The organism is Sinorhizobium sp. P24N7 (assembly GCF_042436655.1).
Lineage (GTDB): Bacteria > Pseudomonadota > Alphaproteobacteria > Rhizobiales > Rhizobiaceae > Sinorhizobium > Sinorhizobium meliloti_A.
Genome location: NZ_JBHMIW010000003.1, coordinates 280,417 through 336,503 on the forward strand (window position 1 = coordinate 280,417; position 56,087 = coordinate 336,503).

The following is a 56,087-nucleotide window of genomic DNA, read 5'->3' on the forward strand; positions in this document are numbered from 1 at the left end:
CACGGCATAAAGAACGTCGTCGGTCATTTACCTACCTTTCGCCACCGGCTTTGCGATGGCTTGCATAGAGGGCCTGCAAGCTTTCGAGCACGCCGTCGGCCGGCGCCTTGTCCTCGAAGGCCTGCCGCAGAAGCGCCGAGGCCTTGCCCTGGAAGGCGATGTAGCCGTCGTGACGCGGGCGCACATAGGCCTGCTCGAGCGTATCGGCCGTGTTTTCATAGAATCCGCCCCAGCGGGCGTTGACGCGTGGATCATGCCAGGCCTCGCACCGAGACGGCTGGCCGTCATGGACGGGGATGAAATCGACCTGGGCCTCGCGGCTCATCAGCCACAGCAGGTGTCGCTTGAAAGCCGGCGTGATTTCGCAGCGCCGCGAGATGCCGATTCCCGTACCGCCGAGCGTCGAACCCGGCCGCCCGCCGGGGATGCGGCGCGGCGCGTCGTGGAAGGCGACCTGATGCCCCGTCTGCGGCGCGGCGTAGTTCACGTAACCGTAGACCAGCGGGCAGAGCACGACGTCGTCGTTCGACGCCATGTGATCGAGTATCCCGATCGGGTTCCGGTCGCGCACAGACCGCGGACTGCGGTTTGCGAGATCGCGCATCAGTTCGTAAACCGGGCGCCCGACGTGCCGGGAGACGAGGACCTCCGGATCCGTCTCTGCCGGAGGGTCGCCGAAGGCCGCGGCTATCGACAGGAACGAGAGCGCCGCGTGCGGACCCGCGAGCGACAGCGCCACCTTGCCGGTGGTCCGGGAGAGCGCCACGACCTCGTCCCAAAGCTCGGGCACCGGTGCCTCGAGAAGATCGGCCCGCGCCGCCATCACCTGCGTGGCCGCATCGAGCGGCAGCGCCCAATGAGCGCCGCCGAAGCGATAGCTCCGCAAGGAGGGACCGATGCTCTCCGCCTCGAGCGCCTGGACGGTCGAATCGCCGAATACGTCCTCGAGAGACCGCAGGCAATTTCCGGCCAGAGCTTCCCCGACATGCGGATGATCGAGAACCACAAGATCGTAGCGCGCGCAAAGATCGGCGATCGGATGGGATTCGAAGCCTTCGAGCGGCTGCTTCTCCCAATCTATGGCGAGCCCCCATTCTGCAAGTTCAGGGCGCGCGGCGGCAGCCGCAAGCGCGTTATAGCCGCGTGGATGATCCCATGTCAGAGCCTTCAGCCGTTGCATCGTCAGACGTCCTCGGCGGCAATGGCACCGGCGGCTTCGAGTGCGGCGATGCGAGCCTCGTCATAGCCCGCGTCCCGTAATATCTCGCGTGTATGCTGACCGACGACCGGCGCCCCGCGGTCGACCGTCGAGGGGGTCTTGGAGAACCTGATCGGAAACCCGGGCGTCTTAACGCGGCCTTCGGTCGGATGGTCATATTCGACGAAGGTACCGTTGTGCCTGATCTGCGCGTCCTCGACGAGATCCGCATAGCCATAGACCGGGCCGCACCAGATGTCTGCCGCACGAAGCCGTGCCAGCCACTCCTCGGAGCTTTTCGTCTTCAGCTTCTCGCGTGTCTTGGCGAAGATCTCGTCCCGCCTGGTCCAGGTGTCGACTTCGTCGTCCATGGTCAGGAAGCTTTCCTCGCCGATCACCTCTCCCAAGGTCTTGAGCTTGGGAAACGCGACGATGATGAAACCATCGCTGGTGGCGAATGCGCCGTAGGGTGCGCGGATGTAGACATGGGCGTGCGGCTCGGCCGAGCGCTTCTGCGGTTTCTGGCCGATCGTGAAGACAGAGAGCTCCTGCATCTGGATCGTGGTGATCGCATCCAGCATATTGACCTGCACGAGTTGTCCCTCGCCGGTCCGCTCCCGGTGAAAGAGAGCTGCAAGGGCGCCTTCGAATGCGTTGTAGGCGGTGATGGCGTCGACCAGATATTGCCCCGCCGCCGTCGGCGCCTCGCCTTCGCGTCCCGCCGAAAGCATTGCGCCGGACATGCCCTGGAGAACGAGATCCTGTCCGGGCCGATCGATATAGGGTCCATCTTCGCCATATCCCGACATCGACACATAGACGAGGCGCGGATTGATGCGGGAGAGCGTGTCGTAATCGACGCCGAGACGTTTCGCGACGCCCGGACGGTAGTTCTGCAGGAAGATGTCGGCCGTCTTCACAAGGTCGAGAAGAACCTTCTTGCCCTCCGGCGACTTCAGGTCGACGGCGAGCGAGCGCTTGTTGCGATTGAGCGACAGGAAGGAGACGTTGACCCTGTTGCCTCCGGCTCCCCCCGCGGCGACGTGGCGCTGCCACTCGCCCGTCACGGGCTCGACCTTGATCACGTCGGCGCCGAGGTCGCCGAGACGCTGTGCCGCAAACGGACCCGCCATGGCGATCGAGCAATCGAGGACGCGAAATCCGCTGAGAATTCCCATTCGTTCAGTTCCTTATGTATTCAAGCGGTCAATGCATCACCCAGCCGCCGTCGACGTTCAGGGTCTGGCCGGTGATGAAGCCCGCAGAGTCGGAGATCAGGAAGGTGAGAGCGGCAGCGATGTCGGCTGGGCGACCACGGCGTTTGACCGCCTGGTGGTCGAGCACGAAACGCGTATAGCCTTCCGGATCCGGATGGATCTTTTCGGCATCCGTCGGGAACGCGCCCGGCGAGATGGCATTGACGGTGATGCCGTAGCCACCGAATTCGCGCGCCCAGGCGCGCGTCAGCCCCACGAGGGCGCCCTTGGACTGCACATAAGGGGCAAGATTGGCCCACCCGCCGGACAGGGTGACGCTGGCGATATTGACGATCCGGCCCCAGCCCCGCTCGCGCATGTGCGGCAAGGCCGCCTGGACGCAGACGATGCCGGCATCGACATTGATCCGCTGCACGCGCTGGAAATCCTCGATCGAATACTCTTCGAACGGCCTCGACGGATAGATCGCGGCATTGTTGATCACCACATCGAAGCCGCCCGCCTTGGCAGCAGCCTGGTCGAGCGCGGCGCGCAGGCCGCTCAGGTCGGCGAGGTCGATCGCCCGCACCGTGAGACCGCCGAGCCCTTCCCTTTCCGAAGCATCCACGAGCGCGCGCGTCTTTGCCTCGTCGTTGTCGATGGCCACGACGCGTGCGCCGGCACGGAGAAAACTCAGTGTCGTCTCCGCTCCCAGGCCGCCGGCGGCACCCGTATAGAGGATGACCTTGCCGGCGATCGACATTCCGGGGACGACCTCCCCTGCGGGCAAAGGTCGGGCAATCATCGCCGTCCTCCGATGGGCAAGTGATTGCCGGTCGGCCGGGGAAACGCGTCGACCGGTTGTTCGGCGAGGCTGCGGATCCGCCTTTCGCTGGCTGCTATCGCATCCGCATCGGGAAGGATCCGGAAGGTGGTGTCATATCTCCGTTCGTCACCATGCTCGAGCCAGATCAGTTCGCCGCGCTCGCGCGCAGCACCATGGCCGAGGACGTGATTGGTTGACGGCTCTATGCCGAGCGCATACTGCCCGGCTTGCAGGTTCTGCCATTCGTACATGCAGGGAAACTGGTCCTTGCGGGTGACGACTTCGAAGCCGATGCCGAGCGCATCGTTGACGAGGGCAACCGGAACCCGGCCTTCGCCGTCCGCGGCCATTTCGTGTTGCCAGACCTGCTCGTGGAAATTGAGCTGCGGAGCCGGCAGCGTATGGTAGCCGACACCCTGCTTCTCGTAGTCGGCGCCGGCATGAGCGGCCCAGACGACCTCCTTGATGGGCGCGAGGTAGCGGGAACTTTCCGCCAGGACCGGATGACCGACATTGATGTGGTAACAATACATGTGGGGGGTGCGGTAGAAGCCGCGATTGACCACCCGGTCGGTGAGCCTGATCTCGTTGGTGCCCGCCTTGATTTCGATGCGGCGCACGAGGTCGAGATGCTCTCCGAACACCGTACCCTGGGTGACGACGCCCTCGCACCAGAGGATGCAGTCGTCGCCCCTCCATTCCTCGCCATAGCCCGTGAGCCTTGCAGGAATCGTTCCGATCCGGCCATGCAGCGAATGGCTGATGGTCCTGCGCGGGCCGTAGACATAGGTGTCGCCCGGCTCGTCCGCCATGAACAGGATATGATCGAGACCGCAGGTCACCATGAGTCCCGAGAAGGAGCGCAGCCAGGAAAGACCGCCCTCGCCTTCATATTCATGCAGGCCGGGATGCTTGAAGCCGGCCGGGGAGTTCCATCCGATCGCCATGCCGCGAAATTCGCAGTCGGCGATATCGAGGGCGCGGTCGACGAGCACGGTGAAGCGCAATCCCGTTCCGCTGCGGAATTCCAGCATGCGGATGCCGCGCTCGACGCCGTCTTCGAGCGTCATCAGGCGCACGCCGGCAAATTGCGAAAAAGACCCGGCCCTGGCGGCGATGTCGCGGCGCGACATCGCCTTCCCGTAGAGTTCGACCATGTGGATGTTCCTGTCGTATGCCCGGCTCGGGCAGTCCTTTCATGCCTTTGGTAGACGCGGCCGAGCCGGTGCCCGGCCGGTCCGGTGATTAGAGGCCGAGCGCCCGAAGCTTCCCGTCGAGGAACCTCTTGGCGCGCGGCACATCGCTTTCGTCGAGATGCTCGATAATGACGGGTATGTTCGGATGCTTCTTCGAAAGCCGCTGGAGATAGAGATCGTAGTTCAGCGAGCCGAGGCCCGGTGCCGGAAGCTCGATCTCGCCCACGCCGCGGAAGGTATGGCTTTCGAGCGCATCCTCATCACCGATATCTGCATGCTTCTCCGTCTTGTCGTCGCCCGAGCGCTTGACGTCCTTGGCATGGGCGATCTTGATCCGGTCCTGCAGGGTGTCGAAGACCTGGTTCAGGATCTCGTCCATGCGGCCGATGTTGTGCGCTTCGAAGTAGTTCGTCGGATCCATCAGCAGACCGAGACCGGGGTGATCCACCTGGGCGAACATCTTCACGGTCTCCTCGACCGAGCCGACGACGTTGTTCACGTAGGTTTCGAGGAGGAAGACGGCACCATGATCATAGGCGTGCTGGGCAAGATCGGCGATGACCTTGCGGCACTCCTCGAAGCCTTCTTCGGTCTTGTTCCTCGGGTGATGCACCCAGTCCGACTCCGTGTTGTAGGTGCCGGTTTCCGAGATGACATAGGGCGTGCCGAGATACTGGGCGTGGCGGATGATCTCCTTGAGGTAACCGACGCGACGCTCGCGCTCTGCCCTGTCCGGATGGATGATGTTGGTGTAGCCGGAGATGCAGGAGATCGGCAGATGGTGATCGCGGAAGGTCTCGCGGATCCGGACGCACTTCTCCCGCGTGATCTGGCCTGCCGACAGGTCGACATCCTTGAAATGCATGTCGAGCTGAACGGTGTTGAAGTCGAGCGCTCTTATTTTTCTCGCCGTCTCTTCCAGGCTGTAGGGGAAATAGCCCGTAAAAATGCCGGTTTGCATCATGATTGAATTCCTCCCTTGCAATCAGTCGACCGAGATCTCGGAAAGCTTGACCGTGCGTGCCTCGGCGATGGAGCGGTAGCCCGCCTCCACCAAAGCGACGGTTTTGACGTTGTCGGCCACGGAGAGTGCCGGGGCTTCGCCGGATTTCAGCGCATATTGCAGCTGTTCCATCACCCCGATGAAGGCATGGGGGAACCACATGGTCTCCCATTCCGGGCTGACCCACTTTCCGTCCGTCGTCTTCTTCGACGCGTATGAAAGCGTCGAGGGCGAGCCGTCCGGCCACCCGATCGTGCCCTGCGCGACGCCTTCCGTGCCCTCGACCCGCCACTTGATGTAGATGTCGCTGTCGAACCCCTCCTCGCGCGGGCCGGACCAGACGTCTTCCATGGAGACGGCGAGAACGCCGTTGGGGAAGGTGAGCGTAGAGACCGTGATCCCGTCGGTATGGGCAAATTCGGTGCGTGGATCCGGCCGGGTGACCGTCGTGATCGCGTCCGGTTCGCCGAACAGGAAACGCAGCACGTCGAGGTGATGCACGCTCATATTGGCGAGGGTCAGCCGGTCGTATTCCTCGAGGAAACCTTGCCAGTGCGGAATCGCCCGCATTTCGATGGTCGCTATGACGACCGTGCCCAGCTCGCCTCTGTCGAGGATCTGCTTCAGAACCCGCATAGACTGGTCATAGCGCATATTCTGGTTGACCGAGAGTATCTTGCCGGCGCTTGCCGCCTCGTCCCGCAAGGCCTTCGCTTCGTCCAGCGTGAGCGCCAATGGCTTCTGCGCGAGGATTGCCTTGATATGCGGCTGCGCAAGTGCTTCGCGGATCAGCGCCGGCTGCTGGTCCGGCGGAAAGGCAATGTCGAGAATCTCGACGTTCGCGTCGGCTATCAAAGCGGAAGGCGTCGCATGAACGGCCGGAATTTCCCAACGGGCGGCGACGGCCTCTGCCCGTTGCTGCGTGCGTGAGGCGATCGCAGCGACGGGAAAGCCCGCCTGCCGATAAGCGGCCAGATGACATTCGGCCATGATCATGCCGGCTCCGATGCAGCCGATCTTGTATTCTTTCACCCGCACCGGCGGGTCAGGCACGAAGCCATTGGCAGCGCTCACGAAACTCCTCCCATTCACCTCGCCGGCGGCGCCGCACTTCCGTAGCGGCAAAATGGCGGCCGGCGACTTGTCCGGTTCCACTCTTCCCCGGCACCAATTCGAGCGGATACTCATTCCGACACGCATCAAAGTCAACATCATTATCAATCTTTTTACATCATTTTTTTAGGCTTTATGATGTACCTCCTCGATGCTCCATTGTGCGGGCCCGCGGCATGATCGATATTTCAGTGGAAAACCGGGCATTTCTCCTGCCTCATTGTCGCGACGACCCCACTCCCTCTTGTTTCTTCGCCAGGAAGGATTACATCAAAACACATCATTTTTAGCGAAGAGGCGGCTTTGCGATCCACACTGACTGATATCGCCCGGGAGGCTGGCGTTTCGAGCGCGACCGTCGATCGCGTCCTTAACAATCGCAGCGGCGTCAAGCACAGGACGCGCGAAATCGTCATGGATGCCGCCCGGCGTCTGGGCTACCTCGGCCTCGCCGCGCACAACGCCTCCGCGGAAGGGCGCGTGCGCCTCGACTTCGTGCTGCCGGCAGGCACCAATACCTTCATCGCCAACCTTCTCCGGCAATTGCAAAGCCAGGGCACGGCGAGACCTGATCTCGACGTGCGCGTCCACTCCATCGAAGGGTTCAATCCGGACACGCTCGCCGGCACCCTTCAGGAATTGAGGGGCGAGACCATGGGGGTGGGCGTAATCGCCTTGGACCATCCGACGGTCAGAGAGGCAATGCGTTCACTCGCCTCTTCGGGAGTGCCGATCGTAACGCTCGTATCCGACATCCTGCACGTACCGCGCACCGGCTATATCGGCATCGACAATCGCGCGGCCGGGAGACTCGCAGGATACCTGCTCGGACGTTTTCTCGGCCGAGAGACGAAGGGTAAGATCGCACTGTTCGCCGGCTCTCTCTCCTACCGAGGCCACGAGGAACGGGAAATGGGCTTTCGTCACATCATCGCTGACGAGTTCCCCGCCCTCGAAATCGTCGAGTTGCGCGAGATCCGCGATGACCGCGAGCGCGCCTTCGAGGAAGCCGCTGCACTGTTGAAGCGTCACCCGGACCTGGCGGGCATCTACAATATAGGTGCCGGTAACTCAGGGATCGGCCAGGCCTTGGCCGAGGCCGGAAAGGCCGAAAGCATCATATTCGTCGGTCACGAGCTGACCGAGCACAGCAAGAGGCTGTTGCTTAGTGGCGTCATGGACGCAGTGATAGACCAGAATCCGCGGGTGGAAGCCCGCGAGGCGCTTTCGATGCTGGACTGCGCCGTGCGGGGCAAGCCGATCGACTATCATCCGCCGCGTCTGCAAGTGATCTTCCGGGAAAATATACCCGAGACCTGACGGCGGCGCGGCCGGCTCGACCCGGTTGCAAATCGCGCTCACGTGACTACCTTCAACTGGGCAGCCTCCCTTGGTGACAGGGAGAGAGATGACCGGGAGCAAATCATGTGCCGAAACATAAAACCCCTGTTCAATTTCGACCCGCCGGCGACGGATGAGGAAATCCGTGACGCGGCGCTGCAGTTCGTGCGCAAGCTGAGTGGAACGACCAAACCGTCGAAACGCAATGAAGCCGCCTTCGAGCGCGCGGTCGATTCGATCGCGGCATGCGCCCGCGAACTTCTGGACGCGCTGGAGACCTCGCAGCCTCCGCGCAATCGTGAGGAAGTAGCGGCAAAGGCGCGCGAGAGATCGGCGATGCGGTTCGCTTGAGCCTATGATCGACCGCTCGCTTGCCCGGCACGGATGTCGCGTCCCTCGTCAGACGGTCACGACGATTTTGCCGAACTGTTCGTTGGACTCCAGAAAACGATGTGCCTCGACGATCTGATCGAACGGGAACGTCCTGGCAATGACGGGTCTCAGGGCACCCGCCTCCAGACCTTCCAGAACGAATTCCTTGGCGAACTCCAGGCGTTCCGGATCGGCGAGCAGTTCATGGACCAGGTAACCACGCAGCGTCAGTGATTTGCTCAGCACGTCAAACAGCGGGAACGGGGTCTTCTCCGGGTTTAGCCCGCCATACTCGACAAGTATGCCGCCCGGTGCCATCGCGGCCGTCAACGGTTCGAAGATCGGGCCGCCGACGGGATCGAACACGACACGTATTCCCCGCTGTCCGGAAACACTTTTCAGCTGCGCTTGCAAGTCCTCCTCCTGGGAGGCGACGACATGCGCCGCGCCGGCCTCCAACAGGCGTTGCCGCTTCGCGGAGGTCCGGGTGACGGCTACCGGTATGGCGCCGACCCTGTTGGCGATCTGGATTGCGGCAAGCCCGACACTGCTCGATGCCGCGGTAATGGCGACGAAATCTCCCCTGCGAAGCCCTCCGATATCGACGAGGCCGCCGTAAGCGGTGAGATACTGCATCCACACAGCGGCCGCCTCTTCAAAGCTCAGCGATGGCGGATGCCTGACGAGGAGTGCGGCAGGAAATACCGCAAGTTCCCCATAGGCGGGCCACCGGGTCATCGATTTCGGCGGCAACAGGCTGACCGGATCGCCGGGAGCGAACCCTTGAACGCCCGGGCCGACCGTTTCCACAAAGCCTGCTGCCTCAAGGCCGAGGCCGGACGGAAATACTGCCGTTTCGATATAGGCGCCCGCGCGGAGCAAGGCCTCGGCCCGGTTGAGGCCCAACGCCCTGACGCGAATGCGAACCTCATGGGGCCCGGGCTCCGGCACATGCACCTCTTCGATCCTCAGCACCTCCGGACCACCCAACTCGTGAAAACGAACGACGCGCGCCATAGCAAGACTCCAAAACAAATGTATTGAATGAGCTATGACAGCAGTGGTTCACCCGATAAATGGAGAGAAAGGCAGAACAGTAGAAACGGGGAGTTTTCAATATGGATCGCCTGACCAGCATGGCTGTATTCGTCAAAGCGGTCGATCTCGGCTCGTTCGCCGCCGCAGCGGATGCTCTTGGACTATCCGGGCCGATGGTCGGAAAGCATGTTCGATCGTTGGAGGATCGGCTTGGCGCGCAGCTTATCAGCCGCACCACGCGGCGACAGAGCCTGACGGAGTTCGGTCTTGTCTATTACGAACGCTGCCGGGTGGTGCTCGCCGAAGCGCAAGCAGCGGATGCGCTTGCGGCCGATCAGCTTTCCGAACCCCGCGGCAAACTGCGTGTGACGATGCCGGTCCATTTCGGCCGGCACTGCGTCACTCCCGTATTGCTGGAACTCGCCCGAAAATACCCGGCGCTGGAACTTGACCTTTCGTTCAACGACCGCATCATCGACCTTGCCGAAGACGGCTATGATCTCTCTATCCGCACGGGCGTCTTGCAGGACAGGGCGGGATTGATTGCCCGTCGTGTGGCACGCCAGCCGATGATCGTGTGCGCCTCGCCCTCTTATCTGGAGTTGCATGGCTATCCGGAGAAGCCGGAGGATCTGGCGCAGCACTCGGCAGTCGTATATCGCAGGTCCGGGCCGGTCCCGCCCTGGCTTTTCCCGGGGCCGGGACAATCCTCATCGGAGGTGACCCCGCTCCACCGGTTCCGTCTCGACGACCTCGATGCGATCGCTGACGCCGCCGCACGAGGGCTGGGGCTTGCATGGCTTCCCTTCTGGCTGGTGCGGAGGCGGATCGAGTCGGGCACGCTCGTCCGGCTTCTGCCGGAGCAGCCGCCGTTTCAATATGATTGCCATGCAGTATGGCTGCAGACGCCGCACCTGCCGCTCAAAGTTCGCGTTGCCGTCGATGCCTTGGCGGCGCAACTGCCGAGTTTCATGAACTTGAAATGAGAGTTACTCGCCACACCCCTTTGGCGAGGGACGATCAGGCAGCAGCAACCTTCTTCATGCGGGCGCTTTCGATAAAGGAAAGTGTGCTCTCAATGTCTGCAATCCCGCCCAGGCAGACGGGCCGCTTTCGCGTGGCGGAGTAGCGCCAGGCGTCAACCGGAGACGCAGGCCGCGGAGGCGCGGCGCGTCACCCGCGCAGGCCCGGCGCCTCTTGCCCGGTGCGCTCCACATATTCGCTGTAACCACCGCCGTATTGATTGATCCCGTCCGGCGTGAGTTCCAACACGCGATTGGAAAGTGCCGACAGGAAACGGCGATCGTGCGAAACGAACAGCATCGTGCCCTGATAGGCCGAGAGCGCCTTGATCAGCATTTCCTTCGTATCGAGGTCGAGATGGTTGGTCGGCTCGTCGAGAACGAGGAAGTTCGGCGGGTCGAACAGCATTGCGGCCATTACAAGCCGCGCCTTCTCACCGCCGGAGAGCACCCGGCATCGCTTCTCGACGTCATCGCCGGAAAAGCCGAAACAGCCGGCCAGCGCTCTGAGCGGCGCCTGCCCGGCTTTGGGGAAGCGGTCCTCCAGCCATTGCAGAATGGTGCTCTCGCCCTCGAGCAGATCCATGGAATGCTGGGCGAAATAGCCGACCTTCACGCTGGCGCCGAGTGAGACGCTGCCCTTGTCCGGGTTGGTCGTGCCGGTGACCAGCTTGAGCAATGTCGATTTGCCGGCGCCGTTGATGCCCATGATGCACCAGCGTTCACGCCGGCGCACCATGAAATCAAGGCCGTCATATATCGTCCGGCTGCCATAGGTCTTGTGGACGCTCTTGAGGTTGACGACGTCTTCGCCGGAGCGCGGAGCCGGCAAGAACTCGAAGGCGACGGTCTGGCGACGACGCGGCGGCTCGACGCGGTCGATCTTTTCAAGCTTCTTCACCCGGCTCTGAACCTGCGAGGCGTGCGAGGCACGGGCCTTGAAACGTTCGATGAACTTGATCTCCTTGGCGAGCATTGCCTGCTGGCGCTCGAACTGAGCTTGCTGCTGTCTCGCGTTCAACGCACGCTGCTCTTCATAGAAGCCATAATCGCCGGAATAAGTCGTCAGCGTGCCGCCGTCGATCTCGATGATCTTGGTGACGATCCGGTTCATGAACTCGCGGTCGTGCGACGTCATCAAGAGAGCGCCGTCATAGCCTTTCAGGAAGTCCTCCAGCCAGATCAGACTTTCGAGATCGAGATGGTTGCTCGGTTCGTCGAGCAGCATGACGTCCGGCCGCATCAGAAGGATGCGGGCGAGCGCCACGCGCATCTTCCAGCCGCCCGAGAGTTTGGCGACGTCGCCGTCCATCATCTCCTGGCTGAAACTGAGGCCGGCGAGAACCTCGCGGGCACGTCCTTCGAGCGCATAGCCGTCGAGCTCTTCGTATCGCGCCTGCACCTCGCCGTAGCGCTCGACGATCGCATCCATTTCATCCATGCGATCCGGATCAGACATGGCCGTCTCGAGCTCACGCAGTTCCGCCGCAACGGCGCTGACCGGGCCTGCCCCTTCCATCACCTCGGCGACGGCCGACCGGCCGGCCATCTCGCCGACATCCTGATCGAAATAGCCGATGGTCATGCCCTTCTCGACCGAGACCTGCCCCTCGTCGGGCAGTTCCTGACCGGTGATCATCCGGAAAAGGGTCGTCTTTCCCGCTCCGTTCGGCCCGACGAGCCCGATCTTTTCGCCGCGGTTCAACGCTGCCGAAGCTTCGATGTAGAGTATGCGGTGGCTGTTGGACTTGCTGATATTTTCGATGCGGATCATGCGGAGGACGGCCTATCTGGTTGCGGGCACCCCTATGCCACGGGTTGGCGTAGCTGTCACGCCGGCCGGACGGATCTTCTTCTCGGCGAGGCTATGCCCCGCACGGCGGCTACCGACCAGCGGACGCATGGTACACGCTCCTCCCCTCGCCTCGCTGGCGTAAGCAACCCACAGGTCTAGACCACCTGGTCTGACCCAACCCGACCATCAGGCCGAATTAAGGTGTTAACCGAGACGAGCTATAAGCGCATCTGCGGATCATACCTCGGCGCATCGCACGCGGGTACTGACCTGACTTCAACCCCGATGGCCTGGGAAAACGATGCCTGCAACCACGACTTATGCAACGACTGGTAACGCCTATATCAACGGCCTCCTCGGCGACTGGAAATGGTCGATCAAGGATTTCACGTTCAGTTTCCCGACCAGCGCCTCATTCTACGGCTCCGGTTACGGCAATGGCGAGCCGCTCAAGGGCTTTGCCGTCTTGAACGCCGCACAGCAGGCCGCCACGCGAGCAGCGTTTGATCAGTTTTCCTCCGTCGTCAACGTGACATTCACCGAGGTCACGGAGAGTGCGACCAAGCATGCCAATCTCCGCCTCGCCTCGTCCGACGCTCCGAGCACCGCCTGGGCCTATTTCCCCTCGACCGCGGCGGAAGGCGGCGACGCGTGGTTCAACAAATCGTCCGGCCACTACAGCCGACCGATCAAGGGAAACTACGCCTATGTGTCATTCCTTCACGAGATCGGCCACGCGCTTGGACTGGAACACGCCCATGACGGCAACGTCATGCCCGTGAACCGCGACTCGATGGAATACACGGTCATGAGTTACCGTTCCTATGTCGGTGCCTCGACCACGACCGGCTACACCAACGAGACCTGGGGATACGCGCAATCCCTGATGATGTACGATATCGCCGCCTTGCAGCATATGTACGGCGCGGATTTCACCACCGAAAGCGGAAACACCACATATCGCTGGAGCCCGACCTCGGGCGAGATGTTCATCAATGGTATCGGTGAGGGTGCCCCTGGCGGCAACAAGATCCTGCTTACGGTATGGGACGGCGGCGGAACGGACACCTACGATTTCTCCAATTATACGACTGCTCTGAAGGTAGATCTGCGCCCGGGCGAATGGACGACCACCTCGGCCGCGCAGTTGGCGAAGCTGCACTATAACGGTTCGAAGGTGGCGATCGGCAATATCGCCAATGCGCTACAGTATCAGGGCGACGCGCGCTCCCTCATCGAGAACGCGAAGGGTGGCACAGGCAGCGACACGATCACCGGTAATGCCGCTGCAAATGCTCTTTGGGGTAACGGCGGCAATGACAGGCTGATCGGCGGCGATGGCAACGACAATCTTGTCGGCGGCGCGGGTGCCGACCGGCTCGACGGCGGCAATGGCACCGATCTGGCGAATTACTCGAATGCCACAGCCGGCATCCTCGCAGATCTTTCCTCGCCCGCTTCCAACACGGGGGAAGCGGCGGGCGATACATATGTGTCGATCGAGCGGCTCTACGGTTCAGCCTTCAACGATACCTTGCGCGGAGACAATTACGCAAACCTCCTGAACGGCCTTGCAGGTAACGACGTGCTGAATGGGCGTGACGGCAACGACACCCTGATCGGCGGTAATGGCGCCGATCGGTTGATTGGCGGCCGCGGTGCGGACACCTTCGTCTTTCAGACGACCGCACAATCGGCGCCGGCTGCCAGGGACATGATCGATGATTTCGCGTCCGGCATTGATCGGATGGATTTGCGTTCCATCGACGCGAACAGCAATGCGGTCGGAGACCAGGCATTTCTATTTATCGGCAGCAGTGCGTTCCACGGCAAAGCAGGTGAACTCAACTTCAGGAGCGGGATAGTCTCGGGTGACGTCAATGGCGACGGCCTTGCAGATTTCCAAATCAAGGTGATGAATCTTTCGGCTCTTTCCGGAAGCGATTTCCTGCTGTGAGGGGGTTGGAAAAGCCATGAGCGAATGGATCGATTTTGAGCGCTGGCCAGACTGCAAGAGCATGGAGCGGCCCGGGATCGTCTTCGAGGTCACCAACGGAGATCAGACACTGCTGACCGATTGCGTCGTCCCGCTGCCGTTGCCGTCTGACTGGGTGGTTCATCCTCAGCGCTTTCGCGCCGTGCCGCAGCCTCGGCCTCGGCACTCTTCGCCGTTACCGAAGCCGGCAGGTCCGCAGCAGTAAACACAACACCGACCAGGCGGCCGGTCGGCGGCCTGATCGATCAGGCCCATCATCGATGCCTCACCCCTTGCGGCGTCGAAGCGCCATGGACGTGCTGCGCCACAGCTAACTCGTGGGATTATACGCGGTCGCGATGGTCGCCGCTGGCGGCCCACTCTCGCGTCGATCAGGTGAGTCCAACCACGCTGCTGGAGGATTGATAAACACTCTCCCCCGTCTCACGGACCTCGTTCACGGTGGCGGTTGCGGCTGCAAACTCGCGCCCTCCGTTCTACAGCAGCTTCTTGCCACGCATCCGGCTGCCCGGCCTTTTGCCCAGCCCAGATGATGCCGCCGTATGGCAGGTAGAGCACCTGCGTGATTGCCACCGATTACCGTTTTCAACGTTTCGCAGCCCTCGGATACGGACTTGAGATGGCCCGTACGTGTCAGCTTTCCCGGTCGGCGGCGATTGTTCCCCGCGGGGAACATTTGAAAAGCCCTGCGGCCTAATCTGGTCCGGCTAAGCGAGGCCTCCCGGCGTCATCAGTGGCGGAAGTCATGGGCCATATAGCTTCCGTAAGGCCTTTTATCCGTTATATTTCAATGACTTACCAAGACCATTAAAAAAACCCGGACGGACCGGTCAGCGAGCACTATAGAGCGTACCCTAAGTCCGCCGGCTCACGCAAACTGTAATTTTCCGGCCGCCAATGCCTTTCATACCGTTTAGCGACCTTTGTCATGAAGCAGAGCGGGAATCCTCCGGAGGAGATCCGTCACGAGAGCTCTCTACAGCACAAGTCTGCTTTGTCGAACTCAACATTGCCCCGATCCCGCTCTCCACCCGCCCGACGACACCCGGAATGCTACTGGCATATTTGCCTCTCGCTCGCTCGACGAGCCGCCGGGAGATAAGATTCTATGCCTTCCGTTTCTGCGCTAAGGATGCGCATCCAGCATGCACCCTGGCCATCCGTGACGCCCTCCCCTCCCCCAGGCAGGGCACGAGCCGGTCAGCGTCCCTTCGCAAAGGCATGAAGCTTCGCTGAGGTCGGTCAGCGTAGATCCGTCACGGAGGGTCAAAAGCATAAGCCCGGTTGTGGGCCAACCGGCGCCGAGTGCCGCCGTCACCCACAGGCGTAGCCAAAATGGCTCCGAAAGGTTCCCCGCGGGGAACCGAATGAAGAGCGGCATCCGAAGCGCGGCACGCAGACCCGCAGCACCAGTCGAACGTCCATTGGATCTCCGCCTCGCCATAAGCCGCGTTCCCCGCGGGGAACGCCGGGCGCACAAAATTTGTGCGGCGGCGAACGAACCCTTACCCAGGCCGCGGGAACATGCCGGTAAGTCGAGTTCCTTCGTCGCCGTCGAGCAGATCGTGGCTAGCGGCATCTCACACCCGCCGCAGACGGCCGCGTCAAGGGAGCACCGGTTGGCAGGCCATCAAGTTCCCCGCGGGGAACGCCTGGCGTCGCGACCGCAATGTCCAAGGCAAGCGTCCAGACGGAAATCGTTGCCGAACAGTTGCTGACGATAGCCGCAACGCTCCTGCCCTAGCGGCGCACCATATATACGCAACCGGCAGCATGCGGCGCGCAACCGTCTCCACGATCCTTGTCTCGACACGGATCCTTGTCTCGTGTCGTGGCCTATGCATTGCGTGTCACCAATAGCCCGTTTGCGCTGCCGTCGCGGGGTTCCCCGCGGGGAACCGTTCGGTGCGGTCGTCGCCCGGTGGGGTCCCACGAAGCTGGGGCAGGGGGTACGGGCGAGCATCGAAAGGCTGAGCTTTTCCCCTGCATGCACATCACCTTTGCGATCGGCCGGCACCGCGCCGCAGCTCTCGCCGTCCAGCGCGTTCCCCGCGGGGAACTCTGCCAGGACTTCGGCAGCTCACCACTCGAAGCAACGGTGGAGGCTCCGAGCCGACCCCGCTCGCTATGAACCACTGTCGCGGCGTTCAAAATGCCCGCGTGGACGCTCGAGAACCGCATGCACCGGCGCTTCCCACCGGCACCAAGCGTCATCCACAGCGCGCATTGATGGCCATAGCCGAATCGGAGTACGTCTTAGTTGCGGAGATTTTTCGAATTTGCGTGTTTTCGAGTAGTTACGTGGCGGTTAGCAAACGGTTAACCACTTCACTGCTTAAGTGACGGAAACGATCACCAGGGATTCTTTCGATGACGCGACACCTAAGCAGCCTCGCTTTCATGGAAAACTTTTCCAGCAAGCTCGAAATGGCGCTGAACAACTTGAGCATGGCGCAATTTCCCCCGAATGCGCGCCGCACAATGCGCAAGTTCACCTCCACCGAAGTTGCCGCCCTGCTGGGTGTAACGGAGGCCTATATCCGCCAGGTTGCGGCCAAGGAACAGGGCCCCGAACCCGAAATCGCCAACGGACGGCGTTTCTACACGCTCGACCAGGTCCTTGAACTACGCCTGGCTCTTGCGGCAAACGGCCGGAAGAAGTGGATGAATCCCCGCCGGACAGGCGACGAGCAATGCCAGATCGTTGCCGTCACCAACTTCAAAGGCGGCTCAAGCAAGACCTCCACGACAATCCATCTCGGCCACTATCTGGCACTCAGGGGCTATCGCGTGCTGGCAGTCGATCTCGACCCGCAGGCATCGCTCACCGCCCTTCATGGCAGCCTGCCGGAATTCGACTACCGTGGAGGCGACACACTTTTCTCAGCCATTCGCTTCGACGATCCCGTCCCGACGAAGTCCATCATTCATAAGACCCACATCGTCGGTTTCGACGTCATCTGCGCCGGCCTCGAACTGACCGAGTTCGAGACGGCCGTCGCGCTCGAGATGCGGCGGTCCGCAGGAACGGGCTTCCTGCTTCGCGTTTCCCAAGCTCTTGAGCAGGTCGCCGAAGATTACGACTTCATCCTCATGGACTCGGCTCCGTCCCTGAACTTCCTGACGCTTTCGTCACTGACCGCTGCCACCGGCGTCATCATCCCGGTTCCTGCGCATATGCTGGATGTGGACTCGACGGCGAAGTTTCTGGAGCTTGCCGGGTCCTACATGCAAATCCTGAATGAGGTGGGCACGGCGGCTCAATGGGATTTCGCCAAGTTCCTGATCACCAAATTCGAGCCGAACGATCATCCGCAAGCCAACATGTCCGCGCTGATGAGACAGGTGTTCGGCGAGGATCTGCTCCTCAACTCGGTCATCAAGTCGACGGCCGTGGCCGACGCACTGACTTGGAAGCAGAGCCTGTACGAGGTTCAGAGGTCCCGCTTCTCGGCGCCGAAAACCTACGACCGCGCCATCGAGTCGATAAACGCCGCCAATGCTGAACTCGAAGGCCTGTTCTGGAAGGCATGGGGGAGAGAATGAGCCGCAAGGATTCCAAAGGCCTTTTTGCCAATGTCCTCGGGCAGCTGGAGAATTCTGCGGAGACGGGCGGAATGCAGCGGTCCACGTCACCCCACCTTCTCAAGGTCGCCGCCGGCGTCCGCCAGATGCAGGAACGCAGCGAGCTTGCCGAACGACTCCTCAAGGATGGCGGCCAGATCGTCGAGATCGATCCGGACGAGATCATGGAATCCGCCATCCGGGATCGTTTCGATTCCGGCTACAGCGAAGCGAGCATCGCGGATCTGCTCGAGTCGATGCGCGAGCACGGACAGAGTACTCCTGGCTTGGTCCGCCCAGTTCGGGGAGCCGCAAGGCCGTTCCAGATCGTGTTCGGCCGACGGCGGCTTGCCGCTGCCAAACTGCTCGGCATCAAGTTCAAGACGATCGCCCGGGAGCTTAGCGACGAAGAGGCGATCGTTCTCCAAGGGGAGGAGAACAGCAACCGCAAGGACCTGTCCTTCATCGAGCGATGCCTTTTTGCGCAATCGCAGGAGGCTGCGGGTTATCGCCGCGACGTGATCTGTAAGTCACTGAGCACCGGCAGGTCGCATATCTCCGAAATGATCCGGATAGCGGCAGCACTGCCGCGCGACATCCTGATGCAGATTGGCCCGGCCCCTGAAATCGGACGGCGCAGATGGGTGGAATTCGAGCTGCGCTGGGCGGCCCACGGGGAGCCCTCGAAGGTAGCGCAGTCGGTTCTGGAGAGAGAGCAGATGCAGGCCTCATCCAGTGACGTTCGTTTCGCTGCAGTTTTTGAGGCGCTTGCCAAGGTGGATGCCAAGGCTGCAGCCTCGTCCGCCACGACCGATTTGATCTCTCATGGCCTCGTGCTGGGCCAGATCCAACGCGGCAAGTCGGCTTCGAAGCTGACGTTCAACAAGTCTGTGCCGTCAGGCTTTGTCGATTTCATTGCAGGTCAGATCGAAAACCTGCACGACCAGTTCATGCAAAAGCAGCATTCGAAACAAGGAGACTAACCCGCAAAAGAAAAAGGCCCCCAACGAACAAGCCGTGGAAGCCTTCCTCAGATTTGTAGCAAGATCGAGAATCGCATTTCCACGAATCACAGTCAAGAGTCCTTGGCACCGTTTTTGGTGAGCTGCTTTCTTTTGCCTTATCGAAGGTGAAGGAAAATGGAGAGTGGAAGTGTGACGACGCCCTTTGGGCGGCGGTCGATGACTCTTGCCATGTTGGCAGGCCAGTTCATCTCCCGCGACATCGAGCCTGGGAAGTCGGTCGACAAGTGGAAGCTGTTTCGCTCGCTTTGTGCGGCCAAGCGCCGCCTCGGCATCAGCGACCGGGCGCTCGCCGTTCTGAACGCGCTGTTGAGCTTCTATCCGGAGAACACGCTGAACGGAGAGACCGGTCTGGTCGTCTTTCCGTCGAACGTTCAGCTGTCGCTGAGAGCCCACGGCATGGCGGAGGCGACGCTCAGAAGGCACCTGGCAGCGCTCGTCGAGGCAGGGCTTGTCGCTCGCAGGGACAGTCCGAACGGCAAGCGATATGCACGCAAGTCTCGTGATGGAGCGATCGGCACGGCGTTCGGATTTTCGCTCGCACCGCTCCTGGCTCGCTCCGGCGAAATTGAGCGGCTCGCTGCCGAGGCCGAAGCCGACCGGCTCGAACTGCAGCGGCTGCGCGAGCGGCTGACGCTCTGCCGCAGAGACATCGCCAAGCTCATAGACGTGGTGCTCGAAGAACTGCCCGACGACGGGACGACCATGCAGGAAGATTTTCGAAGCCTCGTCCAGGCGATACCGAGGGCGCCCGACATCGCTGATCTCACCCCTCTGGTAGAGGCGTTCGAAACGCTGCGCGAACATGTGGCTAACCAGTTGCGAAATCGCATAAAACCACAAGAGATGAGCGGCAATCCCGATCAAACTGAGCGGCACAAACAGGAATCAAAACCCGAATCTATTATTGAACTTGAACGCTGCTCTGCGAATGAGCGGTCAGACGGCCAAGCCATTGAACGGGCTCACGAGGCAAAAAGGGCCTTGCCGCTGGGAATGGTACTGAAGGCCTGCCCGGAAATCATAAACTACGGTCCTGACGGCACGGTGAAAAGTTGGCGGGACCTAATGATTGCTGCGGTTACGGTACGATCCATGCTTGGCGTTTACCCCTCGGCCTATCAGGACGCCTGCGAGGTCATGGGACCGGAAAACGCCGGGGTCGCCCTTGCCTGCATCCTGGAGAGGGCAGGGCATATCAACTCTGCTGGCGGGTATCTGCGCGATCTGACCGCCAAGGCGCGGCAAGGGAAGTTCTCGCTCGGCCCGATGCTGATGGCGTTGCTGAGGGCGAATGGCTTCGACAGGCGGGGAGTGTTGTGATTCCGGCCGTCTAGGGGAGCAACGCCGCGGGGAACGCAAGCGGCACGAGCATGTTGCCGACCCGCGGGGGTCCCGAGCGACTTCACTCATGCGAAGTCGTCAGCGGCAACCCGCGAGCGCCGGAGCGTACTCCATTTCGTCGGTGGCCTTACTTGGAAATCAGCGCCGGCCTCCTTGGGTGCCTTCCAATGAGGTGCCTACATCCGGGTACAATTTCGGCGGTTTCGCAAACATGCCGGATACGTCGCCCAGGCACAACGCACATCGTCAAATGTCGCAATCGTGCGACGCAGCGAACGGAGTGTCTGATGACAACGCAGGAAAAGGTTCTCTACACCGGCAAGACTCATACGACGGGCGGCCGTGAAGGGTTCGCCCGCAGCGACGATGCCCAGCTGGACGTCAGGCTTTCGCCTCCCGGCAGCGGCAAAGCCGGAACCAATCCTGAGCAGCTCTTTGCCGCCGGCTGGTCGGCCTGCTTTATCGGTGCACTGGGTCTTGCCGCGGCGAAGCACAAGTTGTCGCTCCCGACCGAAACGGCAGTCGATGCCGAAGTCGATCTCGCCAAATCGGATGGCGGCTTTTTCCTTCGAGCCCGGCTTGCCGTCAGTCTGCCCGGCATCGACGCGGACCTTGCGCGATCGCTCATCGCCGAAGCGCATCAGACCTGCCCCTATTCAAAGGCAACGCGGGGGAACATCGAGGTCGATCTGACGCTCGCCTGACCGAACTCGTGATTCAAGGAGGTTTAGATGAAGCACCTCATAGTCGGCATACTGACATTCGCCGTTGTGGCAACGCCTTGCGTCTACGATATATTTTCGGCGGAGCCATCGGCGCTGGCCGGACTCCTCGCCGCGTCTGTGATGCCGCTCTAACGGGGGAATGCCACCATTCGCGGAGGGATCGGCTGCGAGGCCAGCCGATCCTTCATACGTTCAGCGTTCCTCCGGTCGATCGGGTTCGTGTCTCATGGCAGTCTGGAAAATCGCCCAGCGGCTTTCGAACAGGCGAAGATTTTCGGCGTCCGGACACTCGGACCCGCAGAGTCGGACGCGATTATTCGCGCCTTCAAGCAAATCGACAAGGACGTGGCAAATCTCAATGGCAGACCCCGGCACGATCAGGCCCGCGGCCTGAGCCGATGTGATCGCCGCCACGACGGGCTCCAGTGCAGCACTCGACCACGCCGCCAACCTCTCCCGCAATGGCAAGGAAAACACGGCCTCGGCGGTAACCGACACATAGAAAGCGGAATAATCCCGGCCCGTGCCGAAGCGGAAATAGCTGAAAGCCATATCGCGCAATACTGCGAGAGGTGCATCACCCTGTCCCGCTGCGTCGGCAAGCGTCTTGCGAAAGCGGACGAGGTCACGTTCGACCACGGCTTCCAGAAGCGCCTGCCTGTTCGGATATCTCCGATAAAGCGTGTGTTTCGAGATTCCGAGCTTGGCGGCAATCTCTTCCATGGACGTGTTCGCAACCCCCTTGCGGGCAAAAGTCGAGCGGGCGCTATCCAGAAGACGGCGGGTCAGAGCCTCGGCCTCTTCCCGGGTGGGACGTCCGCCGCCACGTCTGCGAACTATATTCATCTATGTCCGACCCCGTCGATGGGCGGGATGGACAACGCCATTGTTCGCACCGCCCGTTGCTGATAAAGGCACGGTACTGTGCTGTTAATACCAACGCAACAGGTTCGCCATGCCCTCCATCACTCTCTCCGCACTTTCCTGGTCGAAACCCGACGGGGAGCATGTCTTGACCGATCTCGATCTGGCGCTTGGTCCGGAGCGGACGGGGCTCGTCGGAAAAAATGGCGTCGGAAAAACGATCCTGCTCAATCTCCTTGCCGGTGCATTGAGGCCTTCCTCCGGCACAATCGCCATCCAGGGACGTGTCGCGCTGGCGCGGCAGATGCTTCGGCCCGGTGCCGGTGAAACCATCGCCGATGTGTTCGGTGCGACCCAGGCGCTTGCGGTGTTACGGCGCGCCGAAAAAGGCAAGGCGACGCTCGAAGAACTGGAGAATGCGGACTGGACGGTGGAAGAGCGTATAATGTCCGCCCTTGTCCGGCTTGGACTGGAGGCGCGTGCGGATACGCTCCTGACTGAGCTCTCCGGCGGCCAGCGCACGCGGGCAGTGCTCGCGGCGGCAATTTTCTCCGAGCCGGACTTTCTCCTTCTCGACGAGCCGACAAATAATCTGGATCGTGACGGCAGACGGGCGGTTATCGACCTTCTTTCCGGCTGGCGCAGCGGAGCGATTGTCGTCAGCCACGATCGTGAACTGCTCGAAGAAATGGACGCGATTATCGAACTGACCTCGCTCGGGACAAAGCGCTACGGCGGGGGGTGGAGCGCCTATCAGACGGCGAGGGCGGTCGAACTGGAAGCGGCGCAACAAAGCCTTGCACATGCACAGAAGACCGCCGACGAAATCGATCGCAAGGCACGTGCCCTGGCGGAGCGGCAGGACAAGCGTGACGCGTCTGGTACCCGAAAAGCGGCAAAGGGCGACATGCCGCGGATTCTCCTGGGCCGGCGCAAGAACAATGCGGAAGAAAGCCGGGGCAGGGGTGTGGAACTCGCCGAGCGACAGCGCGCAGGCGCGCTCGAGGCCATCACAGCCGCCAAAGCGCGGATCGAGGTGCTGCAGCCCTTTTCCATCCGTCTTCCGCGAACCGGGCTTCCCGCCGGCCGGCAAGTCCTCGCATTTGACGGCGTCACGGTGGGCTACGATCCCGCCCGTCCGGTCATTCGGGATCTATCCTTCTCTCTGGTCGGCCCGCTGCGCCTTTCGATCACCGGCCCCAACGGGTCGGGCAAGACGAGCCTTCTGAAGGTGGTCACCGGAGAATTGCCGCCCTTTGAAGGAACCGTTTCCGTAAACGTTCCCTTCTCTCTGCTGGACCAGAGCGTCAGCATCCTGGCGCGCGGCGAGACGATCTTCGATAACTTCAAGCGGCTCAATCCCGGTGCCGGCGACAACGCCTGCCGGGCGGCGCTGGCCAGCTTTCGCTTCCGCGCGGATGCGGCATTGCAAAGGGTGGAGACGTTGAGCGGCGGGCAGGTGCTGCGCGCCGGCCTTGCCTGCGCACTGGGCGGTTCCGATCCACCATCGCTGCTCATTCTCGACGAGCCGACCAACCATCTGGATATCGACTCCATCGAGGCGGTTGAAGCTGGGCTGTTCGCCTATGACGGCGCACTCGTCGTCGTCAGCCATGACGAGACATTCCTTGCCAACGTCGGGATAGACACGCGTCTGGAGCTTTCGACCTGCAGCGCCTGACGCCGATCCCCGGCGCGTACCGACGCTCTTCAGAGGTATTGCGGCCATGCCGGCGTCGGTCGTCGCGCCGGCATGTCGTTCGTGACTTGCTCCTTACGGGATCAAAAGCAGTTTGCCGGTGGTTGCACGGCTTGCCATCGCGGCATGGGCGCGGGCGGCGTCGGCAAGGCGATAGGTTTCGCCGATCGAGACCTTGATCGTTCCGTCCCCGATCCAGTCGAAAAGCTGTTTGGTGCGATCGAGAAGGAGTTTGCGCGTGTGGATGTGATCCATGAATGTCGCGTAGCCGATCTTGATGCTCTTCGGCAGGCTCATGATATCGAGCGGTCCGGGCCCGCCGAGCACCGGTCCATACCAGCAGAAGGTGCCGGACCGGCGTAGCGCTTCGATCGACCCCTTGAAGGTTTTGGGGCCGGAGCCATCGTAAACGACGTTCACACCCTCACCGCCAGTCAGGCGCAGGACGTCGTCGGCAAACTGTCCCTCTGTATCGACGATGACGTGCTCGGCGCCGGCCTTTCTGGCGATCGCGACCTTGTCTTCGGACGAGACGCGCCCGATTACCCGGCCACCCCTTAGCCTGATAATCTGTGTCAGCAGCAGGCCGACCCCGCCGGCCGCCGCATGAACAAGGGCGATGTCGCCCGGCTGCACGGGATAGAAATCCGTCGCGAAGTGACTGGCCGTGAGCCCCTGCATCATCGCGGAAGCAGCCGTTCGATCGTCCACGGTATCGGGAATTTTCACGAGGGAGGCTGTCGGTACCGACTGGCGCTGAGCATAACTTCCGGGAGCATAGACCCAGGCGACGCGATCGCCGCCTTCAAACTCGCCCGCTCCATCGCCGACGGCGAGCACGCGACCAGCGCCCTCGACACCCAGTACTTTCGGGTTAGGGATGTCGGTCCAGGCCATACCTTGGCGCACGCCGATGTCCATGAAGTTCACGCCGGCCGCGGCGACCTCCACCACGACATGTTCCGGCGTTGCGACGGGCTCAGGCCAATCGACGAATTCCATCACGTCGGTATCACCGACCTCTTTCATCACAACGGCTTTCATGCATATATCCTCTTATTGACTGATCATTCCAAAAAAGAGCAAGGTTTTCCGCCTGCTAGGTGACTGCACGAAGCGCCAACCGGCTGAGGGACTGCAGATGTTCCCGGCCGGCTCCCCCACGTGCGGCTATCCTGATACCGGCGATATTGGCAACGAGGAAATCGGCCACTGCCTCAGCGGGCAATGAACCGGCTAAGTCACCTGCAGCCTGGGCTTCTCTGATGCGTTCAATCGCGGCTTTCTTGAGCCGAAGATCGGCGGCGTGATGCAGTGCCGCCAGGTCGGGCCGCCGTTGACCGAACTCGCAGATCGAGTTCACGCCGAGACAAGCTTGGTTTGCATTTTCCACAACGCGTTCCATCACCAACCGGATACCGTCCAGTGCACGCGGTTTGCCGCGCAACAAGGCGATATGAGCACTCGTCTCACTCGCCGAATAGCGTTCTACCGCGAGGCAGTAGAGCTTCCACTTGTCACCGAAGGTGTCGTAGAGGCTCTGGCGGCCGATTTTCATCGCCCGTACCAGCATCTCCGTCGAGGTGCCCTCGAAACCATGCTCGCGAAACACGGCGATCGCCGCGTCCAATGCCTCGTCCCTGTCAAATTCCTTGATCCGTGCCATAAGGCCTGTTTAAGAATAATGGAACGATCTGTCAAGAATATCCTTGTCGGTTCCTCCTCAGGAGATTACCGCACGGGGCTGGCGGAAGGATTCCAGGCCGAAGACGCCGAATTTGCGGCCGAAGCCGGACTGCTTGAAGCCGCCAGAAGGTGCAAACGCTCGTGAGGTGCGCCATTGATGATCACGCGACCTGCCTCGATGCGATTAGCATCGCGCTTTGCCCGCTCGAGGTCGGAAGAGAGACATTGGCCTGCAGCCCATAGCCGGTGTCGTTGGCGATCGCGATCGCCTCTTCCTCGTCGCGATAGGAAAGGACGCAGAGCACCGGGCCGAAGATCTCCTCGCGGACAATGCGCATGTCGTTGCGGACGCGGGAGAAGATAGTTGTACGAACGAACCAGCCTCGTTCGAGGCCTTCGGGGCGCCCTTCGCCTCCGATCAGGAGGGATACACCCTCTTCCTGGATCAAGCATATCGGCGAGCATTCGAGTAGGCCCTCGGGAAGACTTCGGCTCAATATGGCGCCGGCAGCGGCACGCATGCCGCTGGAGCCGCTCCTACTCGAATACGGCCGCCGCTATCCGGAGGTCGAGCTTGAAGTCGTGACGGAGAATGCGCTCATGGATGTTATTGGTAAAGGCTTCGATGCCAGGGTACGACTTGCCGAAGCGATGTCGCCCGATATGGTGGCCATTCCGATCACCCGAACCGTCCGTTCCCTGGTCGTGGGATCGCCTGAATATTTCACGAGGCGTTCCAAACCAATCGTCCCGCTCGATCTGGTGCAGCATCGCTGATCCAGATGCGCATGGCGAACGGCAGACTGTATCGCTGGGAGTTCGAGCGGCGCGGTGAAGCGCACGTGATTGACGTTCCGGTAATCTGACGCCAAAGGAGCGTGTCCGCGCACTCGAAGCCGAGCGGCGCGCCGTGCGCGGCTCCGAGATTGCCGAACTGCGCGGCCTTGTCCGCACGCTCGTCCAGCACATCCAAGTGCTGACGTTGCAGATCGCCGAGCGGGATGCCGTCATCGAAGGTCTTCGGCAGGAACTGGCCCGATCTGGTAACGCCAGGGTTGTCCCCCTGAAGCGGTCGCCGCGAGACGACGGCGGCTGAGAGCGACGCATCGTCCGGGCCGTTCCGGGCGCGCCGATCATGGTCGGCACCTCCTTCAGCTCGCCCGTCGAGGTAGGGCTCGGGTGTGGCAGACGCTGCCAGCCCATCAACCCTGTTCCGCACCAGCACCGAGAACAGGGTGTGACGGGCCGGCCTCCCGCGTCTGCCCCTGCCGCCTCGCCCTCGACGGAGAGGGTGAGCTGAAGGAGGCACCCATGACCACAGATCGCAACAGCCAGACCCCGACTGATATCTACGAGCGCGTCACCAGCCATATCATCGCCGCCATCGAGGCCGGTGCCGGTGACTACCGCATGCCCTGGCACCACGACGGATCGGCCATCACCACGCCCGTCAACGTCGCCTCGTGCAAGGCTTATCGCGGCGTCAACATCCTCTCGCTCTGGGCTGCGGCGCACGCGGCCGGCTATCCCGCCGGCATCTGGGGCACTTACCGCCAATGGCAGGCGCTCGGCGCGCAGGTTCGTAAGGGCGAGCGCGGCCATCTGGTCGTGTTCTGGAAGACCACCGATCATGATGCGGCGGACGCCCAACACGGCAACGAGGATCGTGACGAGCCCGCCCGGCGTCTGTTCGTCCGCGGCTACACGGTCTTCAATTGCGCCCAGGTTGACGGCTACACGCCGCCATCTATGCCAATGTTGCCCGAGTCCGAGCGGATCGAGCGCGCCGAAAGCTTCTGCGCGGCGCTGGGCATCGACATCCGGCACGGCGGATCACAGGCATACTACCGCCCGGCTACCGATCACGTGCAGATGCCGGAGTTCGCGTGCTTCCGCGACGCGGTCGCCTACTATGCCGTGCTGCTCCATGAATGCGGCCACGCCTCCGGCGCCAGGCATCGCCTCGACCGCGATCTTTCCGGACGCTTCGGCTCTGCCGCCTACGCGATGGAGGAATGCACGGTCGAGCTCTTGAGCGCGATGATCTGCGCCGATCTCAGCCTTAGCGTTGAACCGCGACCTGATAATGCCCGCTACATCGCCTCCTGGCTCGAGGTGCTGCGCTCCGACAAGCGCGCCATCTTCACCGCCGCGAGCAAGGCGCAGCAGATCGCCGACTGGATGCACGCGCAACAGGCCGGCGGGCCTCAGCACGACGTCAGGGGCGCCGCATAAGCGCCCCCCAAAGGATCAATAGACCGCCGATTTCGCGAACAGCATGTCAATCTGCGGGCATTCGGGCGCGTGCCGACGCCGCATTGGGCGACCACATCCTTCAGCACCCGTTCCATGCGCTTCAGGTCAGCGATCTTCGCGCGGACGTCGGCAAGGTGGACGGCGGCGACGTCCCGTGCTTCGGCACAAGGCCGGTCGCGCTCGTCGACGAGACGCAGGAGCTCCCGGATCTCATCGATGGAAATCCGAGTTCACGCGCCCGCAGCACAAAGCGAAGACGCCGCTCGTGCGTCGTGTCGCAGCTGCGGTGGCCGGCCGGCGCGCGAGCTCGGCTCGCTGCAGGCCCCTCACCTTACCGGGCGATCGGCATGACCGAGACCGGCATTTCCCTCACGGTCGCACGCGATGGTCAAGAGACGACGATCGACGCCGACGAAGTACTGATCGCCACCGGCTGCACGCCCAACATCGAAGGCCTCGGGTCGCCGAGCATGGGATCGCCATCTCGCCAACGGGCGGCATCGTCGTCGATGACCGCATGCGCGTGTCCAGGTCCGGCATCTATGCCGCCGGCGACGTCACCGGCCGCGACCAGTTCGTCTACATGGCCGCCTATGGCGCCAAACTCGCGACCAAGAACGCCCTCAATGGCGACAGCCTGCGCTACGACAACAGCGCCATGCCGGCGACCGTGTTCACCGATCCGCAAGTGGCGAGCGTCGGCCCGACCGAAGCAGCGGCGCGCCCCGCCGGCCACGCGGTTCGCGTCTCAACGATCGGTCTCAATCAGATGGCGCGTACGCTTGCGGCCCGCGACAACCCACGGGCTCATCAAGCTTGTCGCCGATGCCCGCAGCGGCAAGCTGCTCGGCGCCCACGCGTGGCGCCGGAGGGCGCCGACAGCATCCAGACGGGCGGCGCTCGCGATCCGGCAGGGTCTCACGGCCGACGATCTCGCGGAGACGATCTTTCCGTATCTCACCGCCGTCGAGGGGCTAAAGCTCGCGGCGCTGGCGTTCGGCACGGACGCCGCCAAGCTGTCGTGTTGCGGCGGGTGAACCCCGGCAAGACCCCTCAGCCTCTACGAGCCTGGCTCACGAGACGGCAGCGAGCGGACCGTGTGAACTCTCAGGCAAACGCCGACCACGGCAGCCTTGACTGTCAGGATAAGTCGCCGAGCTTGGTCGTTGCTTATTTGCGCCGACTCGGCATCGCACCGGAGCTGGAGCCACGGCCCGACCACGCTTTCTACCTCGCCTCATGGCTTAAGTGCTCACCGACGACAAGCGGGCGATTTTTCAGGCCGCGGCCCATGCCCAACGCGCCGTCAGACTCCCTGCACGATCTTCAGCTTGGTGAAGTCGGGGAGAATGCGGCAGCCTAGCGGAAATCAGTGTCGGTCGTTGTCGCCGGAAACGGCCGACGGCTCTCTCTGGTCTTCCTCCGTAAAGTGCGTCCTGATCAGGTGTGAGGTCCAGCTTGCCCCAGAACGAGGTTTTCCGGTCGTTGGTTTTAAGTTTTCGGGATCGCTTGATTTCGACGGTAAACGGCTTTGTCTGCTGACGCATGAATCCTCCAAGCGACGAATCGCGAGCTCACGATATCGCGTCGATGATCGGAGGCAACTCCCCAGCGGGCGGGATTGTCGCGTCCGAAGTCGATGGTATGACGTAGAGGAACGTAACGGTTTGCGGCTGCAATGGTCCGGCACGGCAAGGCGGTGACGATGCTCGCCATTGCGCGTTCCTCGTGATCCGCCGGCATGGGACACGTCTCCGCGGGCTCGATGAGGCATGTCTGATCGGAGAGCGGCTTCGCCTCGATCGCCCTCCCGCAACGACCAGCCGCAATTTTCTTACCCCTGCCGACTGCGCCGTCATTCCTCGCCGACTAACAAATTTGCGACTTGCCGCCCTCCACGCTGTTCCGGCCCTATGGGTGCGGTTCGATCGTCTCCGATCCTTGAGACAGCCATCGAGGCCGCGAAGGGCGCGGCCCGAAACCAACGAAAGGAACATGAAAATGGCAACCATCGGTACATTCACCTCCACCGAAAACGGCTTCAACGGCTCGATCCGCACCCTCGCCCTCAACGTCAAGGCTCGCATCGCCCGCATCGAGAACCCCTCCGACAAGGGCCCGCACTTCCGAATCTACGCCGGTAACGTCGAGCTCGGTGCGGCCTGGCAGAAGCGCTCCGAGCAGGATCGCGACTATCTCTCGGTCAAACTGGACGATCCGAGCTTCCCCGCCCCGATCTACGCAACGCTCTCCGAGGTCGAAGGCGAGGACGGCTACCAGCTGATCTGGTCGCGCCCCAACCGGGATTGAGGCTCGGTCACGGCCCCGCCCCTTTGGGCGGGGCCGTGGTTCAAACACAGCATTTACAGCAGTCCTGTAAATGCTGAACCGATCCCGGGAATCGCGTCCAACGAGACTTATGAATCGTTCGACTGGGATCGATTCAAATCTGTGATGATAAGCGAAAAGTTGTCACGAACGTTGGCGGGACGCCTTCAGCGCACGACTCTATCCGCTGCGCTCACGGAGCCCGCAAACGGTCTAAGCACATTTGGGTGACGATTCTCTCGCAAATCCTCTGCCGCACCATCCGTGGCTCGCACCAATGCCTGGCGAGCCCCTCATCGATCAGCGTATCGCCCAACGAATGCCCCGCTCGCGTGACGGTGCGCAGCTTGCGGCCATACTTGTCTTCGTCACGCAAGCCGGAAGGAAAGGGAGAAATTGCCGGCATTCAGCAGCGCCAACGAACGGACTTTCGCAGCGTCGCCTTTGATCCTTTCCGCCTCGCAGCGCGGCGGGCTGAGCTCCGGGGTGTCGATATCCGCGATGCGGATTTTCTCGCCCTGGAACCAGAACCTATCGCCGTCGACGACGCAGTCCACATTTCGGTCGGCGCCGCACAATGAAAACGCGGCCGACAGTGAATCCGCCGTAGGTGTTTTGGCGATAACAAAAAGACCGGAGAGATTGCCTGAGCCGCCATAGGCAAGCCCACCACCGACACCAATGATCCCGGCCCAGAGGAGAATACCCGTGCGGCCTTTTCCAGATCGCGGTGACTTTCCGTAGGCACTTCATTGATTAAGACTGCTGCCAGGCTTCCGCCTCCGCCTGAACGTCGTCACGTTCGATTTTGTCACTTTCCGATTCCCTCGCTTTCGCCCCAATCTATGTCGATCTCGGTTTCACCCACGTTTACGGAGACGCTCGGTCTCGGACGACAGCTGGGCCGGTAAAGCAGTGTGGAGAAGCGGGCGCAGTCGGTCCCGCCTCCCCTTCGGGTAACTCAGTTGAGGCTCCTGCGGCAGCGCTCTTCCCGCTCCTCGCACGACGAGAATTCCCGAAATCCCTCCCCTTGGGTGGCCGCTATGCTGATTTCTCCGATACTCTTCATTTTCCTGGATCAGCCTTGCTGGCTGCGCTGCGCGCCGGCTCGATCAGCTAGGTTTCAGGCATGTCTCTGACCTTGTGAAACCTGTTCGTCCCGACACAAGCCTTCATGTCGTCCCGCCGGAACCAGATCGCGCGACCGCATCTCAGCGGCGCGTTGCCCGCCGTGAAAACGATCTGCTCGTCAGCCCGCATGCGCAGCACTTCATGCGGCTGGATCAACGGTCGCGCCGCCAATTGCTTCGAGCGTGTGCGCGAGGATCCCTTCGCCTGGAAACTGCGGCTGACCTGATCGATCTCGACCGTCGTCATGCCACAGCGTCGTGAAATGTAGTCCGCCGTTTCCAGATCGTTGATCGCGCTGAACGAGATCCAACTCGCACTCTCGAACCACTTGCTCGCCGCGTCCCGGCCGCCATACGTTTCCCGCATCTGGCCGATCGACTGGTAGATCATCGTTAGCGTGATCCCGTACTTCCGGCCGGCGTCGCGCGCCGTCTCCAGGATCCGCATGTAGCCAAGGCGTACCACCTCATCGAGAAGAAACAGTGCCCTGCCCTTCATCGAGCCGTCACGATTGTAGATTGCGTTGAGGAACGCCCCGATGATGACGCGGGCAAGTCCGGAATGAGACTCCAATGTCTTCAGATTGATGTTGATGAAGACGTCCGCATTTCCGGCAGCAATATCGTCCGTCGAAAACGTCGTCCCCGAAACGAGCGCGGCATAGTTCGGGTAGGAGAGCCAGTGCGTCTCCTTCACCGCGTTGGCATAGACGCCGGAAAACGTTTCCGGCGTCATGTTAACGAAGGCCGCGACATTCTCTTTCACGAAATCCGAGCCCGAACTGTCATAGATCGACTGCAGGCGCTCACGCAGTTTCGGCTCGGGCTCGGAGAGATTCTTGCGCACCTGCCGGAGCGTTTGCTCGCTCTCCGCGGTATGACCCGACAAGCAAACATCGGCGATTAGCGCGGTGAGCAGTTGCAAGGCCGAGGCGCGGAAAAAGTCGTCGCGCACGCCGCGGGCGCCACCGCTGTCGCTCATGATCCATGAGGCGACGGAAGCGATATCCTCCTCTTTCGTTCCTCCGAAACGGCCGATCCAATCCAGGGCATTGAAGCCCGTTTCCGGCCTCTTGGGATCGAGGACGATTATGTCGCGGTTCGCGCTGGTGCGATGATCCGATACCATCGCCGCCACTTCGTTCGACGGATCGAGAACGATGAGCGAGCCGCCCCATTTCAAGGCTGTCGAGATCGTCACCGATGTCGTTTTGAAGCCGCCGGAGCCGGCGAAGACGATGCCGTGCGACGAACCGAACGATCCGTCGAAGCAGAGCAGCGACGACTTGCCGCCGGCACCCCATGTCTCGGGATTGTCGGCGCGGAACGCAAGTGATCCCACGCTGTCCTTGTCGACGCGATATCGTTCACCGATGACAATGCCACCAGACTCAGGAAACAGCTTTTCGGCCTCGGCAAGCTTCATCCAGTCAGCTTCGCCATGCAGCGCCCGCTTGCCGCGGATGCGTTTTGGCGCGCGCGTCGAAAACGCGTGTTGCCGACCAGCGCAACGCGGCATGCGAAGCAGCCCGAGAGCACGACGCCGGCAACCCCGACCATCGTCGGGGGGTCGACATAGGAAAGGATCGGCTTGCCTGCCGGCTGTTCCACAAATGCCGACAGCCTGATCGTTTCGCGAATTGCGGCGATCAGAATCGTCGCTAAAGCGCCGGCGATCACGCCCCATCCGGCGATCTTGATCCTGATCGAGCCCGCGCTCGCAAAAAGAAAGACGACACCGATCAGCGCCGCGGCGACATAAGGCAGAGCGATGCCGGCTTGGCCGAGCGTCTGCCGCGCCGCCGCCGTCTGTCCGAAGCCGGACAGCCACTGTTCGCTTCCGGTCGAACCAACGGCGACCACGATCATCAATGCGGCTGGGGCGATGAAGAGCATGATCCTATTCATCGGTCTTGCCAAAGGCCTCCGCACCGATTGCCAGCAGCCGCGACCGTTCCGTTTCGTCCACTTTGAGCCGCTCGCTCAAATCGATGAGGGCTCCCAGCAGAAGCGCCCGCTTCTCGTATCGAAGACCCGCTTTGACGATTAGGCCGCCAAGCTCGATCTTTTCCCGTGTGTCTTTCTTGCGAGCGTCGGATGTTATTTTGCGCGCCATCCGCTCAAGCCTCAGTAGTCCCGCCCGTAGCCGCGCCAGCCGCGATCTGCGTGGAGGGTGCGCTGCTTTCAGCAGGGCCCCCACCCCTTCTCCCTCCGGTCGAACGGACCTCATCTGCGCGAAACCGCTTCGCCAGATCCTCAAAGGCCGCCTGAAGATCGGACTCCTCGATCTCGATCTCGCCAAGTCCAGCCTTGAGGGCGATCCGGCCGATGCGCTCAGCCTCTCTGGTCTCGGCGATCTTGAGTTGCTCCTGGAGCTTGGCGATTTCGTCGCGGATCTTGGAGGATGGCTTCTTCATTTTTCGGTTAATCCTTTCATGCCGTTTGACATGCGAACGGCATGAAACTCGCCTGGATCGGTATGCCGATCCACTAACAGAAGTGCGAGTTGGCGTAGCCAACGCCTTTGATCACGATCCCAGCCGTTCCGAAGGAGCGGCTTCCAAGGGCGCAATTATACGTCGCTGCTGCGACGCCCTTGCTGAGGCCCTGGCAGGGCCTCCGCTGCCGACGAAGCCGTTGATCTTGTTCGCAATCGGGAAGGAAATCCGCTGTGGCCGTCCCCCATTTCTCCGTCAGCGTCGTCACCCGCGGCTCCGGCCGAAGCGCCGTCCTGTCGGCGGCCTACCGGCACTGCGCCAAGATGGAGTTCGAGCGCGAGGCGCGGACTATCGACTATCGCGCCAAGCAGGGATTGCTCCACGAAGAGTTCGTAATTCCCGCCGACGCGCCGTATTGGTTGCGCGAGATGATTGCCGGCCGCTCTGTTTCCGGCGCCTCCGAGGCTTTCTGGAATAGGGTCGAAGATTTCGAGAAGCGCTCCGACGCTCAGCTCGCCAAAGATGTGACGATCGCCTTGCCGATCGAGCTGACCGCCGAGCGGAACATCGCGCTGGTGCGAGATTTCGTCGAGCAGCATATCACGGCGAAGGGCATGGTCGCTGACTGGGTCTACCATGACGCGCCGGGCAATCCTCATGTCCACCTCATGACCACCTTGCGACCGCTGACGGAGGACGGTTTCGGCACCAAGAAGGTCCCGGTTCTCGGCCCGGACGGCAATCCGATCCGCAATGACGCCGGCAAGATCGTCTATGAGCTTTGGGCCGGCGGCATCGACGATTTCAACGCGTTTCGAGATGGCTGGTTTGCCTGTCAGAACCGGCATCTGGCGCTTGCCGGTCTCGACATTCGCGTCGATGGCCGCTCCTTTGAGAAGCAAGGGATCGATCTCGAGCCGACCATCCATCTCGGCGTCGGCACGAAGGCGATTGAGCGGAAATTCGATAGCGCGTCAAAGCCTGTGGAGCTCGAACGACTCGATCTGCAGGAAGCCAGGCGGAGCGAAAACGTCAGGCGGATCGACAGGAATCCGCAACTCGTCCTCGACCTGATCATGCGCGAGAAGAGTGTCTTTGATGAACGGGACGTGGCAAAGATCCTGCACCGCTACGTCGACGACGCGGTGCTGTTCCAAAGCCTCATGGTTCGAATCTTGCTCTGCCCCGAAACGTTCCGCATCGAGCGCGAGCGGGTCGACCTTGCCAGCGGTACCCGCTTGCCCGCCAAGTACACGACCCGTGAAATGATCCGGTTGGAAGCCGATATGGCCAATCGCGCCATCTGGCTGTCGCAGCGATCGTCGCATGGCGTTCGTGACACAGTGCTTGCCGCGACATTCAAGCGCCACGAGCGTCTGTCGGACGAGCAGAAAACCGCGATCGAGCATGTGGCGGGCGTCGAGCGGATCGCCGCCGTGATCGGCCGCGCCGGCGCCGGCAAGACCACGATGATGAAGGCGGCGCGCGAGGCCTGGGAAGCGGCAGGCTATCGTGTTGTCGGCGCAGCACTTGCCGGGAAGGCCGCCGAGGGCCTGGAGAAAGAAGCGGGCATCATCTCTCGGACGCTTGCGTCATGGGAGCTCCGCTGGAACCAAGGACGCGATCATCTCGATGGCAAGACGGTGTTCGTCCTTGACGAGGCCGGGATGGTGTCGTCGCGCCAGATGGCGCTGTTCGTCGAAGCCGTGACGAAGGCCGGTGCCAAGCTCGTCCTCGTCGGCGATCCCGAACAGCTTCAACCGATCGAGGCAGGGGCCGCCTTCCGCGCCATTGCCGACCGGATCGGCTATGCCGAACTCGAATCGATCTACCGCCAGCGCCAGCAATGGATGCGCGATGCCTCACTTGATCTCGCGCGCGGCAAGGTCGGCAAGGCGATCGATGCTTACCGCGCCAATGGCAGGGTAATCGGGTCGGACCTGAAGGTCGACGCAGTCGACAACCTCATCGCCGCCTGGAACCGCGATTACGATCCGACGAAGACGTCGCTGATCCTTGCGCATCTCCGCCGTGACGTTCGCATGCTGAACCAGATGGCGCGCATCAAACTCACCGAACGAGGGGCTCTCGGGAAGGGGGCCATGTTCAAGACCGCCGACGGCGATCGCAATTTCGCGGTTGGCGACCAGATCGTATTCCTGAAAAACGAGGGATCACTGGGCGTCAAGAACGGCATGTTAGCGAAGGTCGTCGAGGTGGGACCGGGACGCATCACCGCGCTGATCGGCGATGGGCAGAACGCCCGCCAAGCGCTGGTCGAACAGCGCTTCTACAACAACCTCGATCATGGCTATGCCACGACCATCCACAAGAGCCAGGGCGCCACCGTCGACCAAGTCAAGGTGCTCGCCTCCCTTTCGCTGGACCGCCATCTCACCTATGTCGCCATGACGCGTCATCGGGAGGATCTGGCTGTTTATTACGGCCGCAGATCCTTTGCGAAGAACGGTGGGTTGATCCCGATCCTGTCGCGAAGGAATGCGAAGGAAACGACGCTCGATTACGAGAAAAGTGCCTTCTACCGTCAGGCGCTTCGTTTTGCCGAAACCCGCGGTCTGCATCTTGTCAATGTCGCCCGAACCCTGGTTCGCGACCGGCTGGAATGGGTCGTCAGTCAGAAGCAAAAGCTTGCCAATCTCAGTGCCCGTCTTGCTGGCGTTGCCGGAAAGCTCGGGCTCGTCCGTGGCGCCGTGCAATCCCCAACCCGAAGCAGCACCAAGGAGGCAAAGCCGATGGTCTCGGGCATCACAACCTTCGCCAAATCGGTCGACCAGGTGATCGAGGACAAGGTCGCCGCCGATCCGGGTTTGAAGAAGCAATGGGAGGAAGTCTCGACCCGATTCCACCTCGTCTACGCCAAGCCGGAAAGCGCGTTCATGGCTGTCAATGTCGACGCCATGCTGAAAGACGAGACCGTTGCGAAATCCACGATCGCCAAGCTCGGATCGGAGCCCGAACACTTCGGCCCACTGAAGGGCAAGACCGGGATTTTCGCCAGCCGCGCCGACAAACGGGAGCGAGAAAAGGCCCTCACCAGCGCGCCGGCGCTGGCCCGTAGCCTTGAGCGCTATCTGCGCCAGCGGGCGGACGCCGAACGCAAGTATGAGGTCGAGGAGCGTGCCGTCCGTCTGAAGGTCTCGATCGATATTCCCGCACTGTCGCCAACCGCAAAACAAACGTTGGAACGCGTTCGCGATGCGATCGACAGGAACGACCTGCCCGCCGGCCTCGAATATGCACTCGCCGACAGACAAGTGAAGGCGGAACTGGAGGGTTTTGCCAAGGCGGTATCGGAGCGGTTCGGCGAGCGGACCTTCCTGTCTCTTGCTGCGGAGGAGCCCAATGGACAGACGTTCAATGCCGTCACTGCAGGAATGACGGCCGGACAGAAGGCCGATGTACAAGCGGCGTGGAATTCGATGCGGACGGTGCAGCAGCTCTCCGTGCATGAGGGCACGACCGAGGCCCTGAAACGGGCGGAGACCGTGCGCCAGACAAAGAGTCAGGGGCTCTCACTCAAATGACGGCACCGGTGTTTTCGTGTTGCATGCGAAGCGCTCAGAGGACGAATGCAGTCGTGCTCTTGTTCTTGGCGGCATCCATCATTGGCGGCGGTGTTGCTGCCGCTATCGTCGGCGGATACCGCATCAACCTGACGCCGAGTGAACCTGTCGGTTTCTGGCGGATCGTGCCCCTCGATCGCCCGGCGGCTCCTGGAGACATCGTATTCATTTGCCCTCCGCAAACCGCGGCGATGAGGGAGGCGAGAGAGCGTGGTTATTTCCGCTCCGGAATGTGCCCAGGCGGCATCGCACCGCTCATCAAGATGGTCATCGCCGTTGCTGGCCAGCATGTCAAAATCGGCGCTGACGTGGCGATCGACGGGCGACCGGTCCCATTTTCCGATCTGGCCGAGCGGGACGGCAAGGGTCGACCGATGACACCGTTTCTCGGCGGCATCGTGCCGGGAGAAAGTATCTTTCTCCATTCACCGTTCAAGGGCTCCTATGACTCCCGCTATTTCGGTCCCCTGCCCACTTCAGGCATCCTTGGCGTCGCGCAACAGGTGCTCACCTATGCGCCCTGATCAGGTTCGGGCGACGCTGTTGGTTGTCGCGTCAATCGTCGCCGGAACGGTGGGATGGAGTGGCCACGTCCTGCTTCTTCCGGTCGCATTCACATTTCCGGTCCTCTGGGCGCTTGCACGAACGAGACTGACGGCCGCGTTTGTCTCTGCTGGCTACTTCCTGGCGACGTCTCGGGGATTACCGCAGGGCGTAGCGACCTTCTATTCCTCCGATCTATGGCCGGGATTATTGCTTTGGCTATGTGCATCTCTCAGCTTTGTCGCGGTGCATACGGCTCTCTGGACGAAAGTCGGCCCTCGTTCGCCTCGCTACCTTTTGGCAGCCGTCCTTATGGCCATTCCGCCATTCGGCATTACCGGCTGGGCTCATCCGATCACGGCCGCGGGCGTGCTGTTTCCAGGATGGGGATGGTGGGGACTTGCCGCCACGACAGCCGGCCTCATGGGTCTCGTAACCCGCATGTGGCCGGCTGTCGCAATCGCCCTACTGGGCTTTTGGTCGTGGTCCGCCGCATTCTGGACCGAGCCGACGGTGCCGGAAGCTTGGCAGGGCGTCGATCTCGAATTGGGCGCTTCGCTCGGCCGGGACACCAGCATGCAGCATCACCGTGATCTGATTGCCACGGTGACGGAGCGGGCATCTGGTGACATCCGCCATATCGTGCTGCCCGAAAGCTCCCTGGGCTTCTGGACGCCGACCGTCGAGCGGTTTTGGGTGCGGGCTCTACAGGGAACGGACATATCCGTTATCGCCGGCGCCGCAGTTGTCGATGCAGGCGGATACGATAATGTTCTGATCGCCATCTCCGGTGACGGCGCGCAACTCCTCTATCGGGAGCGCATGCCGGTTCCAGGCTCGATGTGGCAACCTTGGCGCCCCTTGCTCGGTCAGAGCGGCGGCGCAAGGGCGCATCTCTTCGCCAACCCGACCGTGGCCGTCGGCAACGGGCGGGCAGCGGCACTGATCTGCTATGAGCAACTGATCGCCTGGCCCGTCCTCCAATCCATGTTCCATGATCCGGACGTTATTGTCGCGGTCGGCAACGGCTGGTGGACCAAAGGGACATCCATCGTCGCCATTCAACGCGCGAGCACGCAAGCCTGGGGGCGCCTATTCGCCAAACCCGTCATTTTTTCCTTCAACACTTAAGTGCCGAGGAGCCCTTATGCTCGATGCTGCCCTGATTCAACAATGCGCCGACCCCTCACTGAAGCCCGCGATCGTCGAGCAGTTCGTCTCCGCCGCAGGATCGAATGATCCCTTCGCCGTCACCGTCAAATCAGGTAGCCGATTGGTTCTCGTTCCGAAGGCGACTTCGGCCGACGAGGCGATGGCGATCGTCCGGCAATATGTCGGCCAGGCAGTGGTTCGTGTCGGCCTGACGCAGTTTCCGGCCGGCGCCAGCGTGGAGGCGGCAGATCTGAAGCTCGATCTGGTCGATGCCTGCGGGAACCTCCGCATGGGCACGGCGATGTTCGCCAAAGTCTTGCGAATCGTCGCCAAGTGGTACGGCAACCCGACGAGCCAAGAGGTTTTCCCTCAGATTTTCGAGGATGCGGTCTACGCATGGAAGACTGGCGAATTCGAGGGCGTGAGTGTGTTTCAGGCGCCAGACCCTGGTGCGGAGGCAAGGCTTGTTGTCACCCCTGACATGAAAGATGAGGACGCTGAGGTGATCGAGTTGCAGACAAACGCTGCCGAAGTCGGCAAAGCAGAAATGCGGATCGATCTCTCCCGAATTGGCGGCCAATAGAGCCTAGCGACAGGAAATGCCTATACTGGGTGTTCCGGCATTCCGCCGACGTCTCCTCCGCTCCAAATCGAGTAACCGACCCCTTACGCCTCCCCTTACCTTCCCGGCCGCGCCAGCGAGCGGGCAATGTCGATGATGTCGTCTCGGCCGGCGGTCGGGTCCTCCTTGTTCCAGGCAACCCCGAGCCCGATGCGGAAGTCGACGCCCCTCACCTTTCTCAGCTCGAAATTGCGGTTTGGCATGCCCTCCGTCCATTCCGGCGCAAAGCCGATGCCGAGCCCGGCGGAGACCAGGGAGACAAGCGAGAAGGTGTCGTCGCAGGTATAAGCAATGTTCTTCGTCAGATCGTGCTCCTCGAACTTCTCCGAAAAATAGCGCTCGGTGTACGAGAGGTTCGACCGGGAGAAGGAGATGATCTTCTGGTCTCGCAGATCCTCGATGCCGATCTCGCTTCGGACGGCAAGCGGACTGCCTTTTTCCACCGCCAGTAGATAGCGCTCATAGGCGATCGAGAAGAAGCGAAGCGAGCCGATGTTCTCGACCGGCCGGATGAAACCGAGATTGATCTGGCCGTTCTCGATATTGCGGATGATGTCGTTGGTGGTGCCGCTCGCAATATGCAGCTGGATCTCCGGGTACTTTCTGGCAATGCGGGCCATGAACGCCGGCAGCACGCCGATGGTGGCCGGATAGACGGTGCCGATCTTGATCGTCTTCACCCTTTTGCCGGCCACCGAGCGCGCCACCTCGGCCGACAAATCGACCTCGCTCAAAATCCGGATGCAGCGATCGTAGAACACCTCCCCTGCCCTGGTCAGCGCCACCCGCCTGGTCGTGCGCGTGAACAGTTGGACGCCGAGCTCTTTTTCCAGCGCCTGCACCTGGTTGCTCAGTGCCGGCTGCGCGATGCGCACCCGTGCTGCCGCCCGGCCGAAGTGCAGCTCCTCAGCCACCGCAACGAAATAACCCAGCTGGCGCAGTTCCATGGCAACCCACAGTTTGTTGGTTTATTACGCAACATAACGTACATGGACCCGTGTGGTTTGTCATGAACAAAATGTGTGTATGGAGCCATTCGCCACGAATCTGCGTCGCCGAGCCGAACGATTAGGGATTTCAAATGCAGAGGTCGCGCGCCGCGCTGGCCTTAGCGATCGCCGATATGGAAATTACGTCAGCGGGCGCCGAGAACCCGATCTTTCGACGCTTGTGCGGATTGCCAACGTCCTCGGTACGAGTGTGGACGAACTGATAGGCATGAACCTAGACGAGCAGGTTCGCACTTCAGAAGAGTTGTTCCAGGAGCGGATCGTTGCAGCCGTACAAGCCCTGCGGAGCGATGATCTTCAAAGAGTGGCAATCATGATCGAAGCTCTTGCCTGTGCGCGAAATGACGCAGCCGCTTAGTCTCGCATTCCGGCGTCAGTCTTTCGAGTTCCAATCGATACCTTACGCGGTCTTGAAGCACGAAACGGGGACAACCCTCTGTGTTCCTGCGAAGTGCGCACGAGGCTGCCTATGCAGGGCTGCTCTCGACCCATTGCGGGCATCGGCAAGCGCCGCGACGAATGTCTTGACCAAACCCATTGCGGACCTTGGTACAGCGCGCCACCATCTAGAAGGAACTTTCATGAAGCCTCTTCGAGCGGCGGCCACGCCCGTCAATATCCGGTTGGCTCCGGACCAGAGCTACCGGAAAAACCTGCGAAGCTGCAAGTGTTGACATAGGATCGGAACGCCACCTGCGCACTGGACTGGTTTTTTCGGTTGGGGAAGATAAGGGACATTTCGTAGGACGGTGCCATCCATGTCGGCAGGAGCGCGATCAGCCTGCCGACCGCAATGGACGGTTGGCAGACATAGGCGGGCAGCAGGGCGATCCCGCCATCTGACAAAGCGGATTGCAGTAGGAACCCCATCGAGTCGGTGGCCGCAACAGCGGTTGGCCGCAACGCGACTTGGGTGTCGCCGTTCGAGAACACCCATTCAGGCTGAGCGTCGTGTAGAAGGCAGCGGTGCCGAACAAGATCCTTCGGCGCGGCAATCGGTTCGGCGGCTTCAAGATAGGTAGGCGAGGCGACCAGAACGCGCTTAATCGCCGAAATCCTGCGGATGATCAGATCTCCGCCGGAAGCCGATCCGACACGGAACGCGAAGTCGATGCCTTCACGGATGATGTCCAGATGCCGATTGGTGGCAATTAACTCGATGGCGATCCGGGGAAAGCGCTCGGTGAAGCCGCGCAGAAAGCCGGGCATGAAATAGGTTGCCGTGACCTCGGGGCAGGTAATCTTCAACGTGCCGATGGGCTGCTCCCGGAGGTTGCTCATCGCCATGTTCGCTGCGGCGACTTCCGCCCGGACGCGGCGGCAGTGTTCGAGATAGACCTGTCCGCTGCCAGTCAGGCTGACATGCCGGGTTGAACGGTTAAGCAGGCGCAGCCCGAGCCGTTCTTCCAGTTGAGCGATGCGCTGGCTGATTGTGGATTTCGGCATCCCGAGGCGGACCCCGGCCGCCGTGAAACTGCCCACCTCGGCTATTTCCGCCAGAAGGATCATATCGTCTGCGCTGCCCATGTCAGTCCTCCACGGTCATCGCTGGAGGCTATCATTTGTCCGCACCGACGGACAATGTATCCGGTTGCGGGAAATTGCACGAACGAAGCCAGTCCGATAAACCCTGTCGCTGGTTGAAGCTGCGGAGAAAGCAATGTCGATCAGTCAAGCTGTCCCCAAGGCCGACCGGGTGGGGATCGCCATCCTCGTAATGGTGTTCACCGATCTTACCCTTGCTATCGCGGACGCGATCATCAAGATCACGATCTCGGACATGCCGCTGTCGCAGTTCATCTTCCTGCGGTCCTGCGTCACGCTTCCGCTCATCGTCCTGATCCTGCGGCTGCGCTTTCCGGGGGTGTCCTTGCGGCCAATCTCGCCGGGCTGGGCCTTCCTCCGCAGCAGTCTGCTTCTGGTCAGCCTTTTACTCTATTACGCCTCCTTGCCGAGGCTGGACTTCTCGATGGCGGCGGCGATCTACTACACGATCCCACTGTTCATCACGCTGTTCGCAGCGATCTGGATCAAGGAGCCGATCGGACTTCAAGGCTGGGTCGGAGTCGGGATCGGATTCGTTGGCGTGCTGCTGATGCTGAAGCCGCAAGCCGGGGATCTGAACGCTTATGCCCTGTTGCCGCTGGCATCCGCGATGCTCTATGCGCTGGCGATGGTCGTTACCCGCACGAAAAGCCGGGCCGAAAATCCCTTCGTCCTTGCCCTGATGTTCAACCTGATCGCCATCGGTCTTGGCGCTGCGGCCTGGCTTGGCGGCGGGGGCGAAGTTGCGACCACAGCCCCGAGCCAGTTCCTCGGCAGTTGGATCGGGATGGGGTGGTTCCAATGGGGCCTGATCGTCGTCCTCAGCCTGACAATGCTGACGGGCAGCGTCGGAACGGCCCTCGCCTACCAGTTGGGGCCGTCCTCGGTCATCTCGACTTGGGACTTCTCCTATCTCGCCTTTGCCGTGTTGCTTGGGGTGATCCTGTTTTCGGAAAAGCTCGACGCGGCCTCAATGCTCGGCATCGGCCTTATCGCCTTGGCTGGCCTCGTGGTGATCCGGCGGCCGAAGACGAATTGCCGAGAATGACCGCTCCGTCCGCAAATGCGCCATTCGCGGCATGACCAACGAATCTCCGCTTCCCACCCATCTGAGACGATTGATCTCCGGCTGTTGCGACCTCTACCTTCCGGAGTCGTCCGCCTTAAACGGTATCGATGCCTAGACGTTGTGCCGCTATGACAGAGCCGTGGATCTAGCGTGGGACATCGAGGCGCACCCCCTCGCAAGCCGGTAAATCGGATCCAAAGGATCGAGGTCGATTCTGACTACGAGCTCATCGCCGACCGCAACGAAACCGAGTTTGACGGACAAGGACAGTTGAGTTGATCGGACGCCATCACGTGAGGCCTTCACCCTTCCCGAATCCCGTTACTCGTCGAGTTATAACATTTCCGCAGATACAGTATAACGCTTGCCCCTAAGAAGTCGCCGAAATGGGAGTGGTGGTAATGTCACCTGCCTCGCCAACGCGGGATTGATATCTCCCAGACAATAATCACCGGCAATCCCTATTAGACCTGCGGACTCCGAGCCAGCACCATTCGGCCTGAACATCACCGAATGGGAGAAAATACTGTGGGAACAAAGAGGTACTTCGCCTTCGTTGCGCTCGCGCTAGGGGCTTCCCTAGGGCTTGCGCAGGCCGAAACCCTTGTCGTGAACAGCTACGGAGGGCCCTATGAGGCGATCATCCACGAGAAGATCATCGAGCCTTTCGAGGAGCGCTTCGGTATCGATGTCGTCTACGACGCCGTCGGATCGGCTTCGCAGGACTACGCCAAGATCAAAGCCACGAGAGGGCGGCCCGGCTTCGATGTCGCCGTCATGACCGCGTCGCAGTCACTGCAGGGCTGCAAGGATGGGCTTCTCGAAAAGCTGACCGTCGAGGCCATTCCGAACCTTGCCAAGCTCGCTCCGAGCCTCGCCCAGGCGGCGGGCCCGTGCGGGGCGGTCCATGAGATCCAGTATCTGTCGCTTCTCTACAGGACCGACAAGTTGAAGTCTGCGCCGGCGTCGTGGAGCGACCTTATGGCTCCGGAACTGAACCAGAGGATTGTACTTCCCACGTTCCAGAACATTATGGCCGTCTATCTCCTGGAAATGATGTCGGTGACCAACGGCGGCGATCTCATCGACAACCTCGATCCCGGCTTTGCCGCCATGGCGCGTGTCTCCAGCCAGTCCATCGGATTCGAGCAGTCTTCAGCCATCCTGGAAAGCTACATCAAGGAGGGGAGGGTGTGGGCGATGCCCTTCTGGAACGGCCGCGCCCAACTCCTCGTGGACGAGGGCGCTCCCGTGGACTACGTCCGGCCGAAAGAGGGCACCATCCCGCTGATTGCGACGCTGAACGTGCCGGCAGGCGCGGAGAACAAGCAGGCGGCGCTGAAGTTCATCGACTTCTTCCTGGAAAAGGCAAGCCAGGAGGCCTGGGTCGGCGGATACAAGGTCGGCAGTGCGCGGGTGGACATCGAGGTCCCTGAAGCCATTCGCCAACGGCAGATCACAAGCCAGGCGGACCTTGCGAGCCTCCATCTCCCGGATCTCTCCAAGATTGCCGAAAAGTTGCCTTTCTGGGCCGAGCGTTGGGAACGCGAGATCGTTCCTCAGGCGAATTGAGAGGTACCATGAGCACCATTGTCCTGAATTTGCCCGCAAGGAAGCGCCTGTCCGGGCCTGGCAGATCGCAGAGCTATCTGGCTCTTTCTCCATCTTTCCTCGTCCTCCTGGTGTTCTTCGCCATGCCGATGGGGATGATGATCGGCATGAGCTTTGTCGACGCAGAGACGCTGGCTCCTACCCTCGCGAATTACGAGCGCTTCTTTACCGACGGCCTGTCACTTGCCGGCTTCTGCCGAACGGCGATCATGTCGCTGCTTGTCGCCATTTGCGTGACTGTACTCGGATATCCGGTGGCCCATTTCCTCGCGCGCTCCAAGACGCGTTGGCGGGCGGTGGTCTTTGCATTGGCGCTCGCCCCTGAGCTCGCCGGCGTCGTCTTGCGCACCTACGGGTGGCTGATCATTCTGGAGGACCGAGGCTTCATCAACGACGCCCTTCTTTACCTTGGCATCATCGCCTCTCCCCTCCCCCTGTCGAAGAACCTCTTCGCCGTGGTTGTGGGATTGACGCACGTGGTGCTGCCCTTCGGCATCTTGTCGCTCACGACGAGCATTCAGGGGATAGACGCCAATCTCGAGAAGGCTGCTCAGATGCTGGGGGCCTCACGAACCTCGGTGATCCGACACATTCTTCTCCCCCTCTCCGTTCCGGGTATCGTCAGTTCGCTCCTGATCTCCTTCACGATGGCGGCAAGTGCGTACGCCACACCGGCGCTGCTTGGTGGTGCAGGTTTCAAGGTGCTCGCGACAATGATCTATGAGCAGGTGCTCTTCTACATCAACTGGCCCTTTGCCTCAGTCATGGCCATTGCGCTTCTGCTAATGATGCTCGGGATTTCGTTCCTTGGCGTGAAATACGAGTCCCGCCGCAGAGGGCAGCGAGATGCCGTCAAAGGAGCGACCTCATGAACAGGGTGCTCTCGGTCCTCTACTGGGCAGTGCTCCTTGGCGTGCTTGCCTTCATCACCCTTCCGCTCGTCGTGGTCGTTGCGGCGTCGCTCAGCCCCTCGAGCGCGGTGACCTTCAGGCCTTGGGAATGGACGGGCCAATGGTACGTCGAACTCTTCGATGAGCGCTGGCTCGACCCATTCTTCCTAAGTGTCCGGATCGCTGCGGTCGTTGCTGCCATCAGCGGCATCCTCGGTCTGTTGGCCGCCTACGTGATCGCCTACGAGCGCATCCCGGGGAGCGATGCCATCATGTCCTACCTGCTGTCGCCGCTCTCGGTGCCGCAGATCGTGAAAGGCGTGGCGATCGTTCTCTTCCTCTCGATTGTCGGATTGCAGGGACTGCTCGGGACGCCGGCTTTGATCGCCGCTCATGTCGTGCTCGCACTGCCTTTCGTCATTCGGATGGTGGCGACGTCGTTGGCAAACTTCGACGCGAGCCTCGATCGAGCAGCGCAGATCCTTGGCGCGAGCAAGCGCCAGAGGATTCAGCATGTGCTGCTGCCCATGATCAAGCCGGGGGTCCTTTCCGGCGTGACCTTCGCATTCATCATCTCGTTCAACAACATTCCGCTCTCGGTCTTTCTCGTCAGACCGGGCGACACGACATTGCCGATCACGGTCATCAACTATCTCGAATACAGCCTCGAGCCCGTCATGGCGGCAGTCAACGTTGCCTCGATGATCTTCATCCTCGCGATCATCTTCCTCTTTGAAAAGATCGGCGGGTTCTCGGCACAACTCCACGGTGGAAGCAAATGAGCAACTTCGACATCGAACTCGTCTCTGTCAGCAAGTCCTATGCGAGCGTCGCGGCCGTAAAGGACATCAATCTCGAAATCCCAAAGGGAGAGTTCGTCAGCATCCTCGGCCCCTCCGGCTGCGGCAAGACGACGACACTCAACATGATTGCCGGCTTCAGCGCGCCATCGGCCGGCGACATCCGCATCCGCGGCAAGAGCCAGATCCGGGTACCTCCCGAGAGGCGCAATATCGGTCTGGTGTTCCAGAATTATGCCTTGTTTCCGCACATGACCGTCGCCGAGAACGTCGGTTTTGGCCTCAGGATGAAAAGGCTCCCGCGCGAGGAGATCGAGAGGTCCGTTCGTGCTGCGCTGCGCAGCGTTCATCTCGAGGGATTCGAGGGACGTTATCCAAAGGAACTATCCGGCGGGCAGCAGCAGCGCGTGGCGCTTGCACGCGCGATTGCGCCGCGACCATCCGTCCTGCTTCTCGATGAGCCCTTGTCGAACCTGGACCTCAAGCTTCGCGAGGCGATGCGCATCGAGCTCAAGGAAATCCAGGAACAGCTCGGCATGACCTTCGTATACGTCACGCACGACCAGGAGGAAGCCATGGCGATGTCCGATCGCATCGTCGTCATGTGGCAGGGCGAAATCGCCCAACAAGGAGAGCCGAGCGCCATCTATCGCGATCCAAGCTCGCGTTTCGTGGCGGATTTCATCGGCAGGTCCAACATCCTGCCTGTTGCCGCAACAGTCCAGACGTCGAACTTCCTTGAGCTCGCAATTGACGGAGGTCCCGTCTTGCGGAGGTCGGGCCCCGGCCCTCGCGCAGCGCCGATCCGCTATTGCTCGGTTCGACCGGAAAGCATCGTGCTCATCGATCCATCGGTTCCACATCCCGAAGAGGTGAACCGCCTCCAAGCTATCGTTCTCAGGGTCGTCAATCTTGGCGGAAATGTCGAGCTGTTGGTCGATCTCGACGGTGGCCTTTGCCTGTCCGTGCTGGTGCGCTCGTCACGATCGACGATGCTGCCGGCCGTCGGCGACGAAGTAGCCCTCGGGATCGATCCCGAGGACGTTCACGTACTCAGCGATTGAGACGTCCTGATTCATAGGCGTCGCGTATCAATGCGGCGCCATCAATATTGGAGATCAACCGCCCCGGCGCCCTAGCATCACGATGACCTTAAGCCGAGGTCGTCAACAGGAGACAAAGGAATGCTGGTGAAAGAAAGACTTCGCGCCGTCCAACACGACAGCAACGTCTGCGCCGACATCGAAGGATTCGATTTCAACAACTACGATGACAATGACATCACCGAGGTGCGGCGGTTCTGGCTCCAATACGGAGTTATCCGGTTCAAGCGGACCCGGATCACCGATGAGCAGCAGGTCAAGTTCTCACGCCACTTCGGTGAATTCGTCATTCATCCGAAGCAGCTGCAGGAGGGCGGCCATCCCGCCCATCCCGAAATTCTCGTCATCAGCAATGCGATGAAGGACGGCAAGCCAAGCGGTGCCATGGGCAATAGCGAGGCGACCTGGCATACCGACACCTGGTTCTACGAGCGTCCGCCGGCCGCGGCAATCCTGCGTGCGGTTGCAGTGCCTCCTTCGGGCGGCGACACCTACTTCCTCTCGAGCTACATTGCCTACGAAACTCTGCCTGAGGCGATAAGGAAGGCTATCGAGGGACGGCAGATCTTCTTCCAGAACGTCTACGACAAGACGGGCAAGCTGCGGCTTGGAAAATCCGCGCCTTCAAGCCGGGATTTTCGCGAATGGAGCGGGATCGTCCATCCACTCGTACGCACACACGGCGAGACGGGTCGCCTGGCGCTCTACCTCGGCGGAACAATCGACGGCGCCTGGATCGTCGGGATGCCGCTCGACGAGAGCAATGCGCTCCTCGCCGAACTCTGGGATCACACGACGAACACGAAGCATGTCTTCGTTCAAAAGTGGGATGAAGGCGACATCATGATGTGGGACAACCGCTGCACCATGCATCGTCGTGACTCCTTCGACCCTGCGTCAATCCGCATCATGCACCGGACTACGACCTCCGGCGAACGTCCGGTCTGATCGCGAGCAAGGGGCAGAGCCACATGAGTGAATTGTACCGGGTGAATCCGAGCCACCCTTCCCTTCCACCCGAGTTGCTCGAACTGATGACCATGGTTGATACGGCGACCATCGGGCATATTGAGCACCTGGGTTTTGTTGGTGACGACATTTACCCGGTATTCCCCTCATGGGCGGTCGGTCCCGCGCTGACTGTCGCGGCTCCTGGTCGCGACGGAACCATCATCTACAAGGCAATCGATCTGATCAGGCCGGGAGACATTCTTGTCATCTCGCGAGTAGACCGCGACGATGTTGCCTGCGTTGGAGGCGGTGTCGCGCTCGCTGCGAAGGCCAAAGGCGCAAAAGCGATCATTATTGATGGCCCCTGCACCGATCACGAGGAAATCATCGAAACGGGATTGCCCGTATGGTGTCGCGGCAAATCGTCGAGAACGACCAACCGGAAGTTCCAGATAGGCGGCTCGATCAATGTACCGATTGCTTGCGGAGCCGCGGCCGTACTGCCCGGCTATGCGGTCCTTGCCGACAACGAAGGCGTCTTCGTTGCCGAACCCCAAGAAATGAAGCAGCTCTGCGAGGCCGCCTGTTTCCGGCAGGAGCGTTCCGCCAAAATACGAGCGCATCTCGCTGCCGGCCGATCCATTTTCGATTTCAATCCAGAGGCCAATCCGTGAAAATCTCTCTCATTCAGATGAATTCGCAGCCCAGCCGCAGTCATAACCTCGCACAGGCGGAGCGCTTGATGGTTGAGGCCATGTTGGACAGTCCCGATCTGATCGTGCTGCCGGAGCATTTCGACTGGACCGGCGGCACGCCTGAGGACAAACGGGGCGCGGCAGACTGGGTGCCAGGCGGCGAGGCGTACGGGATGATCCAGCGTTTCGCGGCCAAACATCGAGTATGGGTCCATGCAGGCAGCCTTCTCGAGCGGATCGCTGGCAGCGAACGCATCCACAATACGACCATCGTGTTCGATGACCGCGGCGAGGAGGTCGGTCTTTACCGCAAGATCCATTTGTTCGATATCGTTGCTCCGGATGGAAAGGAATATCTGGAATCGGCGACTGTGGCGCCGGGCGACCAGCTCCTGGTCTACGAGCTGAACGGTTTTCGCATTGCTTGTTGCATTTGCTATGACCTGCGCTTCTCGCGACTGTTCGACCGTCTCGCCGCCTACGGCGTGGACGTTTTCATTCTTCCAGCCGCCTTTACCGAGCAAACGGGAAAGGACCATTGGGCGGTTCTGTGTCGGGCGCGCGCAATCGAGTTCCAGGCCTACATGGTCGCCTGTGGTCAGTGCGGATCATATGAGGCGCCCGGTCGCGAACTGCGCCGGACCTTCGGGCACTCGATGGTTTGCGATCCTTGGGGGATGGTAGTCGCCGAAGTAGGCGATGATCCCGGCGTCTTATCAACCGTTATCGAGAGAGCACGGCTTGATGAGGTGCGCAGCTGGATCCCGATGGTGGCGCACAGGGCGGATCTTCAGGGCATGAGGGTGAAGGTTGCACAGGCGGTCGGAAAAAGCGGGACTGCCGAGGTCGCGCCGGCTCACGTTTCGGCTTCGTCGACTTTAACAAGCTCAATGTGACTGACGCCGAGTGCCTGGGCCAGCTCGTAAAGGGTTACGATCGTGGGGTTGCGCTTTCCTCGCTCGAGGCCGCTCAGATACTGCTGGCTGAACCCGGACCGCACTTCAATTTCTTCCTGCGTCAGTCCTTTCGCCCGACGCAGGCGCGCAAAATTCCGGCCGACCAACTTGCGCATGTCCATGCGCGAGTGATGCCAGCGCGATTGGCCGAAGTTTATCAACTATAGTATGTAAGCGCCGTCACACGGAATTGTCTCTCGTTTGCGAGATTGGGCGAGCGAGCGTTCCCTCCCCTCCCCTCTGTTGGACGACCTTGAACCGAGCTCCGCGAAAACCTGGTCCCGAGGACCTTCTGATCGGCGCCAGAATTCGCGAGCGGCGCCGCGCGCTGCGATTGACCCAGCGCCAGCTCGCAAGTCGCGTCAGCATGCCGCCGCAACTGCTGCAAAAATATGAACGGGGCGCGATCCGGATGAGTGCCGGCCGGCTCAGAAGCTTGGCTGCTGCCCTTGGTGTGCCGATGGGATTCTTCTGTGGTCAGTCGGAAGGCCGAGTGGTGATTTTCGAGCGGGTGGCTGTCCGCGAGCTCGACGATCTCGTCCCGTTCCTGTCGAGCGAGGAAGGATTGGAATTGAACTGTGCCTTCCGTCGCATTTCCGACCCCAAGATCCGCCGGCGCGTCGCGGCCCTCATCGACGCGATTTCCAGGACTTGAGCCCGCGGCCGTCGTTTCGAGCCGCTGGCGCTCCTGCAACGCGCTCTTAACCTAAACGTCGCCTTTCCGTATCCACGCGTTCTTCTGGGTACCAAAGATTAGCCGAAGGTTCGCACGGCGGATCAGCCTCTTTCGGTAAGCTTTCACAGCGTGAATTCCAGGGCTCGGAGGAGAAAATGCTGCTGCAGAAGTCGATCGAGTTTATAACCGCGGACGAACTCGCTTCGCGTCGAGCGTTGCTAACGCTAGCCGAGCTTCACGATGTAGTGGAGGCTGCCTGGCGCGACATCAGGGACGGACGTGCATATGGCGGCAAGGCGGTGTTGTCATTGCCCGAGCAGGAGTTCTGGAGCTTTCCCGAGGTTTCGAGCCTCAGGGAAGGGTTTTCGGACGAGCGACTCGGCTGGAAACTGTCGTCACTCTACGCCGTCAATTCGCGTCATGGCGCCGTCAAGGTAATCGGCGCGAACGCCTATAACCGTCGACTGGGACTTCCGAGATCAACATCGACAGTGCTGCTTCTCGACAAGCCGACACTTCGTCCGATCGCGATTCTTGATGGTTCGGGGCTCTCGGCGGCGCGTACCGGCACCTATGCATCGCATATCCTTCGCCAATGCTTTCGCGGGCGTGGCAATGCTCGCCTGTTCCTCTTTGGAGCGGGGCCGGTCGCTCGAAGCGTCGTCGAGTGTCTCACACACAGCGGCGCCAGCCTCATCAACGAGATCTTCGTCCGCAGCCGCACGATTGAAAGTGCCGGCCGCTTTGTTGCCGAAATGGAAACCCGAACGTCCATCCCGCTTTGCCCAGTCACCGACAATCTAAAGCTACGCGACTGCGAGATCGTGATAACGGCTTCCAATGCGCGCCATCCTATTTTCGAAGATGAGGAGCTCGCGCCGAACGCTGTCAGCCTTCACCTTGGTGGCGACGAGGTCCCGGAGCGCTACATCCAGCGGGCTCTGAGAACCGGGGTTGTTGCTTGCGACGATATCGCGACGGTTTCGCGAAGAAATTCGCAGACCCTGGCCCTGCACTTTGCCCGCAAAGGCTTGTCGCTCGAGAGTGTCGGGCCGCTGCTCGGCATCCGCGAGCTTTCGTCCAAGGAGGAGTGGCAGGCGGACGGGACAGGTCCTGTTTGTGTAACCTGCGTCGGGCTGCCGGTCCTCGACCTCTACGTCGCAGAGGCGACCTACGAGAAATACCGGCTCGCTTGCGAGATGGGAACGGCGAGCGCCTGAACAAGCCCCCACGTCGTCTCCTGGAGATCTGCCGATGGCCTATCTGGCGCGCACCATCGCTGAGCATGTATGCGGATCGCTTTCCACCAATACAGATCCGGCACTGCGCGAACTGGCCATGCGGTGCATTCTCGATCTCCTCGGGGCGGCCTTCGCGGGATCTGGCATGCCGGGACCGTCGGCCATGCGTAATATTGCGCATTCCCAGTTCGGGGACGGGGTGGTCCCCATCTGGGGCACTGCCACGAGGGCCGCACCAATCGCCGCACTCCTTGCGAATTCCGCGGCCGCATCGGCACTCGATATCGATGACGGCCACCGTGCAGCGCGCGGGCACCCCGGAGCCGCAGTGATTCCGACGGTCCTGGCACTTGCCAGTCAGCACACGGCAACCGCGCGCGATATCGTGTCCGCGATCGTGCTCGGCTACGATGTAGGCGTGCGCATTGCGGCAGCGCAGAATCCGGAGCGGATTAGGACGCGACAATCCGGGCGCTGGGCGGCTTGTGCAGCAGTTGCGGCAGGGGCCAGACTTCTGAAGTACAAACCCGAACACGTTTCCCAGGCGCTGTCGATCGCAGGTGTACTTGCGCCGAACCAGGAGGCCAATGGAAGCTCCGGATACTCGAAATTGACAGGGAATGATGTCAAGGAAGGGATTGCGTGGAGCGCGGCGACCGGACTTACCGCGCTTTCCCTTGCCGCACACGGACATACCGGCCCCGAAGATTTCCTGGATCATCCCGATTATTATGACGGTGAGCGCATGGTGACGGGACTGGGCTCACGGTTGGAGATCCTGGGGACGTATTTCAAGCCCTACGCCTGCTGCCGTTATGTTCATCCAGCGCTCGACGGATTTCTCGACGTTATTGCCCGGCATCGCCTCAAGCCCGAAAGCATCACCAGCCTGGACGTCGAGACCTTCGGCTGGGCCGTGAAGCTCAATAACACGACAGAGCCGAAGAACCTCGTCGATGTCCAGTACAGTCTGCCGTATTGTCTTGCCATTGCGGCGATCGACGGGGCCGACGCGCTCGTCCCTATAAAGGCGGATGTTCTCAACCGGCCGGACCTCAGCCACTTCGCGGAGAATGTCCGGCTTCATGTTGCATCGGAGATTGATGCACTGTTTCCGGGCGAGACACTTGCGCGCGTGACAGTCAGAACGAACCGGCTTGAATACACATCGAATATCCAGGCGCCGCTTGGTGACCCTCAAAACCCGATGGACTGGGACGCCCTCGAGCAGAAGTTCCTGGTGATTACGAGCGGGGCGATTTCGAGCGAGCGACAGCAGCTGATTGTCGACGGCGTCCTCAATATCGCCAACGGTGACGTGAGCAGCCTTTTGCACGCCTTGGACCTTCCAGAAGCCGGGCCGTGATCGCGACGCCCGGGCGCGAGCCGCCATCAGCAGAGGGCTCCGTTGAACATGACGATGTTGCCATTCACCAGGATATGGCGGACATGGCTCAGATTGTGACTGTCGGAAACCACCAGGTCGGCGCGTTTGCCCTTCTCGAGAAATCCACGGTCGCCTGCCATTTCCGGAAACGCTTTCGCAACATTACCCGTTGTCAGCGCTATCGCCTTCTCGACTGAGATCTGCTTCTTTCGGATCATTCGATGGATTGCCGACAGGATGCTGTCCCAGTCACCTCCTGCAAAGTCCGTGGAGATCGTGTCGACGAGATTGTTTTCAATGAGAAGATCGAGGTTCCGAGGCGAGTTTCGCCATCGTGTCTCGATGCAATCGAGTGTCGAGACGTCGATCGTCGCGCCACGCTTGCGCAGCTCTCCAGCTGTGTGCAGCGCCTCGGCTGGCGTGAAGCTCGGGTGGTTCGAGTGGCCAGCCACGATCCGCGCCTTGGGCAAGCTCTCAGCGAGCCCGACCAGAAGACGGGATGTCGGTGCGGCGTTGTGAAAGATGGCCGGAAGGCAAAGATCGGCGGATTGGGCAGCGATTTCCTCCAATCCTTTGAGCGACAAGGCAACCGGCGGCATGACCGTTTCGATCACGAGGCGGCGAAGTTTGCTCGCGTCGAAGGCCTTATCCAATCCGTTTTCGGCGAGCATGGCAGCGATGGCCTGGTCATCAAGGGCATCTCCTCCATCGAGGCATCTGCCGAGGACGGCCTCCTTTAACGATCTCGCAATATTGGGGTGCACACGGATGCCTGTCGCAGCTTCGATCGCGGCGGGAAGGAAGCGGTAGTCCTGCGCACCACCGCCGAGCGTCTGACCTCCCCCTGCCTCGCCTAGCGCCTTTGCTCCCTGTGCGACCATGCTCTCGACAGTTGCTGCCTTGTGCCTTTGCGTAAGCCCCTTCCCGTCGACAGCCATTGCCGCGGCAATACTGCTTGGCGTGTGAGCGGTCGCGACATGAACATCAAGCGGATGCGAACGCGCGGGCGGTTTGTTGATTTCGTCGACGAGTGCCAGGCCGCAGACGTTGAGCAAGGTCGTGGTCCCGGAGGCAAGATGCCTGTTCCTGAAATATTCAACGTCGGGCTCAGAGAAAGGAGGCGAGCCGCTCGGCATGGAAGGACCATGGATGCAGCCATGCGCGTGTGCGTTGATGACACCGGGAAAAATCGTACAGCCACTGGCGTCGATCACGACGACTTCCTCCGTCAGATCCGTCTCGCCGGTGCTCACGTCGGCGATCCTGCTGCCGCAGACGCGGATAGTTGCCTTCTGGTACGAGGTCGTTCCATCTCCCGTGATCACACGGCCGTTTATGATCAGGATATCCTTGGAGGCTGGCCTTGACTTCACTCGTTTCCCCTATGCGCGCGACTGCTCGGATCTCCGTCGAAGGTGAAGGCGTAGCCGGTGCCCCTGACGGTACGGATGATCTCTGGGGCGTGCACCGCCTTCAAAGACCTCCGCAGACGCGCAATGTGAACATTCACCGTTTTGGGCTCGACGAATATGCGCGGCGGCCAGGCGCCCGAGATGAGCTCGCCTCGTGTGAAGGCCCGTCCAGGATCACGTACCAGCAGATGAAGAAGGCGGAGCTCGACCGGGGACAAGCGAAGCTCCGAGCCTTCGTACCACACCCTTTGCTGGCGCAGGTCGAGGTCGATCCCTCCGCAACTAAGCGTCTCATCGCGGCCATTGCTCCGATCAGGAAAGACACCGTCGAATGACAGAAGTCGCGTCAGCGACCTGAGATACATTCGCGGTTCGACCGGTCGCATGAAGACCTCGTCCACGCGCGCGTTGAGAAAATCGGTGTACCGGTGATTGCTGCTTGCACTCACGAGGGCAATGATCTTTATGCGTGAGGTCGAAGGATCCTGCTTCAGCATTTCGCACACCGTGACAGCCCCAAACATCCTTCCGTCGATCAAGACGGCTGCGGTTCTTTCACTGTCCATCAACGCAAGCGTGTTTTTCATGCTCGTCGCGATACGGGCATCGAAACCGGCTTGGTCGAGGATGTGGCGCGCGGAGAGCGAGAAATCCTCATCCGGTGAACTGATGACAATCAGGTCCTTCACGCCACACTCAACATCAAAGGCAGCCTTGTTGCTCCTTCGATGGTCACCGATCGGGCGGCAAAATTAAAGTTTCATAGGATGAAGTTTTGTAGAGATTTGTGTCTCCTGCCGGGATGGATGGGCGGAGGCGATTTGCCGGAATGTGTGCGGCAAGGAACGAAACCTCGCCTGACGAAACGGGCCGGCGTCCCCGTGAGCGCCGACTAGCACTTGTGTGGCTTGCATTGGGGGTGGAGTCGCTGCCCGATACTTCCTTCGCATGCTGATTAGTCGATCCGGTCATACGCATTGGCTTTTCTGGCTTTCACAGGATGCAACAAAGGAATTTCTTTGCCATCTGGCGAACATCCCGAACCGCCCTCGTTGGAAATTCTAATCGCTTGGGACGATGTCGAAGCGGCAGGCCGGCTTGCTGACGCCGTGGAGGGGAGCGGCATGCACGCCGTTGTCGTCAGCAAAGGCAATTCAGTCCGCAAGATGCTTCAGAACCGCGATTTCGATCTCCTGATCGTCAGCGGGGATGCCTCTGCCGCCCTTTGCCGTAGTGTTCGCTCGTCCAGTCTCGTTCCGATCATGCTTCTCGTGACTGCGTATAATGACGCGGTCGTGGTGGACGGTCTTGCGGCGGGAGCCGACGATTGTCTTCCACGAAGCGCGACGATCAGGGAGATTCTTGCCCGAGCACGAGCACTGGTCAGGCGGGCTGCATATTCGCGAAGCACCGGAGGATCTCCGTGCAGCATGACGTTCCGCGGCTGGCGGATAGATTGCCTCAGCCGTCAATTATGGGATCCGGCTGGTGTGGCCGTGCCTGTTACAGGAGCCGAATTCGACCTTTTGCTGGCGTTCTGTCGCAATCCAGGTGTCGTGCTCGCGCGACAGCAGCTGTTGGCGTCAATGCATGTCGGGCGAGCCAGTCCGGTGGAGCGCAGCATCGATGTCCATGTCAGCCGGCTCCGGCGCAAGATTGAACGAGGTTCAGCCGATCCCCTCATAAAG

At 61.2% G+C, this 56,087-nt stretch carries 51 protein-coding genes and 6 pseudogenes (2 of these 57 only partly in view); 34 read left to right on the forward strand and 23 right to left on the reverse strand.

From position 1 onward, the window contains the following. The 7 genes from ACFHWW_RS06485 to ACFHWW_RS06515 form a co-directional block, all read right to left on the reverse strand. On the reverse strand, positions 1-27 hold the 5' end (the start) of the coding sequence (locus ACFHWW_RS06485; protein ID WP_338280036.1) for an enoyl-CoA hydratase/isomerase family protein. The gene continues 744 nt to the left of window position 1, outside the view; the window shows 27 of its 771 coding nt (coding positions 1-27); the start codon lies at positions 25-27; its stop codon lies off the left edge, out of view. A 4-nt stretch (positions 28-31) separates the two neighbouring features. Further along, on the reverse strand, positions 32-1,180 hold the full coding sequence (locus tag ACFHWW_RS06490; RefSeq protein ID WP_379937704.1) for a carbohydrate ABC transporter substrate-binding protein: 1,149 nt from the start codon (positions 1,178-1,180) through the stop codon (positions 32-34). Positions 1,181-1,182: 2 nt separating this feature from the next. Further along, positions 1,183-2,376, reverse strand: coding sequence for a CoA transferase (locus ACFHWW_RS06495; RefSeq protein ID WP_338280040.1), 1,194 nt, complete (start codon positions 2,374-2,376; stop codon positions 1,183-1,185). A gap of 28 nt (positions 2,377-2,404) precedes the next feature. Continuing rightward, positions 2,405-3,199: an SDR family oxidoreductase gene (locus ACFHWW_RS06500; RefSeq protein ID WP_338280043.1), complete on the reverse strand. Its 795-nt coding sequence runs from the start codon at positions 3,197-3,199 to the stop codon at positions 2,405-2,407. Beyond that, on the reverse strand, positions 3,196-4,377 hold the full coding sequence (locus ACFHWW_RS06505) for an aldose 1-epimerase family protein (RefSeq protein WP_338280045.1): 1,182 nt from the start codon (positions 4,375-4,377) through the stop codon (positions 3,196-3,198). Before ACFHWW_RS06505 ends, ACFHWW_RS06500 begins: the two co-directional genes overlap by 4 nt. 88 nt (positions 4,378-4,465) lie before the next feature. Then, positions 4,466-5,380 (reverse strand): sugar phosphate isomerase/epimerase, encoded by a 915-nt coding sequence (locus ACFHWW_RS06510; RefSeq protein ID WP_338280047.1) that lies wholly within the window; start codon positions 5,378-5,380, stop codon positions 4,466-4,468. A gap of 21 nt (positions 5,381-5,401) precedes the next feature. Next, on the reverse strand, positions 5,402-6,493 hold the full coding sequence (locus tag ACFHWW_RS06515) for a Gfo/Idh/MocA family oxidoreductase (protein WP_338280049.1): 1,092 nt from the start codon (positions 6,491-6,493) through the stop codon (positions 5,402-5,404). A 342-nt stretch (positions 6,494-6,835) separates the two neighbouring features. On the opposite strand from ACFHWW_RS06515, the gene ACFHWW_RS06520 reads away from it, so the two are divergent. Then, the gene (locus ACFHWW_RS06520; RefSeq protein WP_324764802.1) at positions 6,836-7,852 is read left to right on the forward strand and encodes a LacI family DNA-binding transcriptional regulator; all 1,017 of its coding nucleotides are present in this window, start codon (positions 6,836-6,838) and stop codon (positions 7,850-7,852) included. Positions 7,853-7,957: 105 nt separating this feature from the next. Continuing rightward, positions 7,958-8,224 (forward strand): DUF2277 domain-containing protein, encoded by a 267-nt coding sequence (locus tag ACFHWW_RS06525; RefSeq protein ID WP_014528166.1) that lies wholly within the window; start codon positions 7,958-7,960, stop codon positions 8,222-8,224. A gap of 48 nt (positions 8,225-8,272) precedes the next feature. Here ACFHWW_RS06525 and ACFHWW_RS06530 read toward each other — a convergent pair whose 3' ends face one another. Next, positions 8,273-9,262, reverse strand: coding sequence for a zinc-dependent alcohol dehydrogenase family protein (locus tag ACFHWW_RS06530; RefSeq protein ID WP_379937706.1), 990 nt, complete (start codon positions 9,260-9,262; stop codon positions 8,273-8,275). Positions 9,263-9,363: 101 nt separating this feature from the next. Here ACFHWW_RS06530 and ACFHWW_RS06535 point away from each other — a divergent pair, with 101 nt between their 5' ends. Beyond that, positions 9,364-10,269, forward strand: coding sequence for a LysR family transcriptional regulator (locus ACFHWW_RS06535; protein ID WP_379937707.1), 906 nt, complete (start codon positions 9,364-9,366; stop codon positions 10,267-10,269). Between the two features lie 187 nt (positions 10,270-10,456). Here ACFHWW_RS06535 and abc-f read toward each other — a convergent pair whose 3' ends face one another. Continuing rightward, a complete protein-coding gene (gene abc-f / locus ACFHWW_RS06540) occupies positions 10,457-12,079 on the reverse strand; it encodes a ribosomal protection-like ABC-F family protein (protein WP_379937708.1) in 1,623 nt (540 codons plus the stop codon). A 322-nt stretch (positions 12,080-12,401) separates the two neighbouring features. Here abc-f and ACFHWW_RS06545 point away from each other — a divergent pair, with 322 nt between their 5' ends. From ACFHWW_RS06545 to ACFHWW_RS06580, 8 genes and pseudogenes are all read left to right on the forward strand, one after another. Next, entirely contained in the window at positions 12,402-14,057 is a 1,656-nt protein-coding gene (locus tag ACFHWW_RS06545; protein ID WP_379937709.1) for a M10 family metallopeptidase, read from the forward strand. A gap of 16 nt (positions 14,058-14,073) precedes the next feature. Continuing rightward, positions 14,074-14,301 carry a hypothetical protein gene (locus tag ACFHWW_RS06550; RefSeq protein WP_379937710.1) on the forward strand — a complete coding sequence of 76 codons (228 nt, stop codon included), beginning with the start codon at positions 14,074-14,076 and terminating at the stop codon, positions 14,299-14,301. A 199-nt stretch (positions 14,302-14,500) separates the two neighbouring features. Next, positions 14,501-14,651, forward strand: a pseudogene (locus ACFHWW_RS06555) (selenide, water dikinase SelD); the annotation flags it as partial. 1,815 nt (positions 14,652-16,466) lie between these two features. Continuing rightward, a complete protein-coding gene (gene repA, locus ACFHWW_RS06560) occupies positions 16,467-17,642 on the forward strand; it encodes a plasmid partitioning protein RepA (RefSeq protein ID WP_379937711.1) in 1,176 nt (391 codons plus the stop codon). Then, entirely contained in the window at positions 17,639-18,643 is a 1,005-nt protein-coding gene (gene repB / locus ACFHWW_RS06565) for a plasmid partitioning protein RepB (RefSeq protein ID WP_379937712.1), read from the forward strand. The genes repA and repB overlap by 4 nt, the downstream gene beginning before the upstream one ends. 156 nt (positions 18,644-18,799) lie before the next feature. After that, the gene (gene repC / locus ACFHWW_RS06570; protein ID WP_379937713.1) at positions 18,800-20,005 is read left to right on the forward strand and encodes a plasmid replication protein RepC; all 1,206 of its coding nucleotides are present in this window, start codon (positions 18,800-18,802) and stop codon (positions 20,003-20,005) included. Between the two features lie 308 nt (positions 20,006-20,313). After that, positions 20,314-20,730 (forward strand): organic hydroperoxide resistance protein, encoded by a 417-nt coding sequence (locus ACFHWW_RS06575; protein WP_379937714.1) that lies wholly within the window; start codon positions 20,314-20,316, stop codon positions 20,728-20,730. A gap of 27 nt (positions 20,731-20,757) precedes the next feature. Continuing rightward, positions 20,758-20,883 carry a hypothetical protein gene (locus ACFHWW_RS06580; protein ID WP_379937715.1) on the forward strand — a complete coding sequence of 42 codons (126 nt, stop codon included), beginning with the start codon at positions 20,758-20,760 and terminating at the stop codon, positions 20,881-20,883. 60 nt (positions 20,884-20,943) lie between these two features. Here ACFHWW_RS06580 and ACFHWW_RS06585 read toward each other — a convergent pair whose 3' ends face one another. After that, positions 20,944-21,597 carry a TetR/AcrR family transcriptional regulator gene (locus ACFHWW_RS06585; RefSeq protein WP_379937716.1) on the reverse strand — a complete coding sequence of 218 codons (654 nt, stop codon included), beginning with the start codon at positions 21,595-21,597 and terminating at the stop codon, positions 20,944-20,946. Positions 21,598-21,706: 109 nt separating this feature from the next. On the opposite strand from ACFHWW_RS06585, the gene ACFHWW_RS06590 reads away from it, so the two are divergent. Next, a complete protein-coding gene (locus ACFHWW_RS06590; RefSeq protein WP_379937717.1) occupies positions 21,707-23,296 on the forward strand; it encodes an ABC-F family ATP-binding cassette domain-containing protein in 1,590 nt (529 codons plus the stop codon). Positions 23,297-23,389: 93 nt separating this feature from the next. Here ACFHWW_RS06590 and ACFHWW_RS06595 read toward each other — a convergent pair whose 3' ends face one another. The 3 genes and pseudogenes from ACFHWW_RS06595 to ACFHWW_RS06605 form a co-directional block, all read right to left on the reverse strand. Further along, on the reverse strand, positions 23,390-24,358 hold the full coding sequence (locus ACFHWW_RS06595; RefSeq protein WP_379937718.1) for a quinone oxidoreductase family protein: 969 nt from the start codon (positions 24,356-24,358) through the stop codon (positions 23,390-23,392). 55 nt (positions 24,359-24,413) lie between these two features. After that, on the reverse strand, positions 24,414-24,980 hold the full coding sequence (locus ACFHWW_RS06600; RefSeq protein ID WP_379937719.1) for a TetR/AcrR family transcriptional regulator: 567 nt from the start codon (positions 24,978-24,980) through the stop codon (positions 24,414-24,416). Between the two features lie 57 nt (positions 24,981-25,037). Next, positions 25,038-25,443: pseudogene (locus ACFHWW_RS06605) on the reverse strand (aldehyde dehydrogenase family protein); the annotation flags it as partial. Between the two features lie 55 nt (positions 25,444-25,498). Between ACFHWW_RS06605 and ACFHWW_RS06610 the strand changes: the two are divergent. The 3 genes from ACFHWW_RS06610 to ACFHWW_RS06620 all read left to right on the forward strand — a co-directional run bounded on the left by ACFHWW_RS06610 (position 25,499) and on the right by ACFHWW_RS06620 (position 27,235). Then, positions 25,499-25,777 (forward strand): LysR substrate-binding domain-containing protein, encoded by a 279-nt coding sequence (locus ACFHWW_RS06610; protein ID WP_379937720.1) that lies wholly within the window; start codon positions 25,499-25,501, stop codon positions 25,775-25,777. A gap of 133 nt (positions 25,778-25,910) precedes the next feature. After that, positions 25,911-26,096 (forward strand): hypothetical protein, encoded by a 186-nt coding sequence (locus tag ACFHWW_RS06615; RefSeq protein WP_379937721.1) that lies wholly within the window; start codon positions 25,911-25,913, stop codon positions 26,094-26,096. 215 nt (positions 26,097-26,311) lie between these two features. Then, positions 26,312-27,235, forward strand: a complete 924-nt coding sequence (locus ACFHWW_RS06620) for an ArdC family protein (protein WP_379937722.1) — start codon at positions 26,312-26,314, stop codon at positions 27,233-27,235. 15 nt (positions 27,236-27,250) lie between these two features. Here the strand turns inward: ACFHWW_RS06620 and ACFHWW_RS06625 are convergent. After that, positions 27,251-27,560: pseudogene (locus ACFHWW_RS06625) on the reverse strand (MerR family DNA-binding protein); the annotation flags it as partial. Between the two features lie 213 nt (positions 27,561-27,773). Here ACFHWW_RS06625 and ACFHWW_RS06630 point away from each other — a divergent pair. Beyond that, positions 27,774-28,293: pseudogene (locus ACFHWW_RS06630) on the forward strand (hypothetical protein). A 964-nt stretch (positions 28,294-29,257) separates the two neighbouring features. Continuing rightward, positions 29,258-29,566 (forward strand): DUF736 domain-containing protein, encoded by a 309-nt coding sequence (locus ACFHWW_RS06635; RefSeq protein ID WP_248446998.1) that lies wholly within the window; start codon positions 29,258-29,260, stop codon positions 29,564-29,566. A 231-nt stretch (positions 29,567-29,797) separates the two neighbouring features. Here the strand turns inward: ACFHWW_RS06635 and ACFHWW_RS06640 are convergent. From ACFHWW_RS06640 to traC, 4 genes and pseudogenes are all read right to left on the reverse strand, one after another. Next, positions 29,798-30,270: pseudogene (locus ACFHWW_RS06640) on the reverse strand (thermonuclease family protein). Between the two features lie 430 nt (positions 30,271-30,700). Next, positions 30,701-32,622: pseudogene (traG, locus tag ACFHWW_RS06645) on the reverse strand (Ti-type conjugative transfer system protein TraG). Further along, the gene (gene traD / locus ACFHWW_RS06650; protein ID WP_379937723.1) at positions 32,615-32,830 is read right to left on the reverse strand and encodes a type IV conjugative transfer system coupling protein TraD; all 216 of its coding nucleotides are present in this window, start codon (positions 32,828-32,830) and stop codon (positions 32,615-32,617) included. Before traD ends, traG begins: the two are co-directional and overlap by 8 nt. Positions 32,831-32,834: 4 nt before the next feature. Further along, the gene (gene traC / locus ACFHWW_RS06655) at positions 32,835-33,131 is read right to left on the reverse strand and encodes a conjugal transfer protein TraC (RefSeq protein ID WP_379937724.1); all 297 of its coding nucleotides are present in this window, start codon (positions 33,129-33,131) and stop codon (positions 32,835-32,837) included. 254 nt (positions 33,132-33,385) lie between these two features. Here traC and traA point away from each other — a divergent pair, with 254 nt between their 5' ends. The 4 genes from traA to ACFHWW_RS06675 are packed head-to-tail and all read left to right on the forward strand — an operon-like array spanning position 33,386 to position 39,014. Continuing rightward, positions 33,386-36,697: a Ti-type conjugative transfer relaxase TraA gene (traA, locus tag ACFHWW_RS06660; protein WP_379937725.1), complete on the forward strand. Its 3,312-nt coding sequence runs from the start codon at positions 33,386-33,388 to the stop codon at positions 36,695-36,697. After that, entirely contained in the window at positions 36,694-37,260 is a 567-nt protein-coding gene (gene traF, locus ACFHWW_RS06665) for a conjugative transfer signal peptidase TraF (protein ID WP_379937726.1), read from the forward strand. The genes traA and traF overlap by 4 nt, the downstream gene beginning before the upstream one ends. Next, positions 37,250-38,410 (forward strand): conjugal transfer protein TraB, encoded by a 1,161-nt coding sequence (locus ACFHWW_RS06670; protein ID WP_379937727.1) that lies wholly within the window; start codon positions 37,250-37,252, stop codon positions 38,408-38,410. The genes traF and ACFHWW_RS06670 overlap by 11 nt, the downstream gene beginning before the upstream one ends. Before the next feature lie 16 nt (positions 38,411-38,426). Next, positions 38,427-39,014, forward strand: a complete 588-nt coding sequence (locus ACFHWW_RS06675) for a TraH family protein (protein WP_379937728.1) — start codon at positions 38,427-38,429, stop codon at positions 39,012-39,014. A 95-nt stretch (positions 39,015-39,109) separates the two neighbouring features. On the opposite strand, the gene ACFHWW_RS06680 is transcribed toward ACFHWW_RS06675, so the two are convergent. Beyond that, positions 39,110-40,000 (reverse strand): LysR family transcriptional regulator, encoded by an 891-nt coding sequence (locus ACFHWW_RS06680; protein ID WP_379937729.1) that lies wholly within the window; start codon positions 39,998-40,000, stop codon positions 39,110-39,112. A gap of 79 nt (positions 40,001-40,079) precedes the next feature. On the opposite strand from ACFHWW_RS06680, the gene ACFHWW_RS06685 reads away from it, so the two are divergent. Next, positions 40,080-40,421: a helix-turn-helix domain-containing protein gene (locus ACFHWW_RS06685; RefSeq protein ID WP_379937730.1), complete on the forward strand. Its 342-nt coding sequence runs from the start codon at positions 40,080-40,082 to the stop codon at positions 40,419-40,421. A 254-nt stretch (positions 40,422-40,675) separates the two neighbouring features. On the opposite strand, the gene ACFHWW_RS06690 is transcribed toward ACFHWW_RS06685, so the two are convergent. Next, positions 40,676-41,590: a LysR substrate-binding domain-containing protein gene (locus ACFHWW_RS06690; protein ID WP_379937731.1), complete on the reverse strand. Its 915-nt coding sequence runs from the start codon at positions 41,588-41,590 to the stop codon at positions 40,676-40,678. A 133-nt stretch (positions 41,591-41,723) separates the two neighbouring features. Here ACFHWW_RS06690 and ACFHWW_RS06695 point away from each other — a divergent pair, with 133 nt between their 5' ends. The 8 genes from ACFHWW_RS06695 to ACFHWW_RS06730 all read left to right on the forward strand — a co-directional run bounded on the left by ACFHWW_RS06695 (position 41,724) and on the right by ACFHWW_RS06730 (position 49,623). Next, positions 41,724-42,656: a DMT family transporter gene (locus ACFHWW_RS06695; RefSeq protein WP_379937732.1), complete on the forward strand. Its 933-nt coding sequence runs from the start codon at positions 41,724-41,726 to the stop codon at positions 42,654-42,656. A 549-nt stretch (positions 42,657-43,205) separates the two neighbouring features. Next, positions 43,206-44,249, forward strand: coding sequence for an ABC transporter substrate-binding protein (locus ACFHWW_RS06700; protein WP_379937733.1), 1,044 nt, complete (start codon positions 43,206-43,208; stop codon positions 44,247-44,249). 8 nt (positions 44,250-44,257) lie between these two features. After that, on the forward strand, positions 44,258-45,160 hold the full coding sequence (locus ACFHWW_RS06705) for an ABC transporter permease (protein ID WP_379937734.1): 903 nt from the start codon (positions 44,258-44,260) through the stop codon (positions 45,158-45,160). Further along, positions 45,157-45,960, forward strand: a complete 804-nt coding sequence (locus tag ACFHWW_RS06710) for an ABC transporter permease (protein ID WP_379937735.1) — start codon at positions 45,157-45,159, stop codon at positions 45,958-45,960. The genes ACFHWW_RS06705 and ACFHWW_RS06710 overlap by 4 nt, the downstream gene beginning before the upstream one ends. After that, on the forward strand, positions 45,957-47,042 hold the full coding sequence (locus ACFHWW_RS06715; RefSeq protein ID WP_379937736.1) for an ABC transporter ATP-binding protein: 1,086 nt from the start codon (positions 45,957-45,959) through the stop codon (positions 47,040-47,042). Before ACFHWW_RS06710 ends, ACFHWW_RS06715 begins: the two co-directional genes overlap by 4 nt. 120 nt (positions 47,043-47,162) lie before the next feature. Continuing rightward, positions 47,163-48,029 carry a TauD/TfdA dioxygenase family protein gene (locus ACFHWW_RS06720; protein ID WP_379937737.1) on the forward strand — a complete coding sequence of 289 codons (867 nt, stop codon included), beginning with the start codon at positions 47,163-47,165 and terminating at the stop codon, positions 48,027-48,029. 23 nt (positions 48,030-48,052) lie between these two features. Further along, the gene (locus tag ACFHWW_RS06725) at positions 48,053-48,706 is read left to right on the forward strand and encodes an RraA family protein (protein WP_379937738.1); all 654 of its coding nucleotides are present in this window, start codon (positions 48,053-48,055) and stop codon (positions 48,704-48,706) included. Next, positions 48,703-49,623, forward strand: coding sequence for a carbon-nitrogen hydrolase family protein (locus tag ACFHWW_RS06730; RefSeq protein WP_379937739.1), 921 nt, complete (start codon positions 48,703-48,705; stop codon positions 49,621-49,623). Before ACFHWW_RS06725 ends, ACFHWW_RS06730 begins: the two co-directional genes overlap by 4 nt. On the opposite strand, the gene ACFHWW_RS06735 is transcribed toward ACFHWW_RS06730, so the two are convergent. Next, a complete protein-coding gene (locus tag ACFHWW_RS06735; protein WP_379937740.1) occupies positions 49,584-49,805 on the reverse strand; it encodes a helix-turn-helix domain-containing protein in 222 nt (73 codons plus the stop codon). The two genes, ACFHWW_RS06730 and ACFHWW_RS06735, sit on opposite strands and share 40 nt — an antisense overlap. A 131-nt stretch (positions 49,806-49,936) precedes the next feature. Between ACFHWW_RS06735 and ACFHWW_RS06740 the strand changes: the two genes are divergently transcribed. The 3 genes from ACFHWW_RS06740 to ACFHWW_RS06750 all read left to right on the forward strand — a co-directional run bounded on the left by ACFHWW_RS06740 (position 49,937) and on the right by ACFHWW_RS06750 (position 52,966). Beyond that, positions 49,937-50,338: a helix-turn-helix domain-containing protein gene (locus ACFHWW_RS06740; protein WP_379937741.1), complete on the forward strand. Its 402-nt coding sequence runs from the start codon at positions 49,937-49,939 to the stop codon at positions 50,336-50,338. Positions 50,339-50,514: 176 nt separating this feature from the next. Then, positions 50,515-51,579 (forward strand): ornithine cyclodeaminase, encoded by a 1,065-nt coding sequence (locus ACFHWW_RS06745; RefSeq protein ID WP_379937742.1) that lies wholly within the window; start codon positions 50,515-50,517, stop codon positions 51,577-51,579. Positions 51,580-51,613: 34 nt separating this feature from the next. Next, on the forward strand, positions 51,614-52,966 hold the full coding sequence (locus ACFHWW_RS06750) for an MmgE/PrpD family protein (RefSeq protein ID WP_379937743.1): 1,353 nt from the start codon (positions 51,614-51,616) through the stop codon (positions 52,964-52,966). Positions 52,967-52,992: 26 nt separating this feature from the next. On the opposite strand, the gene ACFHWW_RS06755 is transcribed toward ACFHWW_RS06750, so the two are convergent. After that, on the reverse strand, positions 52,993-54,360 hold the full coding sequence (locus ACFHWW_RS06755) for an amidohydrolase family protein (protein WP_379937744.1): 1,368 nt from the start codon (positions 54,358-54,360) through the stop codon (positions 52,993-52,995). Continuing rightward, a complete protein-coding gene (locus ACFHWW_RS06760) occupies positions 54,357-55,088 on the reverse strand; it encodes a winged-helix domain-containing protein (protein ID WP_379937745.1) in 732 nt (243 codons plus the stop codon). Before ACFHWW_RS06760 ends, ACFHWW_RS06755 begins: the two co-directional genes overlap by 4 nt. A gap of 435 nt (positions 55,089-55,523) precedes the next feature. On the opposite strand from ACFHWW_RS06760, the gene ACFHWW_RS06765 reads away from it, so the two are divergent. After that, positions 55,524-56,087 carry the 5' portion of a winged-helix domain-containing protein gene (locus tag ACFHWW_RS06765; RefSeq protein WP_379937746.1) on the forward strand. 60 nt of this gene lie beyond the right edge of the window, so only the first 564 of its 624 coding nucleotides appear in the window; the start codon lies at positions 55,524-55,526; its stop codon lies beyond the right edge, outside the window.

What these genes read in the sequence shown, in the direction of transcription:
- ACFHWW_RS06490 (WP_379937704.1), bottom strand. Translation starts at nt 1,180, where the DNA reads ATGCAACGGCTGAAGGCTCTGACATGGGATCATCCACGCGGCTATAAC.
- ACFHWW_RS06495 (WP_338280040.1), bottom strand. Translation starts at nt 2,376, where the DNA reads ATGGGAATTCTCAGCGGATTTCGCGTCCTCGATTGCTCGATCGCCATG.
- ACFHWW_RS06500 (WP_338280043.1), bottom strand. Translation starts at nt 3,199, where the DNA reads ATGATTGCCCGACCTTTGCCCGCAGGGGAGGTCGTCCCCGGAATGTCG.
- ACFHWW_RS06505 (WP_338280045.1), bottom strand. Translation starts at nt 4,377, where the DNA reads ATGGTCGAACTCTACGGGAAGGCGATGTCGCGCCGCGACATCGCCGCC.
- ACFHWW_RS06510 (WP_338280047.1), bottom strand. Translation starts at nt 5,380, where the DNA reads ATGATGCAAACCGGCATTTTTACGGGCTATTTCCCCTACAGCCTGGAA.
- ACFHWW_RS06525 (WP_014528166.1), top strand. Translation starts at nt 7,958, where the DNA reads ATGTGCCGAAACATAAAACCCCTGTTCAATTTCGACCCGCCGGCGACG.
- ACFHWW_RS06530 (WP_379937706.1), bottom strand. Translation starts at nt 9,262, where the DNA reads ATGGCGCGCGTCGTTCGTTTTCACGAGTTGGGTGGTCCGGAGGTGCTG.
- ACFHWW_RS06535 (WP_379937707.1), top strand. Translation starts at nt 9,364, where the DNA reads ATGGATCGCCTGACCAGCATGGCTGTATTCGTCAAAGCGGTCGATCTC.
- abc-f (WP_379937708.1), bottom strand. Translation starts at nt 12,079, where the DNA reads ATGATCCGCATCGAAAATATCAGCAAGTCCAACAGCCACCGCATACTC.
- ACFHWW_RS06545 (WP_379937709.1), top strand. Translation starts at nt 12,402, where the DNA reads ATGCCTGCAACCACGACTTATGCAACGACTGGTAACGCCTATATCAAC.
- ACFHWW_RS06550 (WP_379937710.1), top strand. Translation starts at nt 14,074, where the DNA reads ATGAGCGAATGGATCGATTTTGAGCGCTGGCCAGACTGCAAGAGCATG.
- repA (WP_379937711.1), top strand. Translation starts at nt 16,467, where the DNA reads ATGACGCGACACCTAAGCAGCCTCGCTTTCATGGAAAACTTTTCCAGC.
- repB (WP_379937712.1), top strand. Translation starts at nt 17,639, where the DNA reads ATGAGCCGCAAGGATTCCAAAGGCCTTTTTGCCAATGTCCTCGGGCAG.
- repC (WP_379937713.1), top strand. Translation starts at nt 18,800, where the DNA reads ATGGAGAGTGGAAGTGTGACGACGCCCTTTGGGCGGCGGTCGATGACT.
- ACFHWW_RS06575 (WP_379937714.1), top strand. Translation starts at nt 20,314, where the DNA reads ATGACAACGCAGGAAAAGGTTCTCTACACCGGCAAGACTCATACGACG.
- ACFHWW_RS06580 (WP_379937715.1), top strand. Translation starts at nt 20,758, where the DNA reads ATGAAGCACCTCATAGTCGGCATACTGACATTCGCCGTTGTGGCAACG.
- ACFHWW_RS06585 (WP_379937716.1), bottom strand. Translation starts at nt 21,597, where the DNA reads ATGAATATAGTTCGCAGACGTGGCGGCGGACGTCCCACCCGGGAAGAG.
- ACFHWW_RS06590 (WP_379937717.1), top strand. Translation starts at nt 21,707, where the DNA reads ATGCCCTCCATCACTCTCTCCGCACTTTCCTGGTCGAAACCCGACGGG.
- ACFHWW_RS06595 (WP_379937718.1), bottom strand. Translation starts at nt 24,358, where the DNA reads ATGAAAGCCGTTGTGATGAAAGAGGTCGGTGATACCGACGTGATGGAA.
- ACFHWW_RS06600 (WP_379937719.1), bottom strand. Translation starts at nt 24,980, where the DNA reads ATGGCACGGATCAAGGAATTTGACAGGGACGAGGCATTGGACGCGGCG.
- ACFHWW_RS06610 (WP_379937720.1), top strand. Translation starts at nt 25,499, where the DNA reads ATGGCGCCGGCAGCGGCACGCATGCCGCTGGAGCCGCTCCTACTCGAA.
- ACFHWW_RS06620 (WP_379937722.1), top strand. Translation starts at nt 26,312, where the DNA reads ATGACCACAGATCGCAACAGCCAGACCCCGACTGATATCTACGAGCGC.
- ACFHWW_RS06635 (WP_248446998.1), top strand. Translation starts at nt 29,258, where the DNA reads ATGGCAACCATCGGTACATTCACCTCCACCGAAAACGGCTTCAACGGC.
- traD (WP_379937723.1), bottom strand. Translation starts at nt 32,830, where the DNA reads ATGGCGCGCAAAATAACATCCGACGCTCGCAAGAAAGACACACGGGAA.
- traC (WP_379937724.1), bottom strand. Translation starts at nt 33,131, where the DNA reads ATGAAGAAGCCATCCTCCAAGATCCGCGACGAAATCGCCAAGCTCCAG.
- traF (WP_379937726.1), top strand. Translation starts at nt 36,694, where the DNA reads ATGACGGCACCGGTGTTTTCGTGTTGCATGCGAAGCGCTCAGAGGACG.
- ACFHWW_RS06670 (WP_379937727.1), top strand. Translation starts at nt 37,250, where the DNA reads ATGCGCCCTGATCAGGTTCGGGCGACGCTGTTGGTTGTCGCGTCAATC.
- ACFHWW_RS06675 (WP_379937728.1), top strand. Translation starts at nt 38,427, where the DNA reads ATGCTCGATGCTGCCCTGATTCAACAATGCGCCGACCCCTCACTGAAG.
- ACFHWW_RS06680 (WP_379937729.1), bottom strand. Translation starts at nt 40,000, where the DNA reads ATGGAACTGCGCCAGCTGGGTTATTTCGTTGCGGTGGCTGAGGAGCTG.
- ACFHWW_RS06685 (WP_379937730.1), top strand. Translation starts at nt 40,080, where the DNA reads ATGGAGCCATTCGCCACGAATCTGCGTCGCCGAGCCGAACGATTAGGG.
- ACFHWW_RS06690 (WP_379937731.1), bottom strand. Translation starts at nt 41,590, where the DNA reads ATGGGCAGCGCAGACGATATGATCCTTCTGGCGGAAATAGCCGAGGTG.
- ACFHWW_RS06695 (WP_379937732.1), top strand. Translation starts at nt 41,724, where the DNA reads ATGTCGATCAGTCAAGCTGTCCCCAAGGCCGACCGGGTGGGGATCGCC.
- ACFHWW_RS06705 (WP_379937734.1), top strand. Translation starts at nt 44,258, where the DNA reads ATGAGCACCATTGTCCTGAATTTGCCCGCAAGGAAGCGCCTGTCCGGG.
- ACFHWW_RS06710 (WP_379937735.1), top strand. Translation starts at nt 45,157, where the DNA reads ATGAACAGGGTGCTCTCGGTCCTCTACTGGGCAGTGCTCCTTGGCGTG.
- ACFHWW_RS06715 (WP_379937736.1), top strand. Translation starts at nt 45,957, where the DNA reads ATGAGCAACTTCGACATCGAACTCGTCTCTGTCAGCAAGTCCTATGCG.
- ACFHWW_RS06720 (WP_379937737.1), top strand. Translation starts at nt 47,163, where the DNA reads ATGCTGGTGAAAGAAAGACTTCGCGCCGTCCAACACGACAGCAACGTC.
- ACFHWW_RS06725 (WP_379937738.1), top strand. Translation starts at nt 48,053, where the DNA reads ATGAGTGAATTGTACCGGGTGAATCCGAGCCACCCTTCCCTTCCACCC.
- ACFHWW_RS06735 (WP_379937740.1), bottom strand. Translation starts at nt 49,805, where the DNA reads ATGGACATGCGCAAGTTGGTCGGCCGGAATTTTGCGCGCCTGCGTCGG.
- ACFHWW_RS06745 (WP_379937742.1), top strand. Translation starts at nt 50,515, where the DNA reads ATGCTGCTGCAGAAGTCGATCGAGTTTATAACCGCGGACGAACTCGCT.
- ACFHWW_RS06750 (WP_379937743.1), top strand. Translation starts at nt 51,614, where the DNA reads ATGGCCTATCTGGCGCGCACCATCGCTGAGCATGTATGCGGATCGCTT.